The sequence below is a fragment of the Hydrogenophaga sp. genome (assembly GCF_018780075.1).
Lineage (GTDB): Bacteria > Pseudomonadota > Gammaproteobacteria > Burkholderiales > Burkholderiaceae_C > Hydrogenophaga.
Genome location: NZ_JADMKB010000123.1, coordinates 1 through 56,687, shown reverse-complemented (window position 1 = coordinate 56,687; position 56,687 = coordinate 1). Strand labels below are relative to the sequence as shown.

Below are 56,687 nucleotides of genomic sequence, written 5' to 3'. Positions count from 1 at the left end.
ACCTTGGTGTACTTCATCGTCACGCCGGCCTTCGCCATGGCCTGCAGCGCGGCGCCGAGCCCGCTCAGCCCATCGCCGATCTGCGGGTTGTGCTGGTGGTACTTGTCGCCGTCGTAGTAGCCCGCCAGCCGATCCATGCGACCGTTCACCAGGATGTCGTCGACGAACGACGCGACCAGCTTCTTGTTGGCAGCCGTCTTGTCCAGGTCCGTCGCCACGGCCGGCCCGTCGATCATCGAGCGGCCGCTCGGGTTGGGCTTGGCCGGCGTTTCCTGCAGGTTGTCCCAGTGTTCGACGATCTTGCCGTCCTCGAAGCGGAAAATGTCGAAGCCAATCTTCGGGCCGAAGAAGTTGTAGTCGGTGTGTGTGAAGACAAATTCACCGTCTTGAAAAACCCGCGCCGTGTTCACTTTGGCCGAACCCTTCGGCAGGGCCTGCAGCACCGCACCGAAGCCAGCCAGTCCCTCGCCGACGGCGAGGTTGTGCTGGATGTACTTGGTGGGGTTGACGACAGCCACCGGTGCCGATTCGCCTGTTTCAATGGCTTTGAGCAGCGCAACGACTTGCTCTTTGGGTTGAGAGGACATGGAGGTTCCTTTGGAAGAAGTGAGGGTCGATGCGCAGCCAGCAACGACCGACAGGAGGCCCAACGCGACGACTCGCGTGGTGAGGGTACGGAAGGAATGCATGGGAGTGGGCTCTGGTTTGTTTGCAGCACGTACTTTGCCGGCATCAAGCCCCGCCTTCTAGGTCATCGTCGGGCAATTGATGGTAGAAATCGCGCGTGCGCGCCCATCGGCGAGCTGAAAGGATGGTTGGTGACCCAGCCCCGCAAGGTACTGCGAGAGACGCGCTTCGCGAGCGCCCGACTGAATCCCATCGGCGTGGAGTTGATGACCCTGTCGGAACTCCGTTCCCGGGTGTCCGAGAAGTTGTTTTTCGAGACGGAGCGCGTCGAGTTTTTCATGGTGCTCGTGGCAACCGAAGGGCGTGGAGAGCACCTGGTCGACTTTGAGCGCTTCAAGCTGCACACCGGTCACGTCGTGTTCGTGAGACCTGGACAAGTGCAGCAGTGGCAGCCGGCGAATGGTCTCGAAGCCGACGTGCTGTTGATCGATCCGGCGGTTGTGCAACCCAAGGCATCGAAGTCCCAGCAGGGAACGATGGCGCTGCTGCGCCTGGAGGAGTGGCCGGTCCACTTCACGCTGGAACCAGACGGTCTGGCCGCCTGGAGGTCCCTGGCCGCGACGCTCCGCAGGGAACTCGATCGGCCGTTGCTGGACGGGCTGTCAGCCGCCATGGCGCGCGAGCTGCTTGTGTGCCTGATGCTCAGCCTCAGCCGATCGGCGACGGGGCATGCGACAGCTCCTACGGTGCAGACTGTGTTGGTTCGACGTTTGCGGCACGAGCTGGAAGGATTGGTCGACACCCGTCCATCGGTGGCCCTGCTCGCCCGCAGGCTACGGGTCTCGACGAGCACCTTGACGCGCACCTGCAAGGACGCGCTGGGGCATTCGGCCAAGGAGGAGGTGGATAGGCGCGTGGCTCTGGAGGCTCAGCGCCTGCTCGTGCACAGCACGTCGACGTCGGTCGCCATCGGGGAGCTTCTGGGCTTCAGCGAGCCGACGAACTTCGTCAAGTTCTTTCGGCGGCTCGTCGGCACGACGCCGGAGGCGTTCCGGCAGGCGCATCGCCTGCAGAGCCGCTGACGGCTTGAGAATCAGGCGGCGGTGGCAGGCGAGTCCCTGCGGCTTAAGGCTTACATCAGCAATCTTTTGAGGAGAACTCGCGAGAGCGCAGGCAGGTGTTGGCGCCGGGCCTCGGCCCAGTGGTGGGGAATGAACATGGCCACGCCCTTCAGCGGCGGATGCGGTGCCCCGTCTTGAACACCCACCACACCACGCCCAGGCAGGCCAGCATGAACATCAGCGTCATGCCGGTGCTGACGCCGATGTGCACGTCGGCCGCGCCGTAGAAGGCCCAGCGCAGGCCGCTGATGAGGTAGACCACCGGGTTGAACAGCGACACCGTCTGCCACGGCTCGGGCAGCATGCTGATGCTGTAGAACGCGCCGCCCAGGAAGGTGAGCGGCGTGATGACCAGCAGCGGGATCACCTGCAGTTTCTGGAAGCTGTCGGCCCACAGGCCGATGATGAACCCGAACAGGCAGAAGGTGATGGCGGTGAGCAGCAGGAAGCCCACCATCCACACCGGGTGCGCGATCTCATAGGGCACGAACGCGCGCGCGGTCAGCAGGATCAGCACGCCGAGCAGCAGGCTCTTGCTGGCCGCCGCGCCCACGTAGCCCAGCAGCACCTCGACCCAGTTCACCGGCGCACTCAGCAGCTCGTAGATGGTGCCCGACCACTTGGGCATGTAGATGCCGAAGGCCGCGTTGGAAATGCTCTCACTCAGCAGCGAGAGCATGAGCAGGCCGGGGATGATGTAGGCGCCGTAGCTCACGCCACCGATGTCGCCCATGCGCGAGCCGATGGCCGAGCCGAAGACGATGAAATACAGCGAGGTGCTGAGCACGGGCGCGATGATGCTCTGTGCCCAGGTGCGGAAGGCGCGGTTCATCTCGAACATGTAGATGGCGCGCACGGCGTGCAGGTTCAAACCCATCATCTTCAAACGCTCGCTTTCTGTTCGTCTTGTTGTTCGTGCACCAGGCTCACGAAGATGTCTTCGAGCGAGCTTTCGCTGGAGCGCAGGTCTTTGAAGCCGATGCCCTGCGCGCCCAGCGCGGCCAGCAGCTCGGCGATGCCGGTGTCGTCTTTCTGCGCATCGAAGCTGTAGGTCAGCGTGAGGCCGTCGGCCGAGAGCGCGAGAGGCCACGGGGCCAGCGACGGTGGCACCGCCGCCAAGGGGTGTTGCAGCGAGAGCGCCAGCTGCTTCTGGCCGAGCTGGCGCATGAGCACAGCCTTGTCTTCCACCACGATCAGCTCGCCCTTGCGGATCACGCCGATGCGGTCGGCCATGTCTTCGGCCTCTTCGATGTAGTGCGTGGTGAGGATGATGGTGGTGCCCGCGTCACGCAGCTCGCGCACCAGGCGCCACATGTCGTGCCGCAGTTCCACGTCCACGCCCGCGCTGGGCTCGTCGAGGAACAGGATCTTGGGCTCGTGCGAGAGCGCCTTGGCGATCAGCACGCGGCGCTTCATGCCGCCCGAGAGCGTCATGATCTTGTTGTCCTTCTTGTCCCAGAGCGAGAGGTCCTTGAGGATCTTCTCGATGTAGGCCGGGTTGGGCGCCTGGCCAAACAGGCCCCGGCTGAAGCTCACCGTGGCCCACACGGTTTCAAACGCGTCGGTGTGCAGTTCCTGCGGCACCAGGCCGATGGTGGCGCGGGCTTTCCGGTAGTCGCGCACGGTGTCGAAGCCGTCGGCGGTGATCGTGCCTTCGCTGGCGTTGACCATGCCGCAGATGACGCTGATGAGCGTGGTCTTGCCGGCGCCGTTGGGGCCGAGCAGCGCAAAGATTTCGCCGCGGCGGATGTCGAGGTGGATGTTCTTGAGCGCCTGGAAGCCGCCGGCGTAGGTCTTGCTGACGCCGCGCACGCGGACGATGGCGTCGGCGGAATCGACCGCGACTGGGGATGGGGTCATGGTGGACTGGCTGTGTTGGGGGTGGGCTGCCGCGCAATGCCGGGCCTCTTGGGGGCGGTGGCAGCGGGGTGGGAAGGGTCCTTTATACCGGTCCGCGAACGGCCTTGCAGCGCCGGGGTTGAGCGTGCCCCCCGGGGCGCGGGCGTTTGCCGGCCCGCGCCAGGGCCTCTTTCCCCGGCCCAACAAGGGATGCCCTCGGCGCCCGTCAGTGTCCGCTGGCGCACAGACGGCCCCCGTCTGCCCTCCGCACCATCTTGTCCGATGACACGCCTCACCACGTCCCCGTCGCCCGCGCGAGCGGGCCATGCCCCGGCAGACACGCTGTTCACCCAGGTGCTGGCCCATCTGCCCGAGGGCGTCTGGGTCTGCGATGAGCAGAGCCACACCCTGCACCGCAACCCGGCGGCGATCGCCATCTGGGACGGCGTGCGCAACGCCGACGTGAGCCGCTTTCCCGGGTGCCTGGGCTGGTGGGCCGACACCGGCCGCCCGATCGGCGACGACGAGTGGGGCACCACGCGGGCCCTGAAGGCGGGTGAAGCGGTGATGGACGAGCGGGTGGAGATCGAGACCACGGAGGGCGTGCGCAAGGTGCTGCTCACCTCCTACATCCCCTTGAAGGGCGGTGACGGCGCGCGTCCGGGTTGCCTGGTGCTCATCAAGGACATCACCACGCTGCACCGCACCGAGCAACGCCTGCGCGGCGCCGAGGCCTCCTTGCGCGCGCTGTCGCAGCGGCTGCTGCAGGTGCAGGAGGCCGAGCGCCAGCACATCGCGCAGGAGCTGCACGACGACATCGGCCAGGTGGTCGCGGCGATGCGGCTGCACCTGGCGCACATGGTCGAGGTGGCCGGCGACGGCGCGGTGGCCGGGCTGGCGGGCCGCGTGTTGCAGATGTCGGACCAGCTCGGCGCGCGCGTGCGCCAGATCGGCCGGGGCCTGCGCCCGCTGGAGCTGGACGACTTCGGCGTCCTGGCCGCGCTGCGCAGCCTGGTGGCGTCGCTGGGCCAGTTGCCCACGCTGGTGGTGCGGTTGCAGGCCGAGGGCGGGGCGCTGCGCTACCCGCCCGAGGTGGAGACGGCGGCCTTCCGCATCGTGCAGGAAGCGCTGAGCAACGCCATGCGGCACAGCGCCTGCACGGCCGTGGACATCCGGGTGTCCATGGCGCCTGCCCGCCTGCAGCTCAGCGTCACCGACGACGGCGTCGGCTTCGAACCGGAACGGGCGGTGGTGGCCGCGCTGCGCAATGGGCACATCGGCCTGGCCGGCCTGCAGGAACGCGCGCGCCTGGCGGGCGGTTCGTGCGAGCTGCGTTCCGGGGCCGGGCAGGGCACCACGGTGCACGCGGTGTTTGACACCGGCGCGCTGGCGCCGTGAAGGGCTTTCGGGCCGACGGCCCCAAGCGGTGTCGCGCGGTGCAAGGGATGGTTCCGGCCTGACCAGCGGCCTTGTGCCCGGCTGGGGACAGAACCTATACTGGTGTTTTGTACAGTATTCAAGCATGACCACCGTCCGCATCCCCGTGCAGGCCATCAAGGGCCGTGGCGTGGCCCAACAGACGCCGCACCGCTTCGAGCGCGACACCCGCGCCGCGTTCGACGACGGCTGGGGCACGCTGGACGACGCCGCGGCCGCGGGCGAAGAAGCGCCCGCGCCGGCCACGCAGGTGACGTTGGAAGACGCGAAGAGCGCCATCACCCACAACGACTCGCCCGACATCGGCTTCAACCTCGGCCTGAACCCTTACAGGGGTTGCGAGCACGGCTGCGTGTACTGCTACGCCCGGCCCACGCACAGCTACCTCAACCTCTCGCCGGGGCTCGACTTCGAAACCCGGCTGGTGGCCAAGCGCAACATCGCCGAGGTGCTGCGCGCCGAGCTGCTGCGGCCGGCCTACGCGCCCGACCTGCTGGCCATCGGCACCGTGACCGACGCCTACCAGCCCATCGAACGCGGGCTGAGGCTGACCCGCCAGGTGCTGGAGCTGCTGCACACCGCGCACCACCCGCTGGCCATGGTGACCAAGGGCAGCGGCGTGGAGCGCGACATCGACCTGCTCGCGCCCATGGGACGGCAGCGGCTGGCGGCGGTGTACGTGACCATCACCACGCTCGATCCGGCGCTCGCCCGCATCCTGGAGCCGCGCGCCGCGGCGCCCCACCGGCGGCTGAGCACCATCCGCACCCTGGCCGAGGCGGGCGTGCCCACGGGCGTGAGCGTGTCGCCGCAGATCCCGTTCATCAACGACGACATGGAGCAGGTGCTGGAAGCGGCCTTTGAGGCGGGAGCACGGCGCGCGTTCTACCAGGTGCTGCGCCTGCCCTGGGAGCTCTCACCGATGTTCCGCCAGTGGCTGGAACAGCATTACCCCGACCGCGCCGCGCGGGTGATGGCGCGCGTGCAGGACATGCGCGGCGGCAAGGACTACGACGCCGACTTCGCCACCCGCATGAAAGGCCAGGGCATCTGGGCCGACCTGCTGCGCCAGCGCTTCGTGAAGACCTGCGACCGCCTCGGTTTCAACCGCACGCGCGAGCCGCTGGACACCACGCAATTCCGCCCGGCCGCGCTGCGCGGGCAAGGCGATTTGTTCTGAACCGCCGTCCATGCGGCCGGTGTGTCACACCGGCCGCATGGAGTGGCGCATCCCAGGGCACCGCCGGGCCGGCTTTGCCGGACGGCCAGTGCCGCCCCCCTTTGGGGGGTCGCGCGCAGCGCGGCAGGGGGGCTTCTCTATCTCATGATCACGCAACCGTCCTCGTCCCACTCGACCCGGGTGATGCCCGGCTCCAGGGCTTCGAGCTTGCGCCGCTCCAGCGCTTCGGCGCTGACCTGGCCCTGGCTGGCCGCCCACGCCATGGCCTGGTCCTGCTGGGACCGCTGCGCCACGCTGGCGGCGAGGGCCGCCGTGACGTGGCGCACCAGTTCGTCGGTGTCCCAGGGTTTGGTGAGGTAGCGGTAGAGGCCAAACTGGTTCACGGCGTCCTGCGCGGTGCTGAAGTCCGCCGTGCCCGTCAGGATCATGCGCAGGCACCCGGGCTGGATGTCCGCGGCCATGGCCAGCAGCTCCATGCCCCCCATGTGCGGCATGCGCAGGTCGCTGACGATGACGTCAAACCGCTGGGCCAGCAGTTCCTCGATGGCGTCCGTGCCGCTGCTGCAGGTCACAATCTTCACCTGGTTCCCCAGGGGCGCGCGCAGCGCCCGGTGCAGGGAGCGCACGATGGAGGCCTCGTCGTCGACAAGAAGGATGCTGCCTTGCAGGGGATGGTTCATGGGTCGCTCCAATCAGAAAACTCATGCGCAGGCCAAGGCCTGCAACTCCGCGCTGACGCGCTCCGTCAGATCCCGTAGGCGCTGCTCGCTGGTGCCCAGCACGGACCACCGCGGGTCCGCCCACAGGGACTGAAGGTCGGCCGGGGGCGCTTCCAGGCCGTGGGCCATGTGGTCGGCCAGGTGCACCAGCTGGGTGAGGCTCAGCCGCTGCCCGGCGGCCATGGGCGCCGGCGCATGGTGACCGGCGATCGCCTCGGCGAGGCTGGCGGGGAAGTTCCACTGCCGGGCCACCGCGGCGCCGACCTCGGGGTGCGACACGCCGAACACGCGGTGCTCCGCCTCGTGCATGGCCACCCCTTCCGAGCGGCAGATCCGCAGCGCCTGCGCTTCCTGCTCCGGGCTGGTCATGGCCAGCACCAGCTTGCCCACGTCGTGCAGCAGGCCCAGCAAAAAGGCCTCGCCGGTGTCCAGTGACGCAACCTTGGCCAGCTCCCGGGCCACGAGGGCTGTGCACAGCGTGTGCTGCCAGTGGGTGTCGAAGCAGAAGCCCTCGCAGCGCAAGGCGCCCAGCGTGGCCCGCAGCGACACGACGGCCAGTGTGCTCGCGACGGTGCGCAGGCCCAGCATCTGCACGGCGTCGCCGATGCGCGAGACCTGGCCCGGCGCGCCGTAGAACGCGGAATTGGCCAGGCGCAGCACGCGCACCGTCAGGGCCTGGTCGCGTTCGATGGCTTCGATGCAGGCCGACGCGGGCGCGTCGTCTTCGCTCAGGACCTTCACCGCGGCCATGAAGGCGCTGGGCAGCGATGGCAGCTCACCGATGCACCGCGCCCAGCTGGCGGGTTTCAGTACGGCGACCGGGGCGACCGGGGCGTCCAGGGTGACGGTGCTCACGCCAGGCTCCCTGAGTCCACCGCGGGGGCCCCTGTCTGCCGTTGCACCAGCACCAGCCGACCCAGGGGGTGCCGCTGCCCGGGCATGGAGCGCAGCCAGACCCTGGCGGTGTGCCCGTCGATGGCGGTGCGGAGACCGTCGTTGTCGTCGCCGGCCGCGGACGATGCCAGCGCGGACAGCACCCGCTGCATCGAGGGCAGGGGCTCGCCCCCCAGCGCGGACGACCAGTGCGGCCACTGGTGCACCGCCAGGCGGTTGACGTAGGCCAGCATGCCGTCGTCGCCGATGCCGAACACCGCCATGGGCAAGGCGTCCAGCGCGTCCCGGGAGGCCCCGGCCGCGTTCTGCATGGCGCGTCGCAGCTCGATCTCGTCGCACACCAGGCGTTCGAGGCGCTGGTTGGCGAGGGCCAGTTCGCGGTTGGACGCCTGCACCGCCTCGCCCAGGCGGCGGTTCTCCGCCGCGAGCGCGCTCTGTTCAAAGGCCTGCGCCACGTGGGTGCGCAGGAGATCGTCGTCCCACGGTTTGGTGAGGAACTTGTACACGGCGCCTTCGTTGACCGCCTCGATGATCGATTCCAGGTCGGTGTAGCCGGACAAGGTGATGCGCACGGTGTGGGGGTGCCGGCGCCGGGCCTCGCGCATGAACTCGATGCCGGTCATGCCGGGCATGCGCTGGTCCGAGAGGATCACGTCCACCGGTTGCAGGGCCAGCAAACCCAGCGCCTCGGCGCCGCTGGTGGCGCTGAGGACGTGGTACCCGTCGCGGCGAAACAGGCGCCTGAGCGACGACAGGATGGCCGCTTCGTCGTCCACCAGCAGCAGCGTGCGCGGGCGGGTGGACCCCGCCGGGCCGCTTGCGGTCGGGGCGTGCTCAGGTGGCGTGTTCATGGGCGTGTGTCCACAACGGTGGCTTGGCGTCCTTGGCCAGCGACTGGGGCCCGTCGACCGGGAGCCAGACGCGGATGGCGCTGCCCCGGCCCACGGCCGAGTGCACCTGGATCGTGCCGCCGTGTTTCTGGACGATGGAGAACGACAGGGACATGCCCAGCCCCGTGCCCTTGCCCACGTCCTTGGTGGTGAAGAAGGGTTCGAAGATCCGGCGCTGGACCTCGGCGCTCATGCCGCAGCCCGTGTCTTCCACCTGCACCCAGGCCCAGCCCTGCTCGACACCGGACAGCAGGGTGATGGTGCCCTTCTCGGCGATCGCGTGCGCCGCGTTGACGATGAGGTTCATGAACACCTGGTTGAGCTGCGCGAGCAGGCAGGTGACCGGCGGCAGCGGCGCGAGCTGCTTGACCACGTCGGCCTTGTACTTCACCTCGTGGCGCACGACGTTGAGCGTGGACTCCAGTCCCGCGTTGAGATCGGCCTCGGCCCAGTCGGAGTGATCGACGCGCGAGAAGTCCTTGAGGTCCTGCACGATCTTCTTGACCCGGCCCAGGCCGTCGGCGCATTCGTCCAGCAGCATGGGCAAGTCTTCGCGCAGGAACTCGATCTCGATGTCCTCGCGCTTCTTCGCCAGGGCGCCGAGCGTGGCCGCGTCGCCGGGTGCGGCCAGGGCGGCGTCGCAGGCCTCGCTCAGGCCGAGCAGGCCGCTGACGTACAGGCGCAGGGTGTTGAGGTTGGAGCTGACGAAGCCGATCGGGTTGTTGATCTCGTGCGCCACGCCCGCGGCGAGCTGGCCGATCGACGCCATCTTGTCCTGCTGAAGCAGCTGGTTCTGGGCCTCTTCCAGCTGGCGGTTCATCGCATGGAGGTCCGTGACCCGCGCCTGCAGCTGGGCCTGTGCGTCCCGGATGTCCGAGCGGTCCTGCATCATCCACCAGGTGCCCTGGGCCGTGTCGCAGGTGTCCGCGACGTGGGCGTCGATCTGCGCCCAGATCGGGTGACCGTCGGCGTGGCGCAGCCACATCTCGCTGTGGATCGGCTCGCCCTGCGACAGCAGGGGGCCGGCGTAGCGGCCGAAGGCGGCGTAGTCCGCGTCGGACAGGTAGACCGCACGCCCCGGCAGGCCGATCATGTCGCCCCCGATGTAGCCGAGCATGTCGGCCATCGCGGGGTTGACCCGCTGGATGATGCCGCCGCTGGTGTAGGCCACACCGATCGGCGAGTTGACGATGAACATCTCCAGGTTGCGCGCGGTCGTGGCCAGCTCCGCCGAGCGTTGCCGGACGAGTTCTTCCAGCTCGTTGCGGTGCCGCAGCAGGGCGTCTTCCGAGGTGCGGCGGGCGGTCACGTCCTGCAGGGTTTCGATGGCGCCGATCACCTGGCCCTGCGCGTCGTACAGCGGTGCGGCGGTGAAGAACAGCCATTTGCCCGATGGGCCGAACTGGGGGAAAAAGGACTCGACCTCGACCCCTCCCGGGGTGGTGGACGACAGGGTCATCTGGCCGCCGTAGAACGACCGCAGCGTGGCCTCATCCACCCCGTCGACGATCATTTCCGCGAGCAGGGGGCGCTTCTTGGGGTAGAACGCCTTCCAGCCGTCGCGGGAGCCGAGCACCTCGCCGCGCGGGATGCCCGTCATGCGCTCGCAGGCCGTGTTCCAGTGCGTCACCCGGTGCTGCTTGTCGATCACCAGCGAGGGCACCGAGGCCCCGTCGATGATCTGCGACAGCATCTTGGTCATCTTCAGCAGGCTGCTCTGCACGTGCATCACGTCGCTGAGATCGACACAGGTCACCATCACCTGGGCCTGGTCGTCGAAGCAGACCCGGCGCGCGTGGATCTCCACCGGGCGCAGCCCACCGTCCAGGGTCACGATCGAGGCCGACACCACCGGGGGCTGCTCACCGTGTTCCGCGCAGTTCTGCAGCGCCGAACGCAGCGGGGGGCGCGAGTCCACGTCCACCAGGTCGAGCAACGACAGGCCCGCCAGCTCGGTGGGGCCGCGCGAGCTCAGGCGGCACAGCGCGTCGTTGGCGCACAGGATGCGGTCCGCGTCCAGCAGGGCCGAGGGCACGGCCACCGCCTGCACGATGTCGCGCGCGATGCTGGCGCCGGACGTGTGGGGTTCAGGGGCTTCGGTCATGTGACTCACCCTCTGGGCGATTCGGTGGGCTTGATGGCGGTCGGGAGGGAGGCGCTTTGCACCCACAGGCTGAGCCGGATGCCCTCGCGCGAGGCAAAGGCCGTGACCTGTTTGACCACGCGCTCGTCGAACACGTAGCCCGCCGCCAGCAGCGTGGCCCCTTTGGCCGACAACACCGCGCGGGCCAGCACCATGCCGGGGCGCAGCTCGTGCGCCGCGATCTGCACGTCGTTCTTCGCGGCGGCGGCCAGGTCGTCGGCGACCTGGAGCAAGGTCGCGACCACGGCCTGGTCGTAGTGCGTGCCCGCGCCGCCCTTGAGCATGCCGTGGGCGCGGTCCATCGAGAGCTTGAGTTCCCCCATGGTGCCGTGGATCATCTCGTCCACGTCGCTGGCCGCGGCCACGATGCGCGCGCCCATGGTGATCTCGGCGCCCGACAGCCCGTCGGGAAAGCCCTTGCCGTCGATCCGCTCGTGGTGCTGGCGCACGATCTTCGCCACCCCTTGCAGCTGGGTCAGCGCCATCAGGGCGGTTTCGCCTTCGATGGTGTGGCGCCGGTAACGCTGGCGTTCGTCCGCGTTGTAGGTCGACACCGCCTTGCCCAGCATGGTGTCGGGAAACCCGATGGTGCCGATGTCGTGCACCAGCGCGGCCAGGGTGACGTCGCGCACCTCGCGGTCGGACAGGCCCAGGCGTTTGGCGGTCTCGCGGCTCAGGTCGGCCACGCGTCGCGCGTGACCCGGGTGGCTGCCCCGCATTTCCATCAGGCTGGAGAACACGTTCACCGCGAGCACGAAGGTGTTGTCCAGGTCTTCGTAGGCCGCGTCCAGCATGCCGTTGATCTGCTCCAGCTCGGCGGTGCGGGCCACCACCCGGGATTCGAGGGTCTGGTTCGCGTGCTGCAGCTGTTCGTTCTGGCGCTGGGTCAGCTCGGTCAGCTCGGCGTTCTGCTGTTCCAGGCGGCGCCGGGCCAGCGCTTCGCGCACCACCAGCACCAGCTCGTTGTCGTCCCAGGGCTTGGCGATGTAGCGGTGGATGGCGCCCTGGTTGATGGCGGCGATGGTGGACGCCATGTCGGCGTAGCCGGTCAGCAGCACGCGCACGATGCGCTCGTCGTGGAGCTTGACCAGTTCGAGGAAGCGCGCGCCGTCCATCTCGGGCATGCGCATGTCCGAGATGACCAGGTCCACCCGGTGGGATTTCAGCAGCTGCAGGCCCTCGGCGGCGCTGCTGGCCTGCAGGGTGCGGATGCCCTGCGTGCGGAACACGCGGCGCAAGGCGCTGAGGACCGACGGCTCGTCGTCGACGGTCAGCACCGTCGGCAGGTCGGAGGGGCCGCCGATCACCTCGGGAGAAAGCGGCTCTGGGAGCTCGATGGTGGACATGGCGTCAGGGAACCTGGAAGTGGTCAGCCTGTTTCGACACGCCAGCGCCGCACTTGAGCGCGCCCCCACAGAGCCCCCGCTTTGCCCATGGACATTCCGCCCGGCAACGCCGCTTTTTCCGGTGCATTGGAAGGCCCAGGGCACCGCCGGGCCGGCTCCGCCGGACGGCCCGTGCCGCCCCCTGGAGGGGGTCGCGCGCAGCGCGGCGGGGGGGGAGACCGGTCAGCCGAGCAGCGCGAGGGCGTCCACCCGCCAGTGGTGCAACGCCTCGTAAAACCCCTCCCACACGCAGCCGTTGCAGCCGCGCCCGCAGCAGGCCGTGGGCTCGGGTGGGGGCGGGCGCAGGGCGGTGTCGAGCTGAAGCTGCCGCTCCCGCCGCGCGCGGCCGCGCAGGTGGGCGATCAGCGCGTGCGCGGTGGCCAGGTCGCCCAGCGGCACCCGCGCGGGGTCGTGCGGGGCGAAGCGGGGCTGTGCTGTGCCGTCGAACCGGCCGTGTTCGGCGAACATGGCCGCGGGGCGCACCCACTGGCCCCCGGTCTTCAGTCCCTCGCCGTAGAGCGCGCGGTACAGCGTCATGCCTTGCAGGGTTTCGCTGCAGCGCACGGTGTCGATCACCTCGTACCAGCCGCCTTTGTAGTGGCGGTAGAGGCCGGGCGGTGTGGCGTTCAGCAGGGGCAGGTCGTGGTCGGTGGGGGAGGTCATGAACGGCAAAGGGGTCAGTCGCTGGCGCCGGCGATCAGCCGGCCCATGCGGTGGGCGAGTTCCACCGCCGACTGCACCTTGAGCTTCTCGAAGATGTTGGCGCGGTGGAACTCCACCGTGCGCTGGGCGATGCCCAGGTGGTCGGCGATGTTCTTGTTGTAGTGGCCCTGCAGCAGCTCGTCGAGCACCTCGCGCTCGCGCGCGCTGAGCGCGGCGAGCGCCTGCTGGAAGCGCAGCTTCTCCTGCGAGGCGGTGTGCAGCGTCACGGCGGCCTGGCGCGCCGCCTCCACCTTGTCCACCAGCAGGTTGTTCTGGAACGGTTTTTCGAGGAAGTCCCAGGCCCCGTTCTTCACCGCCGCCACCGCCATGCTCACGTCGCCGTGGCCGGTGAGGAACAGCACCGGCCACGGCCAGTGCTGCGCCTTGAGCTGCTCGAAGGTGGCCAGGCCCGACAGCGGCTCCATGCGGATGTCGAGCAGCACCACGCAGCAGGCGTTGGGCACCTCGCCACCGCGCACCGCCTGCAGGAACAGGTCGCCGCCCGCCCAGCTTCGCGTGGGCAGGCCACGCGAGTCGAGCAGCCAGGCCAGCCCGTCGCGGAAGTCGGTGTCGTCGTCAACGATGTGGACGGTGGGGTTCATGTCAGCGGTAACCAGAGGGTGAATTTTGCGCCCAGCAGGTCGGGGCTGTCCGCCAGCTCGATGCGGCCGTGGTGCGCTTCGGCGATGGAGCGGCAGATCGCCAGCCCCATGCCCATGCCGCCAGGTTTGTGGCTGGAGAAGGCGTCGAAGACCGTGGCCCGTTGCTCCGGGGGCACGCCCGGCCCGCTGTCGGCCACGCACACGCCGATCTGCCGCTCCCCCGGCACCAGGCTCACGCGCACCCGCGCCGGCGTGCGCCCGCTGCGCGGCGCCCACTCGCCCGCGTTGAGCACCAGGTTGTGCAGCGCGTTCTCCAGCAGCAGCGCGTCGGCCGGCACGGTGGGGCCGTCGCCCGCGGCCAGGCTCAGCTCCAGCGCCACGCCCTCGGGCAGCGGCACGCTGTGGGCCACGCGCGCCACAAAAGGCGCCAGCGCCATCGGCAGGCGCGTCATGTCCTGCCGGCGCGCGAACGCGTTGATGCGCTGGATCACACGGCCCGCCTTGTCGGCCATGCGCTCCATGCGCTCGACCACCGGCACGATCTCGTCCAGCGTGATGCGCCGCTCGCGCACGCGGTTGAGCAGGCCGGTGGCGAAGCCGCTGAGCGCGCCCAGCGGCTGGTTGAGTTCGTGCGCCAGCGTGGACGCGACCTCGCCCATGGCGACCAGCCGGCCCGAGGCTTCGAGCAGCTCCTGCTGCCGCGCGGCCAGGCGCTCGACGCGCTGGCGCTCGGTCACGTCCAGCACCGAGCCGACCCAGCCCACCACCTCGCCGCTGGCCAGCGTGAGCGGGGCGCTGTGGGCCAGCACGTCGATCGCCGTGCCGTCGCGGTGGCGCAGCCGCTGCGCCACGCCGGCCTGCTGCGTGGCGGGGTCGCTGGCGGCGGTTTGCAGCTGCGCGAACTCGTCGCCCTGCGCTTCGGGCCAGTACGGCGGCGGGCCGCTGTGGGTGATCAGCTCCGCGGGCGCCCAGCCCACCAGCCGCGCGAACGCGGGGTTGGCGTAGAGCAGGCGACCGCGGGTGTCCCAGGCGCGCAGGCCGAGCGTGACCGAGCGTTCCATGGCGGTGCGCAGGGCCAGCTGGGTCTGCAGCCGCGCCTCGGCGCGCTGGCGGCGCGCGGCGTCGCGCCACAGGGCGAGCAGCGCCAGCAGCATGCCCGCCAGGCAGAGCATGGCCACGGCGAAGAAGGCGCGGGGCGCGAACGGGGCGCCGTCGCCGCTGGTGCTCACCTGCAGGCGCAGCTGGGCGCCCGCGAGGTTGATGGGGGCGATGTAGCCGCGGTGGGTGTTGCTGCCGGGCTCGGCGCCGCCGTCGGCGAGGGCCAGCGCGTGGTCCTGCAGGAACCAGGCGGGGATGAAGCCGGCGAGCAGGCGCTCCACGGGCACGGCGGCCACGTGGTCGCCCACGAAGCGGCCCTGTTCGAAGTGCGGCACGGCGAGCCAGAGCAGCGCTTCGCCGCCCGCCGACACCAGCGGGCCGGCGTAGGCCGGGCGCTGCAGGCCGCGCGTGGTGTCGAGCAGGGTGCTCAGCGCCTCGGCGTGGGCGGGCTGCTGCGCCGCCGCCTGCAGGTAGGCGGGCCAGGGGCGGCGGTCGCCGGGGGCGGCCGCGGGCACCCAGCCGTGAAAGGCCAGCAGCTCGGGGCTGCGCCACCAGGGGCCGCTGGGCGGGGCCGTGGCCCGCGGCCCGGCGGGCTGCGCCTGCAGGGCGAGCGCGGCGAGGTCGCCTTCGAGCCGCCGGAAATGGAAGCGCAGGGTCTGGTCCAGCCACTCGGCGTCGGCGGTGCGGCGGCGGTCGGCCTCGCGCGCCTCCTCGGCGCGCAGGAACAGCCACATCGCCACCGCCGAGGCCGCCACCAGCAGCAGCAGCGCACCCAGCCAGGTCATGGCGCGGCGCGTCAGGGCCGCGGCCTGGCGCGTGTCCAGGTCCAGCGTGTCGAAATCCAGCGGGGTGTCGGTTGCCATGGCCTCGTTAGCATAGCGAGCATGTCCGCCCCGCCCGTTCCCCGTTCCCCGCGCATCCTGCGCCGTGCGGTGCTGGGGGCGGCCTGTGCGCTGGCGGGCGGCTGGGCGGGGGCGGCGCGGCCCGCGGTGCTGCTGCGTTTCTCGCACGTGGTGGCGCCCGACACGCCCAAGGGCCAGATGGCGCTGCGCTTCCAGTCGCTGGTGCACGCGCGCGCGGGCGGTCGCATCCGGGTGGAGGTGCACCCCGCCTCGCAGCTCTGGGGCGATGACGACGAGATGGAGGCGCTGCGCCTGGGCGCGGTGGAGATGCTGGCGCCCTCGCTCTCGAAGTTCGGCATGGCCGGCGTGCCCGAGTTCGAGGTGTTCGACCTGCCCTACCTGTTCGCCGATCTGGCGCAGGTGCGCCGCGTGACGCAGGGCGAGGTGGGGCGCGGACTGCTGCAGCGCCTCGGCCGCCAGCAGATGCTGGGCCTGGGTTTTCTAGACAACGGTTTCAAGCAGATGAGCGCCGCGCGCCCCCTGCGCACACCCACCGACTACCGGGGCCTGCGCGTGCGCGTGCAGGCCTCGCGCGTGCTGGGCGAGCAGGTGCGCGCGCTCGGCGCGCAGCCGGTGGTGCTGCCGTTCGGCGAGACGCAGCGTGCGCTGGCCAGCGGCGTGGTGGACGCGGCGGAGAACCCGCTCTCCAACTTCCTCACCCAGGGGCTGGCCGCGTTGCAGCCGCACCTGACGCTCACGCAGCACGGTTACCTGGGCTACGCGGTGGTGAGCCACCCGCGCTTCTGGGCCAGCCTGCCGTCGGCCGACCGCGAACTGCTCAGCGAGGCGCTGGCCGAGGCGCTGGCGCACGGCAACCGCCTCGCCGCCGAACTGGACGCACAGGCCCTGGCCACGCTGCGGCGCACGCCCGGGCTGCAGGTGCACGGGTTGACGCCGGCCGAGCGCAGCGCGCTGCGCCGCCACCTGCAGACCGTGTACGACGGCTTCCAGCGCAGCCTGGGATCGGCGCTGCTGAAGGACGTGCAACAGGCGCTGGACCAGCGCTGAAACAGCCCTTGAAACCGGGCGCTGCGGGGCGTACGTAGTTCTACGACTGTTGAACGCCACAGTTGGCGCGGCCCGGGCCGCTGCGTATCGTCCAGCCTGTCCCGAACACCGGGCACCTGCAGGCGCCGGCGGCCGACACCCCCGGCGCCCCGCCTCTCACAAGTTCAGCTGGAGACACAACCATGGCCACGAGCACCGCGCGCAAGCCGCTCTACAAATCCCTCTACGTCCAGGTCCTGTTCGCCGTCACCGTCGGCGTGCTGCTGGGCCACTTCTACCCCGCGCTCGGGGAGCAGATGAAGCCGCTGGGCGATGCCTTCATCAAGCTGATCAAGATGATCATCGCGCCCATCATCTTCTGCACCGTGGTGGTGGGCATCGCCGGCATGGAAGACATGAAGAAGGTCGGCAAGACCGGTGGCCTGGCGCTGCTGTATTTTGAGGTGGTGTCGTCGCTGGCGCTGGTCATCGGCCTGCTGGTGGTCAACTTCATCCAGCCCGGCTCGGGCATGCACGTGGACGCCTCCACGCTCGACACCAAGGCCATCGCCGCCTACACCGAGCCCGGCAAGATGAAGGGCACGGTCGATTTCCTGCTGGGCGTGATCCCCACCTCGGTGGTGGACGCGTTCGCCAAGGGCGACATCCTGCAGGTGCTGCTGTTCTCGGTGCTGTTCGGCTTCGCGCTGCATAAGTTCGGCGGCCGCGGCACCCTGGTGTTCGACTTCATCGAGAAGTCGTCGCACGTGCTGTTCGACATCGTCGGCATCATCATGAAGGTGGCCCCCATCGGCGCGTTTGGCGCCATGGCCTTCACCATCGGCAAGTACGGCATCGACTCGCTGTTCTCGCTCGGCAAGCTCATGGGCACCTTCTACCTGACCTGCCTGATCTTCGTGTTCGTGGTGCTGGGCCTCATCAGCCGCCTGCACGGTTTTTCCATCGTGAAGTTCGTCCGCTACATCAAGGAAGAGCTGCTGATCGTGCTGGGCACCTCGTCCAGCGAATCGGTGCTGCCGCGCATGATGGAGAAGATGGAGAACCTGGGCGCCAAGAAGTCGGTGGTCGGCCTGGTGATCCCCACCGGTTATTCGTTCAACCTCGACGGCACCTCGATCTACCTGACCATGGCCGCCGTGTTCATCGCCCAGGCGACCGACACGCCCATGACGCTGACGCAGCAGCTGACCCTGCTCGCCGTGCTGCTGCTCACCTCCAAGGGCGCGGCCGGCATCACCGGCAGCGGCTTCATCGTGCTGGCGGCCACGCTGTCGGCGGTGGGCGGCGTTCCGGTGGCCGGCCTGGCGCTGATCCTGGGCATCGACCGCTTCATGAGCGAAGCCCGCGCCCTCACCAACCTGGTGGGCAACGGCGTGGCGACGCTGGTGGTGGCCAAGTGGACCGGCGACCTCGACATGCAGCGCCTGCAGCAGGGGCTGGACAACCCGACCGCGCAAGAGGCCGACGAACCCGAAGAGATCCTCGACCAACAGGTGGCGCACATGGCGGTGGCCAGCGCCAAGCCCTGAACGACGCTCACGGTCGCCCACAAAAAAGCCGCTCATCGAGCGGCTTTTTTCATGGGGGTTTCGTCCGAGATCAGAGCTTGACGCCACCGATGTAGCCGTCGTAGCGCCACTCGGAGAACTTGCTCCACAGCACCTGGTCGCGCTGGAAGGCGCGCATGTCCTGGTGGATCTTCTTGAACTCGGGCGACTTGGCTTCGTGGGCGGCGAACACCTCCATGGAGGCCTTGTAGCCCGCGTCCATGAGCTCCTTGCTGTAGGGCCTGAGCTTGGTGCCGCTGGCCACCAGGCGCTTGAGCGCCGCCGGGTTCTGGGCGTCGTACTTGGCGGTCATGTCGCGCGCGGCCACGGCGCCCGCGGCGCGCACGATGGCCTTGTTCTCGGCCGACAGCGCCTCGAACGCCTTCTTGTTGATGAAGAACTCCAGCTCGGCGCCGCCTTCCCACCAGCCGGGGTAGTAGTAGAACGGGGCCACTTTCTGGAAGCCCAGGCGCTCGTCGTCGAAGGGGCCGACGAACTCGGTGGCGTCCAGCGTGCCTTTTTCCAGCGCCTGGTACACCTCGCCGGCCGGCATGTTCTGGGCCACCACGCCCAGCTTGGCCATGGCCTCGCCGAACAGGCCGCCGCCCATGCGCATCTTCAGGCCCTTGAGGTCGGCGACGGTCTTGATCTCCTTGCGGTACCAGCCGCCCATCTGCGTGCCGGTGTTGCCGGCGCTCATGGAGGCGATGTTGAACTGGGCGTAGAACGCGTCCATGTGCTTGCGGCCGTTGCCGTGCTCCATCCAGGCGTCCATGTGGCGCGCGGTCAGGCCGAAGGGCACGGCGCAGCCAAAGGCAAAGATCGGGTCCTTGCCCGTGAAGTAGTAGGACGCGGTCTGCGCCATCTCCAGCGTGTTCTGCTGCAGGGCGTCCACCACGCCGAAGGCCGGCACCAGGTCGCCGGCCGCGTGCACCGAGACCTCAAACTTGCCACCCGAGAGCGCCTTGACCGTCTCCGAGAACTTCTCGGCCGAACCGTAGATGGTGGGCAGCGACTTGGGGAAGCTCGACGCCATGCGCCAGCGCACGGCGGCCTGGGCATGCACGGCCGGGGCGATGCCGGCGGACAACACGCCAGCGATGCCAGCGTGCTTGATGAGGGAACGACGATCCATGAGGGTTCTCCGAGGGATGAAAAATGCCGGTGCCCCGGTGCGGCAGGCGCACCGGTCGCCCGGCGGTGACGAAACCCGGAACCTTACCAGACCCAAGGGTTAACCCTGGGTTTTACGGGTTGTCAGCCAGGCAGCGCGGCGTGGGGCCGGTCGGCGTCATGGGCCCCCTCGCGCGAGACGGCTTCGATCGGTTGAATCAGTGCTGAATGGCCGCGTCAATGAGCCGGGGACCTTCGCGGCCTGCGGCCGGGTGTCGGCAAGAGGCTCATGCTCGCCTGAGCGGAGTCGGTGATCGGTCAACGCTGAACGGAGTCACTCGCTGCCGTCGGTCTGAACGGCGGCGATCGCCGTCAGCGGTCATTCAACGAACGAGCACTCGTGCGGCTGCTTCACCCCCAAGACCGGGTACGCGCTGGTGGGAGGCAACAAGTTTCCGATGAAGGTCCGGTTTCGCCCAGCGCGAACTGGCACTTCCGACCCTGAGCGGACAACCGCGCACGATCCACAAAGCGGCCAATCAGCTCCCCAGCGCAAGCGCATCCAGCGGACTCGCAGTTCCGCCCGCCGCCACCTTGAGCACATGGGTGTAGATCATCGTCGTTGAAACGTCAGAGTGTCCCAGCAGCTCCTGCACCGTGCGGATGTCGGTGCCTGCCTGCAGCAGGTGCGTGGCGAACGAGTGGAGCAAGGTGTGAACCGTCACGTGCTTGGCAATGCCTGCCGATGCACAGGCCTGTTTGAGCTGACGCGCCAGCCGTTCTTCAAACAGATGGTGGCGTCGCTCCACCCCGGTGCGCGGGTCCACGGAGAACTTTGGGGCCGGGAACACCCAATGCCAGGCCCAGCTTTGCCCGGCGCGCGGGTACTTCGCATCCAACGCATGAGGCATGAAAACCCCGGAATGACCTGCAGCTCGGTCAGCCGCCCACAGCGCCCGCGAACTCGCCAGCTGTTCACGAAGCGCGGGAGCCAGGGAACGCGGCAACATCACCACACGGTCTTTGTCACCCTTGCCGCTGCGAACAATGACCACATGGCGGTCAAAGTCCACGTCCTTAACCCGCAACGAAAGACCTTCGGACAAGCGCATGCCCGTGCCGTACAGCAAGCGGGCCAGAACGCCCTCCACCCCCGGCAGCAGGGCCAACACCTGTTGAATCTCAGCCGTGGTCAGCACCACCGGAATGCGTTTGCGCTCAGGCGGGCGCCCGATCTGATTCATCCAAGGCAGATCAATACACAAAACATCGCGGTACAAAAAACATCAACCCATTGAGCGCCTGGCGATGCGTGGCGGGCGAGACCTGCCGCTCATTGGCCAGCATGCTCAAAAAGGCTTCAACATCCACTCCACCCATGTCGCGCGGATGCCGCATGCCACCCTGTTGGGCAGACCACAACACAAAAAACCGAACCCAATACAGGTAAGCCTTTTCGGTCTTAAGGCTATAGTGCAAATACCGAATGCGCTCCCGAACCTGGTCCAGCAATCGCTTGGACACCAGCGGAGGTGCAGTGGCGACTTTGTCGGTTCTGTTATACCTGTTCATATAACCAGTATATGAAGGCAAGTACATGAAGTCAAAAGCTTTTTCCGGTTTCACGGTCTCACGTTATCCGACTGTCGCCGGGCATATCCGGTGAAAAGTCGTCTACATCAAAGTTGGGCATCGTGCTCGAACAATCGGCTTTCCGCGTAAGGGATCAATTCATGTCGCGTCCATTCCTAGGTCGATCAGCCATCGTGGACATCATCAAAAGCCGCGAGCGGACAAACGCAATCCAGAAGCGCGAGGGTCTGTCAGATCATCCCGTTCGATTCACAGTGTGCGGCTGCCCCGATCCGAATTGCGGAGGTTGGCACACGATCGAAACCGACCGGAGGGCGCCGACGCCAGATGAATGCGATCAACTTATCAGCGCCGACAACCAAAACAGGAAGCGCAAACGGCACAAGGTTTCTAAGGCTGGCCCCGCATGACACTCCGGTTCCGGTCAGCAATGCCCAACCCTACGCTGCAGCGGACGGCTTCGCCGCCCGTTGAGCTTTCACGTTAGGCGTCTCAAATGCCACTTCCCCCTCTCACAGCCAAAGAAGGCTCCGCCGAAACTCCACTTCATGCAGCAGCGTGGGGTGGTGATGTTGAGTACGCGAGGTCACTCGTAGAAGAAGGAGCCAATGTGAATAGTCGAGATTCGGTAGGCGAAACGCCGATCTATGGGGCAGCAGCCTGGGGGCAGGCTCAGATGGTTCGCTATCTCATAGAGGCTGGCGCTCAGATCAATACGCCGGGTATGGAAGTCACATCCCCGCTCCATTGGGCAGCCGGTTGGGGCAACCTTGAAACGGTCGTTGCTTTGGTCCAAGCTGGCGCAAGCAAACAGGCACTGAACGAAATCGGTCTTACTGCTGAGCAAGTCGCCAAGAAGCACAACAAGCATGAAATTGCAGCCTACCTCCGAGACGCCTAACCCTTCAATCAACTGGACATGCCCCGGCAAGCCGGATCATGCCGGTTATCTCAAACGTTAGCCGTCAGTCAACGCGCCTTAGCTATGCCACGAATCGGAATCGGTTGCGAGTGCGGAGGCCCTGAAGCCGCAATCGTCGGCGAGTTGAAGGTCCCGCTCTATCAGGCACTCAATAGGCACCTTACGTCGGCGCACTGCGATGCAATCGATGAATATGCAATCGTTCTGCGCGTCGATGGCTCAATCCAAAAGTACGGCAACGAGGGGCTGGCTAGGCTCCGGTTCGCAAAGGCGAGTCGCTGCGTATCGGTAGATGTGCAAGTGCCTGAGTCCGCGTGGCAGGGCTTGATGCCTGCTGAACTCAAGGCGTATCTGGCTCGTCAAGTCAAACTAGCTTTGACAGCCTGCGTAGCGCGACTTCAGAAGGATAAACATGCCGTTGCGGATCGCCTGCTCTTCGAGGAAGTCGACGCAGCCGTCGCTGAGTATCTTGGTCCCGCACAATGACGGCTCGTATCTTCCCCCAGCCAGCTCAACAACCAGCAAGAATGCAGATGTTGAACAGGCCGGTCGGGATGACACCGGTGAGGCCTAGGGCCAGGACTTGATTGATGGAGCCCCAAGCCCGTGGGTTAGATAGGTGCTCCCGACCGTTTTTCGCTTCAACAAGACCGAACGGTAACTTGGGCTGCTCCCTGGTGGACAAGCCCGCATACGAGGAAGGTCCGATGCGATGAACGGGAACACCGGCTGGTGGGTGGGCATTGACGTGGCCAAGAGCAAGCTTGATGTGGCTGCGTTCGATGAACGAGGCAAGATCAAGTCCCACGTTTTCGACAACAGCGCCAAAGGGTTTGAAGCGCTGATTGCCTGGCTCAGGCAGCGAGGTTGCGACCTGGCCTCGACCAGGGTGTGCATGGAGGCCACGGGCCCATACAGCGAAGCGGTATCCACGACCTTGAGTGATGAGGGGTGGTACGTGAGCGTCGTCAATCCCTCGCGGATCAAGGGCTTCGCGCAGAGCGAAATGGCGCGCAACAAGACCGACAAAGCCGATGCGGCCTTGCTTGCCCGGTTTGCACAGGCCATGAAGCCAGAAGCCTGGACGCCCCCTGCACCGGAGGTGCGCCAGCTCAGGGCGCTGGTGGATCGGCTGCAGGCGCTCAAGGAGATGCAGCAGCAGGAGGCCAACCGGCTGGAGTCTGCGCTGAACCAGCCGGCCATGCAGGCGTCCATTCACAGCCACATGCAATGGCTGCGGGACAACATCAAAGAGTTGGAGCGCCAGATTGACGATCACATTGATCGGCATCCTGGGTTGCGCGCAGACGTGGAGCTGATCACCAGCATCCCCGGTCTGGGCAACACGACAGCGGCCAAAGTGTTGGCTTACCTTGGGGATGTGCGCAGGTTCAAGAACGCCAAGGCCCTGGCAGCCTTCATCGGGGTGACGCCCAGGTTGAAGGAGTCAGGTTCCTCGGTGCGCGGGCGCAGCATGATCAGCCGAAATGGTCACGCCTACATTCGCCATTCGTTGTACATGCCGGCGATGGTGGCGCTGAAATACAACCCACTGATCAAGGCCTTTGGACTGCGGTTGAAAGGGGAAGGGTTGGCGCCCAAGGCTGTGATCAGCGCTTCGATGCACAAGTTGGTTCGATTCATCTACGGAGTTCTGAAGACCCGTGTCATGTTCAACGCTCAATTTCTTGGAAACTCGCTTGACTTTCAAGACGGTATCTAACCCTTCGTTGCACCCGACCTGCTACAGCGGGCTTCGCCCGCTTCCGCTGGTGGGTGAGCTCAAACGTTGAACAACTGTTTGTTGCTTCTGGCATAGACCGCTCCTGGCCGGGCGCGTGAGCACGCGGCATTGCCGGGAACATGACCTGCGCTGCCAGAGCGCTCGCCAACCAAAGCCAGGCGTCGGCACTTTCCACGAACTGCCACTGCTGGCCAGCTCCTGCCGTTCGATGCGCCGAAATGGGCGACAGGACAGTGCCCATAGCTGAAGCTGACCTGCGGCCAACAGGAGCGTCGAAGGCTGGTGGAGCCCTTCACAATCAAGACCTGACCGCTTGTTCGAGGTGCCTACCTTTCATCATGGATAAATTCTTGCTGCAGCAGCAGGTGCTGGAACGGCTCGCCGAAGACCTGCTGCAAGCCGAACAGGCCGCGCAGGCGGCCCATGAAACGGCGACTCACGAAGAGAACATCGCCGAAAACAAATACGACACGTTGGGGCTCGAAGCCGCCTACCTGGCCACCGGCCAGGCTCGTCGCGCCGAAGCCATCCGCCAGGCGATGGCCCATTGGCGCCAATTCCGCCCGCGCCCCTACGACGCCAGCAAAGGTATACAGCTCGGCGCGCTGGTCTGCCTGGTCGATTCCGACGACAAGCAGCAACAGCTCTTTCTCGGCCCGGATGGGGGCAGCATGAAGTTGGTCAGCGGCGCTCAGCTCGTTCAGGTCATCAGCAGCGAAGCCCCTTTGGGCAGGGCCATGCTGGGTAAATGCGAGGGGGATGAGGTGTCGATACAGGTCGCTCCCATCCGACAGCAGTTTGAGGTGCTGCGGGTTCATTGAGCCGCAACCCAGTCAGCGGTCCAGGTGATGGTGCCCCCGCTGGGTCGCCCTGCAAGGGCCTGCTGGCGTTGTTCACACCTTTTCAGGTGGGCAACATCGGGTGCGGCAGCGGGGGAACGGCCCCGGAGGGGCGGTTTGCAGTGCCCAGGTGCCAGGCGTCGAGCCAGGCGGGCAGTGTGTTCGACGGTTCAGCACCCAGCCCGCGCACCACGCAGCCCCCGGCGGCTCCCGCCTCGGCCACGGCCTGCAGCTGGGCCGGTTCAAGGATGCCGCCAATGCCCACCACCGGCGCGGGCGCCATGTGGGCCCACCAGGCCAGGTTGTCCAGGCCTTGCGGCCGCCAGGGCATGTCTTTGGTGGTGGTGGCCCACACGGGGCCGCAGGCGATCAGGTCGGGTGCCATGCCCGCCGCGCGGCACAGCTCCCACAGGCTGTGCGAACTCAGGCCGAGCGTCACGCCCCGCTGCCGGGCGGCCTGAAGCTGCCCGTGGTCTTCGGGTGTGAGGGCCAGCAGGTCTTCCTGGCCCAGGTGCAGTGCGCGCGCGCCGGCCTGCAGCGCGAGCCGCCAGTGGTCGTTGACCACCAGCGTGGCGCCGGCGGCATCGGCCACGCGCTGGCTGCGCTGGATGGCCTGTGTGAGTTGCGCGGCCCAGGTCGTGTCGTCCAGGCCCGCCGGGCGCTTCATGCGCAGCTGGATGGTGGGCGCGGTGGGCCTCGCGCTCAGGACGGCCTCCACGCGCTCGGCGCTGTCCACGATGGCGTAGACGCCGGGAGCCGGGCCCCGGTGCGGCGCCGGCCAGGCGACGGGGGCCTGTTCGCCCAGGCTCAGGTGGGGCAGCAGCGACGGATCGGTGCCAAAGCCTGGCATCGCCACCACCGGCCCCGCGCCCTGGCCCACGGCGCGGGCTTGGCGCAGCGCGTGGGTGGTGGCCATCTTGGCGAGCACAGCTGCGTCGGCCGCCACGAAGCCCCGCGCCAGCGCGGCGGCCAGCGACGTGGCGAAGGTGCAGCCGGTGCCGTGGTTGTTCGTGCTGTCCACGCGCGGCAGGCTCAGCCAGCCGTGCGCATGCGGGGTTTGCAGCCAGTCGAGCGAGAGCTGGGGCGTGGCCGTGTCGCCGCCGGTGATCACCACGGCCTGCGCGCCGAGCTGCTGCAAGGTGGCGGCGAGCGCGGGCACGGTGTTGCTCCCCCGGCCGCCGAGCAGGACCACCGCCTCGTTCTGGTTCGGCGTGACCACGTTCGCGCGCGGCAGCAGCTCGTCGCGGTAGACCTGCAGCAGCTCGGCGTCGGCGAACCCCGCGCCCGTGCTGGCGCGCAGCACCGGGTCGATCACCAGCTTGAGCGGCGCGCGCCGCCGCAGCCGATCGACCCAGGTGGCCACCAGCCGCGCGTGGGCCGCGCTGCCCAGCAGCCCGGTCTTGATCACGCTGGGCGGCATGTCGTCCGCCAGCGCCGCGAGTTGTGCGTCCAGCAGATCGGGCGGGATCGGTTGAACCTGCGTGACGGCCACGGTGCTCTGCGCGGTGACCGCCGCCACCACCGGGCACAGGTGCACGCCGAAGGCATCGGCCGCGCGCTGGTCGGCCGACAGGCCGGCGCCGCCACCGCTGTCGGTGCCGGCGATGCTCCAGATGATGGGTGTCATGGTCAATTGATCAGAAAAGGGTGCCCGCTGACGGGCGTGCTCGCCACCGCCATGTCCTGCGGCGCCATCACGCCGGCCTCGTACGCCGCGCGACCGGCCTCAATGGCCAGACCAAAGGCGCGCGCCATGCGCACCGGGTCCACCGCCTGGCTCACGGCCGAGTTGAGCAGCACCGCGTCAAAGCCCAGCTCCATGGCCGCCGCCGCGTGGGAGGGTGCACCGATGCCGGCGTCCACCACCAGCGGCACGCCGGGCAACCGTGCGCGCAGCGTGCGCAGCGCGAACGGGTTGATGAGCCCCTGGCCGGAACCGATGGGCGCGCCCCAGGGCATCAGCAGCTCGCAGCCTGCGTCCAGCAGGCGCTGGCAGGTCACGAGGTCGTCGGTGCAGTAGGGGAACACCGCGAACCCGTCTTTAGTGAGTTGGGCGGCGGCTTCCACCGTGCCCCAGGGGTCGGGCTGCAGGGTGTGTTCGTCGCCCACCACCTCGAGCTTGATCCAGTGCGTGCCATACAGCTCGCGCGCCATGTGCGCCAGCGTGATGGCCTCGCGCGCGGAGCGGCAGCCGGCCGTGTTGGGCAGCAGGTGGGCACCATGCTCCTGCATGGCGGTGCGGATGATCTCCACAAAGCCGTTGTCGCCACCCGCGGCCAGCGTGCGCTTGAGGCCCACGGTGACGATCTGCGTGCCGCTGGCGGCGATGCTCTCCGCCAGCACCTGCGGCGAGGGGTAGCCCGCCGTGCCGAGCAGGAAGCGGCTGCTGAGTTCGACGCCGTACGGCGCCCAGGTCTGCGTTGCATTGCTCATCTGTTCAGCCTCCGACGATGGCTTGGAAGGTCAGCACGGTGTCGCCGGCCGACAACCGCGTTTGCACGCGCAACGCGCGAGGCACGAACTCGCCATTGACTGCGGTGGCCACCTTGCCGATGTCCACTCCCTGCATATCCAGCAGCGCGGCCAGCGTCAGGCCATCCGTGCAGGGCAGGGTGAGTTCGTTGAAACGCAATGTCGTGTCGGGCGGGGACAGGGTGTCAGGCATGGGTCACCTCGTTCTCCATACAGGCCAGAGCCGCCAAAGCGTCCTGCACCAGCGCCGGCGCGAGCAGCCAGCCGTGGCGGAACAGGCCGTTGATGCGCAGCAGGCCGGGCTCGTTGTGGGTGTGGGGCTCGTTGTCGGGCAGGGCGGGGCGCAGGTTGGTCTCCAGGTGCACGATGCGCGCCTCGGCCAGCTCGGGGATCACGCTCTGCGCCGCGGCCATCAGCTCCACCGCGCTGCGCAGGCTCACCGGCGAGCGGTCTTCGCTCTCGATCTCGCTGGCGCCGATGACGATGTGGTCACAGGGCCGGGGCACGATGTAGACGCGGTGGCGCGGGTGCAGCAGGCGCACCGGGCGGTGCAGCGTCACGCCCGGGGCCTGCAGCCACACCACCTCGCCGCGCACGCCGCGCACCGGCGCATCGGGCCGGGCGCCCACACCGCGCACGTCGATGGCCAGGTCGAAGCGCGGCGACGAACCGTCGTCCAGCCGCAGCTGGCCCGGGGTCACCTCGTGCACGCGGGTGTTCCAGCGCCAGCGCACGCGGGGCGACGCCGCGCACAGCGCCGGCAGCATCTGCAGCGGCAGGACCTGCCCCTCGCCCGGCAGCAGCCAGGCGTGCAGGCGCGGGTCGATGCTGGGTTCCAGTGCGCTCAGGGCCGCGCGGTCCAGGGCTTGCGGCGTGGGCAGCCCGGCGGCCAGGTTCGGCGCGGTTTCCAGGCGCGCGAGCACGCGGCGCGCGGCGCCCAGGTCGCTGCCGTGGGCCAGCAACAGGCTGCCGAGCGCACGGAAGTGGATGTCGGCCGGCGCCGCTGCGCCCGGCGCGGGCGCGCAGGCGGTGCAGGTGCCGCAGGCCTCGGGCAAGGCGCTGGCCGCCGCCGGCGTTTGGCTCAGCGCCTGGGCGATCTCGCGCCACAGCGCGATGGAGCGCCAGCCCAGCTCGGCCACCCGCGGGCCGCTGGTCTCCAGCTCGGCGAGCGGGCTGAGCATGCCCGCGGCCGTGAACGCCGCGGCGCCCCGGCCGTCGCTGGTGGCCTGCGGCCCATCGGCCGGGTCGAACACGGTGACCTCGTGCGTGGCGCCCAGCCGCCAGGCCAGCAAGCGGCCGAGCAGGCCGGCCCCTGCGATCCCGATGGACGCCATGGCTCAGCCCTTGGTGGTGATCGAGGACACGGGCACGTAGAACTCGCCGCCCACGGCCTTGAACTCCGCGCTCTTCTGCGCCATGCCCTCGCTCAGCGCCTGCTCGTCGCTCACGCCCTTGGCGGCGGCGTAGTCGCGCACGTCCTGCGTGATCTTCATGCTGCAGAACTTCGGCCCGCACATGGAGCAGAAGTGCGCCTCTTTCGACGAGTCCTTGGGCAGGGTTTCATCGTGGTAGTCCTCGGCGGTCTGCGGGTCCAGGCCGAGCGCGAACTGGTCGCGCCAGCGGAATTCAAAACGCGCCTTGCTCATGGCGTCGTCGCGGGCGCGGGCACCGGGGTGGCCCTTGGCGATGTCGGCGGCGTGGGCCGCGATCTTGTAGGCAATGATCCCCTGCTTCACGTCGTCGCGGTCGGGCAGGCCCAGGTGTTCCTTGGGCGTCACGTAGCAGAGCATGGAGGTGCCCATCCAGCCGATCATGGCCGCGCCCACGGCCGAGGCGATGTGGTCATAGCCCGGTGCGATGTCGATCGTCAGTGGGCCGAGTGTGTAGAACGGCGCTTCGTGGCAGTGCTTCAGCTGCTCGTCCATGTTGGCCTGGATCAGGTGCATGGGCACGTGGCCGGGGCCTTCGATCATGGTCTGCACGTCGTGCTTCCAGGCCACCTGGGTCAGTTCGCCCAGCGTCTTCAATTCCGCGAACTGCGCTTCGTCGTTGGCGTCCGAGGCGCTGCCGGGGCGCAGGCCGTCGCCGAGCGAGAAGCTCACGTCGTAGGCCTTCATGATTTCGCAGATTTCCTCGAAGTGCGTGTAGAGGAAGTTTTCCTTGTGGTGCGTGATGCACCACTTGGCCAGGATGGAGCCGCCGCGCGAGACGATGCCGGTGCGGCGCTGCGCGGTGAGGTGGATGTAGGCTAGGCGCACGCCGGCGTGGATGGTGAAGTAGTCCACACCCTGTTCGGCCTGCTCGATCAGCGTGTCGCGGTAGATCGCCCAGGTCAGGTCTTCGGCCACGCCGCCCACCTTCTCCAGTGCTTGGTAGATCGGCACCGTGCCGATGGGCACCGGGCTGTTGCGCACGATCCAGTCGCGCGTGGTGTGGATGTTCTTGCCGGTGGACAGGTCCATCACGTTGTCGGCGCCCCAGCGGATCGCCCACACCAGCTTGTCCACTTCTTCCTCGATGCTGGAGGTGACGGCCGAGTTGCCGATGTTGGCGTTGATCTTGACCAGGAAGTTGCGCCCGATGGCCATGGGCTCGACCTCGGGGTGGTTGATGTTGGCCGGGATGATGGCGCGACCGCGCGCCACTTCGTCGCGCACGAACTCGGGCGTGAACACGTCGGGAATGCGCGCGCCCATGGGGTTGCCGCGCAGGCGCGCTTCACGCGCCGGGTCGCCCAGGTACTCGCGCATCCACTCGCGCTTGCCGTTCTCGCGCAGGGCCACGTACTCCATCTCGGGCGTGACGATGCCCTTGCGCGCGTAGTGCATCTGCGAGACGTTCATGCCGCTCTTGGCGCGGCGCGGTGTGCGCTGCAGGCCGGCGGCCTCGGCGCGCAGGGCCTCGATGCGTTCGATGGTGGTGCCGTTCTGTGCGGCCTCGTTCTTGATGCCGTCGTCCAGCGCGGCGCGCTGGCGGCCCTCGTAGCTTTCGGTGTCACCGCGCGCCGCGATCCAGGCGCCGCGCACGTCGGCCAGGCCGGTGCGCACGTCGATGGCGGCGGTCGGGTCGCTGTAGGGGCCGGAGGTGTCGTACACCGTGACCTGCTCACCGTTGGACAGCAGGATCTCGCGCATGGGCACGCGGATGCTCTGATTCGAGCCGGGCACGTAGATCTTGCGCGAAGCGGGGAAGGGCTCGCGGCTGAGGGCGAACTGGTCTGCGAAGGGAATCTTGTCGGGGGCGTTCATGGCGGCGGTCTCCTGTTGGGGCTGTGGATGCTCCGGAGACCGCCCGTCAAAACATGCACCCGGGCCCACGGGTGGCGTGGACGGACCCGTCGCACGAGGGACGGGTCGGGGATGCAAGCCCTGGGGGCTGCGCTCTTCTTTCGCTGGTACTAGCCAGATCAAGTTCACGGGTTCGGTGTTTCAACCATCTCAGCGCCAGACCTTGCGGTCTGTGCACCCCGGAGCAACATGCAGTATAGCGGACGTGCAGCGGCCATGTTCCTTGCCAACGTCGCCCCCCGGTGCATGGCGTCGACAAGCCGCTCACAGAACTTCAGCCAGGGCGCCCGGCGGACGCGGGCAAGCGGGGCATGAAGAAGCCGGATCAGCCCTCTTGGGGGCCGCAGCCCGGCTGGAGCGGGTGCTAGCGTTCGATGGCCAGCAACTCCACTTCGAAGGTCAGCGTGGCGTTGGGGGGAACCACGCCGCCCGCGCCTTGCTGGCCATAGGCGCTTGCCGGCGGGCAGGTCAGGGTGGCCTTGGCACCCACCGGGATGTGCTGGAAGCCTTCGGTCCAACAGGGGACCACGCGGTTCAGCGGGAAACTGGCGGGTGTGCCGCGCTTGTAGGAACTGTCAAATTCCTTGCCGTCGGCCAGCGTGCCACGGTAGTGCACCTTCACGGTGTCCGTGGCTTTGGGTGTGGCGCCCGTGCCTGGCGCGGTCAGCAACACCTTCACGCCGGAGGGCAAGGTCTTCGCCTCCAGGGCCAGTGCAGAACCGCAGGCCAGGGCCAGCGCGCCCAAAACAAATAGAGATTTCAAGGGAGTGCTCCGGGGTTGAACAGCGGCCGAGTGTAAGGCGGCGAGGGCCCCTGTTCGCGTGTCGCCTGGATGCCCTGGCGTGCGCCGTGTCGATCGGTGCTGGCTGCTGCCCGAGGGCCGCAAGACCTGCTGGCGTCGCACGGTCACGTCAATGCGCCACGGTCGGTTGGCGTGAGCCGGCGCAGGCCCTTCTGGCCCACTTGATGCCCTCGAACCAGAACACGCTGAACAGGCCCAGCCCGCCGGCGGCGGCCAGCTCGTGCGCCGGCAAGGGCGCGAAGCGCAGCACGTCCACCGCCCAGGGCACATACAGCGACGCCAGCAGCAGCGCCAGGGCCAGGCCCACCACCACCCAGAGCGTGGTGTTCGGCGTGCGCAGCGTGGCCCAGAGCGGCCTCGTGGCCGAGCGGTTGGAGAGGATCAGCGCCAGGTTGCCCACCACCAGCGTGGCGAAGGCAAAGGCGCGGGCTTCTGCCTCGGGCAGCCGGGGCGCCGCCCAGGCAAACGCGCCCATCACCGCCGCCAGCACGCCCAGGCCCTGCAGCAGCGCCAGCCACAGGGTGACGCCGCCAAACAGCGGCGCGCTGGCGTCGCGCGGCGGGCGCTGCATCACGTCGCTCTCGGCCGGTTCGTTCTCGAAAGCGATCGAACAGGCCGGGTCGATGATGAGTTCAAGCAGGGCGATGTGCATCGGGAACAACAGCGCCGGCCAGCCCAGCAGCACCGGCAGCAGCGCCATGCCGGCAATCGGCACGTGCACCGCGAGGATGTACGACATCGCCTTGCGCAGGTTGTCGAAGATGCGCCGCCCCAGCCGCACCGCGCGCACGATGGCCGCGAAGTCGTCGTCCACCAGCACCAGCGAGGCCGACTCGCGCGCCACGTCGGTGCCGCGTTGGCCCATGGCCACGCCCACGTGCGCGGCGCGCAGGGCCGGTGCGTCGTTCACGCCGTCGCCCGTCATGGCGACGATGTCGCCGCGCGCTTTCAGCGCCTGCACGATGCGCAGCTTCTGCTCGGGCGCGATGCGCGCGCACACGCTCACGTTGGCCATGCGCTCGCGCAAGGCTTCGTCGCTCAGCGTGGCCATCTCGTCGCCCGAGAGCACCTCGGCGGCCGACTCCGCCAGCCCCGCCTGCCGCGCGATCGCCTGTGCCGTGGCCGGGTAGTCGCCGGTGATCATCACCACGCGGATGCCGGCCGCGCGGCACTCGGCGATGGCCGCGGGCACCTGCGGGCGCACCGGGTCCGCCAGGCCCAGCAGGCCGACGAACGTGAAGTCGAAATCGTGCTCGTTGGCGGGCCAGTCCTGGCCTTCGAAGCGGCCCTGGGCCACGGCGAGCACGCGCAAGCCCTCGGCGGCGAGTTCGTCCAACACGCTGGCCACGTGCGCTTTCTGCGCGGCGTCGAGGTGGCACAGGTCCATCACCGCCTCGGGTGCGCCCTTGGCGGCCACCGTCTGCGTGGTGCCGTCCGACGCCGCCCACACATGCGACATCGCGCGCAGCGCCGGGCTGAGTGCGTAGGTCTGCACCAGCCGCCAGTCGCGGTGCAGGTGTTCGGTGTCGGTCAGGAAGCGTTCGCCGAGCTGGTGAAACGCCTTCTCCATCGGGTCGAACGGGTCCACCACGCTCGCCAGGATCGAAAACTCCACCAGCGTGTGGAAGGCTTCGGGCAGGAGTGACTCGCCCCCGGCCTCCAGCGCCAGCCGGTCGGGCAGCGCCACACCGCCCGCCGCCAGGTGCGTCACCGTCATGCGGTTGCCGGTCAGCGTGCCGGTTTTGTCGCTGCACAGCACGGTGGTCGCGCCCAGGGTTTCGATGGCGTTGATGCGGCGCGTGAGCACGCCTTCCTTCGACAGGCGGCGCGCGCCCAGCGCCGGAAACACGGTCATCACCACCGGGTACTCCTCCGGCAGCATCGCCATGGCCAGCGCGATGCCCGCCAGCAATGCCTGCAGCCAGTCGCCCCGCACCAGGCCGTGCACCAGCACCAGCGCCAGGCTGAGGGCCAGCGCGAGCAGGGCCAGGTGGCGCACCAGCTGCGCCGTCTGCTTCTGCAGGGGCGAACGTTCGTTGTCCAGCGTGCCCAGCGCCGTGCCGATGCGACCGATCTCGCTGCGAGCGCCGGTGGCCGTGACACGCGCCACCGCATGCCCCTGCACGATCAGCGTGCCCGCGTACACGCTGGGCAGGTCGTCGCCGCCGGGGCGGGCGCGCGCGGCGTCGCCGGCCTGCGGGTTCGCCGCCAGCTCCGGCGCCAGCGCTGCCCGCTTGCTGACCGGCACCGGCTCGCCGGTCAGCAGCGATTCGTCCGCCTGCACGCCGTCGGCCGACACCAGCAGGGCGTCGGCCGGCACGCGGTCGCCTTCGCTCAGTTGCAGCAGGTCCCCGCGCACCACGTCGCGCCCGGCGATGCGCTGCGGCGCGCCGTCGCGAATCACCAGCGCGCGCGGGCTGGTCAGGTCGCGCAGCGCTTCAATGGCGCGCTCGGTCTTGCCCTCCTGGTACAGCGTCAGCCCCAGCGTGATGACCACGAAGCCGAACAGCGTCAGGCCCTCCTGCAGGTCGCCGAACACCATGTAGAGCGTGCCGGCCGCGAGCAGCAGCAGGAACATCGGCTCGCGCACCGTGTCGCGCGCGATGGACAGCAGGCTGCGCTGCTGTCCGCCGGGCAGGGCGTTGGGACCGTCTTCGGCAAGGCGCTGCGCAGCGTCTTTCGCGGACAGGCCGGCCCCGGTGTCGGGGGCCGGTGTCGCGGGGGGCGGTTCCGGGGCGGCGGGCTGGGGTGGGGTCAAGGGCATGTTCAAGGTTGGCGCAGCCACTCATGCTTGCATTCTGACTCCGGCTTCGGCATGGTGCAGTGTCGGTTCGGTGTCGAACAGACGTGTCGCTTCACGGAAGCCATCTTTGAAGCCGAACCCCCACCCTCAAGGAAGGAACCTGCCATGTATGGATTCACCACCACGCTCAGCGGCGTCTCGTTTGACGATGCGCTCGCCCGGACCACGCAGGCGCTCAAGGCCGAAGGCTTTGGCGTGCTGAGCGACATCGACGTGCAAGCCGCGATGAAAGACAAGCTCGGCGAAGACATGCCGCCCTACCGCATCCTCGGCGCGTGCAACCCGCCGCTGGCGTTTCAGGCCTTGCAGGCGGTGCCCGACATCGGGTTGCTGCTGCCGTGCAATGTGATCGTGCGCGAGGTGGAGCCCGGTCAGGTCGTGGTGGGCTTCCTGGACCCGCAGGTCATGGTGACACTGGTCGGCGGCGCCGGCGTGAAAGCCGTGGCCGACGAGGCCGAACAGCGCCTTCGAAGGGTCTGCGCCAGCCTCAGCGGGAACGGCGCTCCAGCCTGAAGGCACCGCTCGCCCCGGGGCCTGACCCGCGCTGAAGCGCCCGGGGTGCATCCGCGCGGTCCCTCCCGATCCGTTCCTCCCCCGGCCTGAAGCGGCCGGGTCGCCTTCGGCGAGAATGTGCGGCCTTCTCGGAGGGAGAGGGAATCAACAGGGAGGAACGATGAAAAAACTGGTCTGGCTGGCCGCGCTGGTGGCGCTGTTTTACGGCCACAGCCGCTGGATGTTGTCGGAGAGCCGGGTGCTGCGGTGGATCGAGGCGCACGAACAGGCGGTCTTTGAACAGAAAGAGGGCGTCTGCAATCACTTCAGCTTCGACACCGAGGTCAGCGTGCGGGCCGTGCACGCCAAGGGCGAGTGGCAGCTGGACGGCGACAGGGCCTATGTGTGCGACTACATCAAGGCCGCGAACGCCACCGTGCGCCTGCTCAAGCCCGCGATCTCCACCGACACCCAGCTGGTGAGCGTGCAGCGCTCGGGCTTTCCCTGGATGTCGGCCGAGGTCAAGGTCAAACAAGCAACGCAGTTTGATCTGCCCGGTAGGCCCGCGCTGACCGAGACCGGCGAGACCACCTATGTCCTGCGCCGCACCATCAAGACCGTGCAGATCGCCAAGATGACGACCCGCAGCGAGGGGAATTTCCCCCGTTGAAACCACCACAAACACAGAGGAGGAACCCATGAGAAAGCTGTTCTGGATCGGCGTGCTCGCCGCCGCGTTTTACGGCCACAGCCGTTTCGTTTTTTCCGAGCCGGCCATGATGAACTGGTTGCAGAAGCAGGAAAACCTGGCCCTGAAAGGCGCAGACGGCATGTGCGATGCCTACGCCCAGGACATCAAGGTGAACCTGCGCATGCAGACTGCGCGCGGGGAGGCGACAGTCGAAGGCGGCAAGGACGACCTCTGCAATCACCTGAAAGACGCCAGTGCCGCCCTGCGGGTGACCCAGCCGAGCCTGAACATCAACAACGAGCTGCTGAGCCTGGAACCCTCGGGCTTTCCCTGGATGTCGGCCACCGTCAAGGTGCGCCAGACCTCCACCCTGCAGATGCGCGGTGCGCCCCTGATGACCGAGGTGAGCGACAGCACCTACGTGGTGAAGCGCACGCTCGAAGGCCGCCAGATCACCTCCATCGACGCCGACAGCACGGTGTCGCTGAGCCGCTGAGCGCGGGTCTGCTGAGCGATGGCCTCGCGTGCCGTGGTGGCTGGTTTCCGCGGCGGATGGGGCATGGTGGGACGGCATGTTGTCCTACACGCACACGCGGTGGTCGCCGATGAGGGCGTGCCCGGGGGATTCCTAGACTGAGCGCACTCGGTTGGGTAGCGCACAGACCCACCGACGTTTTCACCCCACGCTTGCGTGAACATTGAAAAGGAATCCCCATGAACAAGCACAACCTCAACCGCATGGCCCTGCTGGTGGCGTCGGTCACCCTGGCGTCTGCCGCCGCGGCCCAGACCGTCGACAACTGGACGAACGGCGGTGGCGACCTGGTCTGGCGCAACGGCAGCAACGAGCTGTGCTGGCGCAACAACTTCTGGACACCGGCCACGGCCCATCCGGACTGCGACGGCGCCATCAAGCCGCTCCCGCCCGTGGCCGCCGCGCCGGCCCCCGCGCCGGAACCTGCCCCCGCACCGGCCCCGGCGCCGCCAGCTCCGGTGGTGGCGGCCCCCGCACCGGTGCTGACCATGACCCTGCAGGCGGGGACCCTGTTCGACTTCGACAAGTCGGTCATCAAGCCGGCCGGCAAGGCCGCCCTGGATGGCCTGGTCGCGGACATGGCCAAGGTCGACGTCGAAACCATCATCGCGGTCGGCCACACCGACGCGATCGGGACCGACACCTACAACCGCTTGCTGTCGATCCGCCGGGTCGAGGCGGTGAAGGCCTACCTGGTGAGCAAGGGCGTGCCGGCCGACCGCATCAAGACCGAAGGCAAGGGCGAGTCGCAGCCGGTGGCGTCCAACCAGACCCGCGACGGTCGCGCCCAGAACCGCCGCGTGGAGATCGAGGTGGTGGGCACCCAGAAGCCTTGATGCCCGAGGGCGGGTCCGTTCCGGTCCCGCCCCCGATCAGGCGGCCGCGCTGCCCTCCGCGAGCTTCACCACCGCCCACAGCACGCGGTTGGCCGGCGTGGGCACACCCAGCGCCTCGCCGCGTCGCACCACGTATCCGTTGAGAAAATCGATCTCGCTGGGTTTGCCACGCATCAGGTCCTGCGCGGTGGACGAGAACTGGCTGGGCATGGTCTCGGCGATGCGGCGCACGGCGGCGTCCACGTCGCCGGGGAGCGTCACGCCGTCGGCCGCCGCCACGGCGCGGCACTCGGCGACCACGTCGCGCATCACGTCCGGCACGCCGGGGCGTTGCACCAGCTCGCCATAGGGGATGCGGCCGACGGCCGAGAGCGCGTTGTAGGCGCAGTTGAGGATGAGTTTGGCCCAGAGCGCGCCGCGCACGTTGTCGCTGACCTCGGTGGGCACGCCGGCGGCGATGAGGGCCCGGGCCACCGCGTCGCTGGTGGGCGAGGGCTCGATCACCAGTTCACCGCGCCCGTGGTGGCGCAGGTGGCCGGGGCCGGCCATTTCGGTGGCCACGTAGACCACGGCGGCGGCCACGCTCACCCCCGGCAGCACGGCGCGCAGCCGCTCGGCGTTGTCCACGCCGTTCTGCAGGCACAGCACCAGCGCGCCCGGCGCCAGGTGCTCTCGCATCTGGGCGCCGGCGGCTTCGGTGTCGGGCGACTTCACCGCGAACAGCACCAGGTCGGCACCGGCCACGGCGGACGCTTCGGTGCTGGCGGCCAGCGGCACCGCCTCGTCGAACGTGAGGGTCTGCATGCGCAGGCCGTGGGCCTGCACGGCCTGCACGTGCGGCGGCCGGCCAATGAGCGTGACGCGGTGGCCGGCGCGGGCCAGCATGCCGCCGTAGAAACAGCCGACGGCGCCGGCGCCGAGCACGGCAACGGAGAGGGTGGGGGCGGTGGAGGTCATGTGTGATTTTAGGAACGCCTGGGCATGTGCGGCTTGCGGTTGGCACTGCACTTGCTAAAGTGGGTGCAGAGGCTGAGCGTTTTTCGGGCGTGTCCGAGCAACGCGTCAAAACGTGCCCGATCAAGGCGCAAAGCACAGCCATAGCTCTGGCTATGGCGCGCATTTGCAACGCAGAGCGGGTGCGTTTTGGCGTGGTGAGCGGGCATGAGCGAAAGACGCTCAGCCTCTCAGGCCACGGGGCCGACACCACGTCGGCTCCGGCGGGTTCGCCAGCGATGGCTGTTTCCAAGCTTCCAAGGTGCGCACATGTCTGCAGAAACCCCGTCACCCGACGTTCCCGAGGCCGTCGCGCCTGCGTCGCCCAACACGCCGCACCCGCGCCACATCCGGCTCACCTCGCACTCCGGCGGGTTCGGGGCGCTGCCCATCGTGTGGGGCGCGGCGACGGCGCGCGAGCGCGGGCCGGTGGTGGGCACCACGCTCAACGTCTCGAACCGCAACGTGATCGGCACCCACAGCGGCAGCTACAGCGTGTACCGCGCGCTGGCCGTGGCGGCGGGGGCGCTCAAGCGCGAGCACCGCGCCGACCTCACCAACACCGCGCCCACCGACGTCATCGGCCCCTACCCGCAGTGGGCCGACCCGGGCAAGATCGTCAGCATGGACCCCTGGGGCGCGGTGATCGCCGACGCCTACGCCACCGAACTGGAGGCGGGCTACGACATCCGGCCCACCATCGCCGTGACCAAGGCGCACGTGATCCTGCCCGAGGTGATCGACGCGCTGCAAAAGGGCCGGCTCAAGCCCGACGGCCAGTTCCTCACCGCGGGCGGCGCGGCCGTGGTGACCAAGGTGGCGGTGGAGCCGGTGTGGTACCTGCCGGGTGTGGCGAAACGCTTCGGCTGCACCGAGGCCGACCTGCGCCGCGTGCTGTTTGAAGAAACCGGCGGCATGTACCCCGAGCTGGTCACGCGCTCCGACCTGGAAGTCTTTCTGCCCCCGATTGGCGGGCAGACGGTCTACATCTTCGGCCACCCGCGCGACCTGGCCGACCCGACCGTGGAGCTCACGGCCCGCGTGCACGACGAGTGCAACGGCTCCGATGTGTTCGGCTCCGACATCTGCACCTGCCGCCCCTACCTCACGCACGCGATCGAGGAATGCATCCAGGGCGCGCAGCGAGGCGGCGTGGGCCTGGTGGCCTACTCGCGCAAGGAGGGCAGGGCGCTGGGCGAGGTGACCAAGTTCCTGGTCTACAACGCGCGCAAGCGCCAGGTGGGCGGCGACACGGCCGACCAGTACTTCGCGCGCACAGAGTGCGTGGCCGGCGTGCAGGACATGCGTTTCCAGGAACTCATGCCCGACGTGCTGCACTGGCTGGGCATCCGCAAGATCCACCGCCTGGTCTCCATGAGCAACATGAAGTACGACGCCATCACCGGCGGCGGCATCGAGGTGGGCGAGCGCGTCAACATCCCGGACGAGTTGATTCCGGCCGACGCGCGCGTCGAGATGGACGCCAAGATGGCGGCCGGCTACTTCACACCGGGCCTGGTGCCCGACGCCGACGAACTCAAGATCGCCAAGGGCCGGGGGTTGCACCCTTGAGCCTTGTCACACCGGATATGTCGAGCGCCGCCGGCGCGGTGGCCGCGCTGCGCTCCACCACGGCGATCCGCGAACGGGCCGGGCAACTGCTGGCCCGCGCCCGGGCCGGCGAATCCAGCCACTTCGCGGTCGACGATGCCGCCCTCGCGTCGGCCGCGCGCACCGTGGCCGAGCTCACGCGCCAGCGCTTCCCCGACCTGCGCATCCCGTACCACAGCCGCTGGCGCCATTTCGAAGCGGGCCAAGTGAACCGCGCGGCCCGGCTCGACGTCTTGCTGGGCCCGGTGGACGCGGCCGAGCGCGCCCGCACGCAGATCGACCTGGCGCTGGTGAGCGTGCTGCTCGACGCCGGCGCGGGCGCCGGGTGGGGCTACCGCGAGGCCGCCAGCAAGCAGACGTTTTCGCGCTCCGAAGGTCTGGGCGTGGCGAGCTTCCATGCGTTCACCGCCGGCCTGTTCTCCAGCGATCCGGCGCAACCCCTTCGGGTGGACGCAGCCGGCCTGGCCGCGTTGACGGCCGAGCGACTGGGCGAGGCCTTTCAGGTGAGCGCGCGCAACCCGCTGGTGGGCCTGGAGGGCCGCAGCGCCGTGCTGCGCCGCCTGGGCTCGGCCATGCGCGAACACGCCGACACCTACGGTCCGCTCGGCCGCCCCGGCGCGCTCTTCGATGCGCTGCGCAGTGGCCCCACCGTCGAGGCGCACGCCATCCTCATGGCCTTGCTCGACACGCTGTCCGGCATCTGGCCCGCGCAGAACGCCATCGGTGGCACCGCGCTGGGCGACTGCTGGTCCCACCCGGCCGTGCCGGGCGAGGGTCTCACCGCCGGCTGGATGCCGTTTCACAAGCTCTCGCAGTGGCTCACCTATTCGCTGCTGGAGCCTTTCGAATGGGCGGGTGTGCGCGTGCAGGGGCTGGACGCACTCACCGGCCTGCCCGAGTACCGCAACGGTGGCCTGCTGATCGACGCCGGCGTGCTGCGCCCGCTGCCCGCCGACCACGCCACGCGCACCTGGCAGGCCGGCGACACCTTCATCGTTGAATGGCGCGCGCTCACCGTGGCCCTGCTCGACGAACTCGCGCCTCTGGTGCGTGCCGAGCTGGGCCTGAGCGCGGCGCAGATGCCACTGGCCTGCGTGCTCGAAGGCGGGACCTGGGCGGCCGGCCGCCTGCTGGCGCTGCGCCTGCGCGGTGGCCTGCCCCCGCTCAACATCGCCAGCGACGGCACCGTGTTCTGAATCCGTTTCCATGACTCCGTTCCCGAACCATGAAGGCCACCCCACCATGAGCAACGTCCACCTCATCGACCACCCGCTGGTGCAGCACAAGCTCACGCTGATGCGCCGCAAGGACGCCAGCACCAACAGCTTCCGCCGCCTGCTCAACGAGCTGTCCCTGCTCATGACCTACGAGGTCACGCGCGACATGCCGATGCAGGACATTCAGATCGAAACGCCGCTGGAGACCATGACCGCCAAGGTGATCGACGGCAAGAAGCTGGTGTTCGTGTCCATCCTGCGCGCGGGCAACGGCATCCTGGAGGGCATGCTCAACGTGGTGCCCGGCGCGCGCGTGGGCCACATCGGCCTGTACCGCGACCCCAAGACGCTGACCGCGGTGGAGTACTACTTCAAGATGCCGTCCGACATGCCCGAGCGCGACGTGGTGGTGGTGGACCCGATGCTGGCCACCGGCAACTCGGCCATCGCCGCCATCGACCGGCTCAAGGAAACACGGCCGAAGTCCATCAAGTTCGTCTGCCTGCTGACCTGTCCCGAGGGCCTGGCCGCGCTGCAGAAGGCCCACCCCGACGTGCCGATCTACACCGCCGCCATCGACCGCCAGCTCAACGAGCACGGCTACATCCTGCCCGGCCTGGGCGACGCGGGCGACCGCATCTTCGGCACGCAGTGACGCCGCGTATGCTGGCGTCCTGACCTGAAAGGAATCCGTCCATGCCCAGCCTGCAAACCCTGCTGATGTTCGCCACCGCCTCGCTCGCGCTGGCGGCGATCCCCGGCCCCACCATGCTGCTGGCCCTGTCCAACGGCATGGGCGGTGGCCTGCGTCGCGCGGCCTGGGGCATGGCCGGCGCCAACCTGGGCAGCGTGATCATGATCAGCGTCGTCGCGGTGGGGCTGGGGGCGCTGCTGGCGTCGTCGGCCTGGCTGTTCGAAGCCGTGCGTGCGGTGGGGGTGCTCTACCTGCTGTGGCTGGCGGTGCAGCTCTGGCGCAGCCCGCCGCAGGACATGCGGGCGGCGCTGGCCCAGGTGCCGGGGCAGCAGGTGCAGGGCCGTGCGGCCTTCGTGCGCAGCCTGCTGGTGGCCCTGTCCAACCCCAAGTCGCTGCTGTTTTTCGCGGCGTTCCTGCCGCAGTTCGTGGACCCGGCGCAGGCGATGGTGCCGCAGTACGCGCTGCTCGGGGCGCTGTTCGTCGCCATCGACGCGCTGGTGATGGTGGCCTATGCCCTGGCCGGGCGGCAGGCGGTGCGCTGGCTATCGGGCGACGGCCTGCGCTGGCTGAACCGCGGCTGCGCGATGGGCATGGGCCTGCTGGCGCTGTTGCTGGCCAGCGTCCGCCGTCAGGCGGCCTGAAGGGGGCGCCGTGCTGGATCTGCTGATCACCCACGCCAACCTGCCCGACGGGCGCACCGATGTGTCCGTCGCGGTGCAGGACGGCCGCATCGTCGAGGTGGCCGCGGGCCTGCAGGCGCCGGCGCACGAGACCGTGGACGCCGCCGGCCAGCTGCTGAGCCCGCCGTTCTGCGACCCGCACTTTCACATGGACGCGACGCTGAGTTATGGCCTGCCGCGCGTGAACCAGAGCGGCACCCTGCTCGAAGGCATCGCGCTGTGGGGCGAGCTCAAACCGCTGCTGACCGAAGAAGCGCTGGTGGACCGCGCGCTGGCCTACTGCGACTGGGCGGTGGCCAAGGGCCTGCTGGCGATCCGCAGCCACGTGGACACCAGCGACCCCAGCCTGCTGCCGGTGCGCGCGATGCTGGAGGTGAAGCAGCGTGTCGCGCCCTACCTGGACCTGCAACTGGTCGCCTTCCCGCAGGACGGTGTGTTGCGCTCAAAGGGCGGTCTCGACAACCTGAAACGCGCACTCGATCTGGGCGTGGACGTGGTCGGCGGCATCCCGCACTTCGAGCGGACCATGGCCGACGGAGCGGCCAGCGTGAGGCTGCTGTGTGAACTCGCCGCCGAACGTGGCCTGCCGGTGGACATGCATTGCGACGAGAGCGACGACCCGCTCTCGCGCCACATCGAGACGCTGGCGTTTGAAACACAGCGCCTGGGCCTGCAGGGCCGCGTCAACGGCTCGCACCTGACCTCCATGCACAGCATGGACAACTACTACGTGAGCAAGCTGATCCCGCTGATCGCGGAAAGCGGCGTGAGCGCGGTCGCCAACCCGCTGATCAACATCACCCTGCAGGGCCGGCACGACAGCTACCCGAAACGCCGCGGCATGACGCGCGTGCCCGAGCTGATGGCGGCCGGCGTCACGGTGGCCTTTGGCCACGACTGCGTGATGGACCCCTGGTATTCGCTGGGCAGCGGCGACATGCTGGAGGTGGCCCACATGGGCCTGCACGTGGCGCAGATGACCAGCCAGGCCGGCATGCGCCAGTGTTTCGAGGCGGTGACCACGAACGCTGCGAAGGTGATGGGGCTCAAGGGTTACGGCATCGAAGCCGGCCAGGACGCGAGCTTCGTGCTGCTGCAGGCGCGCGACCCCATCGAGGCGATCCGCCTGCGCGCGACTCGGCTGAGGGTGTGGCGCCAAGGCGTGTTGCTGGCCGAGACACCGGCGGCGCAAGCGGCGCTCGCGTTGCCAGGCCGCCCGGACACCACGGCCTTCATGCCGCTGCGCTGAAGGTCCGGGCGGTCGGAAATCCGTTTTTCAGGGGGGTGGGCGAAACGGATTTCCGTTCGCCTGGACGCCCTGTGAGCGCCACAAACGCGGTTTGAGAGGGGTTTTGGGCCACATTGGAGCCCCATTCCTAGGGTTAATACCCACTGGCATGGCCTTTGCGCTGAAACCCCTCAACCACCCCATGACCATGATCCGTTGCCTGCCCCCCTTTCTGCTGATGTGCTGCGCCCTGGGCGCACAGGCCCAGACGCCGGTGCTCACGACACTGCAGAAGATTTCGCAGACGGCGACCATCAACCTCGGTCACCGCGAGTCGTCGGTGCCGTTCTCGTACTACGACGGCCGCCGCCAGGTGGTGGGCTATTCGCAGGACCTGATGCTGGCGGTGGCGGACAGCATCAAGAAAGAACTCAAGCTGCCGGCGCTGGCGGTCAAGCTGGTGCCGGTGACCTCGCAGAACCGCATCCCGCTGGTGCAGAACGGCTCGGTGGACCTGGAGTGCGGCTCCACCACCCACAACCGCGAGCGCGCGCGCCAGGTGGCGTTCTCGGTCTCCATCTTCCAGACCAGTTCGCGCCTGCTGACCCGGGTGGACTCGGGCGTCACCGGGCTGTCCGACCTGGGCGGGCGGCGCGTGCTGGTCACCGCCGGCACCACGAGCGAGCGCCAGCTCATGATGCACAGCGAGTCCACGGGCCTGAAGGTGGACATCGTCTCGGCCAAGGACCACGGCGAGGCGTTCGAGCAGCTGCAAAGCGGGCGGGCCGTCGCGTTCCTGATGGACGAGGCCCTGCTCTACGGGCTGCGCGCCAAGACCGACCGGCCCGAGGACTGGCGCGTGGTCGGCAAGCCGATGGCGACCGAGGTCTACGCCTGCATGCTGCGCAAGGACGACACGGCGTTCAAGGCCGTGGTGGACCGCAGCCTGACGCGGCTCATGCAGTCGGGTGAGGCTCTGAAGATCTACCGCCGCTGGTTCCAGAGCCCGATTCCGCCCAAGGGGCTGAACCTGAACTGGCCGCCGCCCGACGTTTTGCTCGACCTGTACCGGTCGCCGACCGATCAACCTCTGGGGTAGTCACCATGGCCAGTCTGAACCGGTTTTTCTGGGCCGCGGCCCTGGCGTCGGCGCCGCTGTGGGCGGTGGCCGGCCCGGTGCTGGACCGCATCCAGCGGGACGGCAGCATCGTGCTGGCCCACCGCGAATCGTCGGTGCCGTTTTCGTTCGTCGACGCCGACAAGAAGCCGGTGGGCTACGCGATCGACCTGTGCCTGAAGCTCACCGAAGCCGTGCGCAAGAAGCTGGCGCTGGAGACGCTCACCCCCCGCTTCGTGCAGGTCACGCCGGCCAACCGCATCGCCATGGTGGAAGAGGGCAAGGCCGACCTGGAGTGCGGCTCGACCACCAACAACGCCGAGCGCCGCGAGAAGGTGGCCTTCACGGTGCCGCACTACATCACCGGCGCCCGCTACCTGGTGCGCGCGGACAGCGCGGTGCAGGTGGTGCGCGACTTCAGGGGGCTGAAGCTGGTCTCCACCAAGGGCACGACGCCGCTGAAGGCGGTGAACCGCGCCAACAACGAATACCTGCTGGGCATCACCGTCCTGGAAGCCGACGACCACGCGCGCGCCCTCGAGATGGTGGAACGGCGCGAGGCCGACGGCTTTGCGATGGACGACGTGCTGCTCTACGGCCTGGCCGCGGGGCGGCCCAACCCCGGGCAGCTCAAGGTGGTGGGCAAGTTCCTGACCATCGAACCGCTGGCCATCATGCTGCCCAAGAACGACCCGCAGTTCAAGCAGGTGGTGGACGACGAGATGAAGCGGCTGATCCGCTCCCGGGAGGCGCACGCGATCTACGACCGCTGGTTCAGCCAGCCCATCCCGCCCGCCAACAAGTCCCTGAACCTGCCCATGAACTACCTGCTGAAGGATTTCTGGAAGTACCCCTCGGACCAGGTGCCCGGTTGATCCGGCCACGGTCATTCTTTTGTTTCCCCCACCCTCCCAACCTTTTGGAGCCTGTATGAAAAAGTCTTTGTTGATTGTTGCCGCCCTCGTGGCCAGCTCGGCCGCCGTGGCGCAGACCACCGACACCCTGAAGAAGATCAAGGACAGCGGGTCCGTGACCATGGGTGTGCGTGAAAGCTCGGGCGCCCTGTCCTACACGCTGGGCGACGGCAAGTTCGTGGGTTACCACGTGGAGATCTGCCAGAAGGTGCTGGCCGACGTGCAGAAGCAGCTGGGCCTGGCCAAGCTGGACATCAAGTACCAGCCGGTGACCTCGCAGAACCGCATCCCGCTGGTGCAGAACGGCACCGTGGACATCGAGTGCGGCTCCACCACCAACAACGCCGCGCGCCAGAAGGACGTGTCCTTCGCGGTCACGACCTTCGTGGAAGAGGTTCGCATCGCGGTCAAGGCCAACTCCGGCATCAGCAGCATTGCCCAGCTCAACGGCAAGAAGGTCGCCACCACCACCGGCACCACCTCCGTGCAGACCCTGCGCAAGAACGAGCGCGCCACCGGCGTGAACTTTGAAGAGGTCTACGGCAAGGACCACGCCGACAGCTTCCTGCTGCTCGAATCCGGCCGTGCCGACGCCTTCGTGATGGACGGCGCCATCCTGGCCGGCAACATCGCCAAGGCCAAGAACCCGGCCGACTTCAAGATCGTGGGTGAAGTGCTGTCGGTCGAGCCGATCGCCATCATGATCCGCAAGGACGACGCCGCCTTCAAGAAGGCCGTGGACGACAGCCTCAAGGCCATGATGAAGTCGGGCGACGTGGCCAAGCTGTGGACCAAGTGGTTCGAACAGCCCATCCCCCCGGCCAACACCAAGGTCGGCATGGTCGCCAACGAGAACACCAAGGCGGCCTGGGCCACCCCGAACGACAAGCCGATGGAAGACTATTCCGTCAAGAAGTAAGGCCCCCACACTCCGCCGCTGCGCGGGTCGTTGCCCCCCGAGGGGGCTGACCCGGCTTGGGGCGGCCCGGCGCCGGATCGGTCTCTCTCCGGCGTCGGGTTTGTTTTCTTATTCAGTTGAACTGGGGAATTCACCATGAGCACATGGGATTGGCAGGTGTTCTGCAAGGACACGATCGACGGTGAGGTCCGGCCCAGCTGTTTTGGCGAGGGCGGCGACATCACCTACCTGGACTGGCTGCTCTCGGCCTGGGGCTGGACGCTGAGCGTCGCCGTGCTGGCGCTGGTGGTGGCGCTGGTGGTGGGCGCGGTCATGGGCATTTTCCGCACCACGCCGAGCAAGGCGCTGGTGGCCATCGGCAACGTGTGGACCGAGCTGTTCCGCAACATCCCGCTGCTGGTGCAGGTGTTCCTGTGGTACCACGTGCTGCCGTCCCTGATTCCGCCGCTGCGCGAGGTGCCCAGTTTTCTGCTGGTGGTGTTCGCGCTGGGCTTCTTCACCTCCGCGCGCATCGCCGAGCAGGTGCGCGCCGGCATCCAGAGCCTGCCCAAGGGGCAGCGCTACGCCGGCCTGGCGATGGGCCTGACGCTGTCGCAGACCTACCGCTACGTGCTGCTGCCGATGGCGTTTCGCATCGTCATCCCGCCGCTGACCAGCGAGAGCATGAACATCATCAAGAACTCCTCGGTGGCGTTCGCCGTGTCCATCGCCGAGCTGACCATGTTCGCCATGCAGGCGCAGGAAGAAACCTCGCGCGGCATCGAGGTCTACCTCGCCGTGACCGGGCTGTACTTCATCTCCGCCTTCGTCATCAACCGCATCGCGCTGTTCATTGAACACAAGGTGCAGGTGCCCGGCATGATCGGAGGGCATTGACATGAATCTCGACTTTGCATTCCTCGACTGGTCGGTCCTGTCGAGCTTCGTGCTCAAGGGCCTGATCTTCTCGGTGCAGCTCACGCTGATCGCCATGGTCGGTGGCATCCTGCTCGGCACGGTGCTCGCGCTCATGCGGCTGTCGGGCAAGAAGTGGCTGGTGATGCCGGCGGCGTTCTACGTGAACACGCTGCGCTCCATCCCGCTGGTGATGGTGATCCTGTGGTTCTTCCTGCTGATCCCGCTGATGATCGGGCAGCCCATGGGCGCCGAGCTCTCGGCCATGATCACCTTCACGGTGTTCGAGGCCGCGTACTTCTCGGAGATCATGCGCGCGGGCATCCAGAGCGTGCCCAAGGGCCAGGTCAACGCGGGTTACGCGGTGGGCATGACCTACGGCCAGACCATGCAGCTGATCGTGCTGCCGCAGGCCTTCCGCAACATGCTGCCGGTGCTGATGACGCAGACCATCATCCTGTTCCAGGACACCTCGCTGGTCTACGCCATCGGTGCCTACGACCTGCTCAAGGGCTTCGAGGTCGCGGGCAAGAACTTCAACCGGCCGGTGGAGACCTACCTCGTGGCCGCCGTCGTCTATTTCGTCATCTGTTTCTCGCTGTCGATGCTGGTGCGTCGCCTGCAGAAGAAGATCGCCATCATCCGCTGAGGAGCCATTGCCATGATCGACATCAAGAACGTTTCCAAGTGGTACGGCAGCTTCCAGGTGCTGACCGACTGCACCACCTCCATCCAGAAGGGCGAGGTGGTGGTGGTCTGCGGCCCTTCGGGCTCGGGCAAGTCCACCCTGATCAAGACCGTCAACGCGCTGGAGCCTTTCCAGAAGGGCGACATCGTGGTGGACGGCGTCAGCATCGCCGACCCCAAGACCAATCTGCCCAGGCTGCGCAGCCGCGTGGGCATGGTGTTCCAGCACTTCGAGCTGTTCCCGCACCTGTCGGTGACCGAGAACCTCACGCTGGCGCAGATCAAGGTGCTGGGCCGCAACGCCGACGAGGCCAAGACCCGCGGGCTGAAGATGCTCGACCGCGTGGGCCTGATGGCGCACAAGGACAAGTTCCCCGGCCAGCTCTCGGGCGGCCAGCAGCAGCGGGTGGCGATCGCCCGCGCGCTCAGCATGGACCCGATCGTGATGCTGTTCGACGAGCCGACCTCGGCGCTGGACCCCGAGATGGTGGGCGAGGTGCTGGACGTGATGGTCAAGCTCGCGCAAGAGGGCATGACCATGATGGTCGTGACCCACGAGATGGGTTTTGCCAAGAAGGTCAGCCACCGCGTGATCTTCATGGACGCCGGCAAAATCGTCGAAGATTGCCGGCGCGACGAGTTCTTCGGGAACCCGGACGCGCGCTCGCCACGGGCCAAGGAGTTCCTGTCGAAGATCCTGGCCCACTGAGCTCTTCTTCCTGAGGTCGCCATCCACCCAGCACCGCCGTTCGGTCCGCCCCCACCCCCGCCACGCCGCCGGCCCGGGGTGGCCCTGCGACGCGCGCTGCTGGCGCTGGTGGCGCTGGCCCTCATCGCGGCGACGGGGTTCTGGGTTCATGAGCGCAGCCTGGCCCAGGGCGCGGCCAGCCTGAAGGCGGCCTCCAACGGCCGGCTCGATCTGTTCGCCTCGGTGGTCGAGGCCCGCGTGCGGCGCCTGGAGCCGGTGCCCGCCACCATCCAGCTCAACCCGGTGGTGGTGCGGCTGCTGCAGGTGCCCGGCGCGGCGCATGCCGCGGCGGCCAACGACTACCTCTCGCGCCTGAACGCCCACCTGGGCAGCCTGGCGGTGTTCGTGCTCGACGTGCGCGGCGTGGTGCGGGCTTCCAGCAACACCTCGCTGCGCGACGACAGCCTGCGCGGCGAGGACGTCTCCTACCGCCCCTATTACCTGGAGGCGCTGGCCGGGCGCTCGACGCGCCATTTCGCCATCGGCAGCGGGGGCCATGCGGGCTACTTTGCCTCGCACCCGATCTACGACGGCCCCCGGGTGGTCGGTGTGGCCGTGATCAAGATCGGCCTGGACGCGCTGGAGCAGACCTGGCCCATGCTGGGGGCGCCGGCGCTGGTGGCCGACGCCAACCAGGTGGTGATCCTGTCCTCGCAGCCCCAGTGGCGCTACACCTCGCTCGCGCCGCTGCCCACCGAGCGCCGGGTCGACCTGCAGCTGGCCCAGACCTATGGCGCGCTGCGCCTGCCCCTGTTTCCCCTGAGCGTGGAGCTGTCGGTGGACGAAGACTCCCAGGAGGTGCAGGGCCTGCTGCGGGGCGACGAGGCCCGGGTCGCGGCCGCGCTGGGCCAGGCGCGCAGCCGCGCGGACTTCATGGTGCTGGGCCGCTCGCTCGACGGCATGGACTGGCGCGTGCTGATCTTCACCAGCCTGGCCGCGGTGCGCCACCAGGCCCTGCTGGACGGCATCGGGGGCGCCGTGTCGGTGGCCTTCCTGCTGCTGCTGGCGCTGTACTGGGCGCAGCGCCAGCGCATCGAGCGCCAGAAGCTGGGCGCCAAGCGCCAGCTGGAGCAGGCCAACGCCGAGCTGGAGCAGGAGGTGGGCCGCCGCACCCAGGAGCTCACCGACGCCAACACCCTGCTGCGCAAGGAAGTGGCCGAGCGCGAGCAGACCGAGAAGACCCTGCGCGCGGCGCAAAACGAACTGGTGCACGCCGGCAAGATGGCCGTGCTGGGCCAGCTGGCGGCCAGCATCACGCACGAACTCACGCAGCCGCTGGGGGGCATCCGCACGCTGGCCGGCAACGCCGCCGAGTTCATGCGCCGCGGCAACCACGGCGCGGCGCAGGAGAACCTGTCCATCGTGGCCCGACTGGTCGACCAGATGGCGCGCATCATCGACCCGCTCAAGAGCTTTTCGCGCAAATCGAGCTCGCGTCCCGAGGCGACCGACGTGGGCCGCATCGTGGAGCAGGCGCTGTTCCTGTTCCAGCTGCGCCTGCGGCACGAGAAGGTCGAGACCGACAACCGCTGTGAACCGGGGCGCTGGATCGCCTGGTGCGATGCCAACCGGCTGGAGCAGGTGCTGGTCAACCTGGTCGGCAACGCGCTCGACGCCATGCGCGACGCACCGAGCAAGACGCTGCAGATCACCGCCGAGCTGCGCGCGGACCAGGTGCCGCCGGCCATCGCGATCCAGGTGCAGGACAGCGGCAAGGGCCTGAGCGAGGCCGACTTCGCCCACCTCTTCGAGCCCTTCTACACCACCAAGGCCACGGGCGCCGGCCTCGGGCTGGGCCTGGTGATCTGCCGCGACATTGCCGCAGAATTCAAGGGCAGCCTGACGGCGCACAACGCCCCGGGCGCCGGGGCCTGCTTCACGCTCACCGTGCCGCTCTGGCAAGCTTCCCTGCACCCGAAAACCCCCGTGACCCCATGAACCGCGCCCTGACCGTCCTTTTGGTGGAAGACGACGCCGCCGTGCAGCTGGGCTGTGTGCAGGCCCTGCAGCTGGCCGACATCCCCGTGCGCGCCTTCGATTCGGCCGAGGCCGTGCTGCCCCACATCGGCCCCGGACTGGCCGGCGTGATCGTGACCGACATGCGCCTGCCCGGGGCCGACGGCCTGTCGGTGATCTGCGAGGCGCGCGACATCGACCCGGACCTGCCGGTGATCATGATCACCGGTCACGGCGACGTGAACCTGGCGGTGCAGGCCATGCGCAGCGGCGCCTACGACTTCATCCCCAAGCCCTTTTCGCCCGAGCAGCTGGTGGAGGTGGTGCAGCGCGCGCTGGAGAAGCGCCGCCTGACGCTGGAGGTCGCCAACCTGCGCCGCGCGCTCTCGCTGAGCGAGGGCCTGGAGGGCCAGCTGGTCGGCCATTCCCAGGCGATCCGTCGCGTGCGCCAGCTGGTGATGGAGGTGGCCGATTCGCCGGTGGACGTGCTGATCCGCGGCGAGACCGGCACCGGCAAGGAGGTGGTGGCCCGCGCCCTGCACGAACATTCGCGGCGCCGCAAGGCGCCCTATGTGGCGCTGAACTGCGGCGGCCTGCCCGACTCATTGCTGGACAGCGAGCTGTTCGGCCACGAGGCCGGGGCCTTCACCGGGGCGCAGAAACGCCGCATCGGCCGCATCGAACACGCCCACGGCGGCACCCTGTTTCTGGACGAGCTCGAAAGCATGCCGCTGGGGGTGCAGGTGAAGCTGCTGCGCGTGCTGCAGGAACGCAGCCTGGAGCGCCTGGGCTCCAACCAGAGCCAGCCGGTGGACGTGCGCGTGGTCGCCGCGACCAAGGACGACCTGCTGGAGCGGGCCCGGCAGGGCAGCTTCCGCGCCGACCTGGTGTACCGCCTGAACGTGGTCAACATCGAGCTGCCGCCCCTGCGCGAGCGCCGCGACGACATTCCCATGCTGCTAGAGCACTTCATGCTGCTGGCGGCCAGCCGGTACGGGCGCCAGCAGCCGAAGGTGCCCCAGGCCCAGCTGCGCCAGCTCATGGCCCGCGACTGGCCAGGCAACGTGCGCGAGCTGCGCAACGTGGCCGATGCGCTGGTGCTGGGCGTGGGCCCGCAGTGGGTCTCACCGCACGGACCTGCGCCCGATGCCTCGGACCCCGAGGCCCAACCCACGTTGACCGAAACGGTGGATCAGTTCGAACGCAGCCTGATCGCCGATGCGCTGCAGCGCCACGCCGGCAACGTGGGCCAGACCGCCAAGGCGCTGAACGTGCCCAAGACCACGCTGGTGGACAAGATCAAAAAACACGGCTTGAGGTAGGCCCCCAGCCCTCCTGAGGCCCTTGCGGGGCCACTCAGTTCAGCGCCCGCAGCACCTCTTCGGCCGTGGCCGGCGCGTTCACCCGCAGCGCATCACCCCCCGCCTGCGCCACCGCGTCGCGCAGCGCCTCGTACACGCTGATGGCCAGCATGAACGGCGGCTCGCCCACGGCCTTGCTGCCGTGCACGTTGTCCTCGCGGTTGGCTTCGGGCCAGAGCTCCACCTTGAAGTGCGCGGGCACGTCGCCGGTGGCGGGGATCTTGTAGGTGCTGGGGGCGTGGGTCAGCAAATGCCCTGGTAATTTTTTCGCCGGGCCGCCCCAAGAAAAAATGGTCCCCCTCGGGGGGGCTGACGCTTGCGTCAGCTCAGGGGGCTCTTGTTCTTTCCAGACCAGCTGCTCGGTCGTCAGCCAGCCCATGCCCTGGATGAAACCGCCTTCGATCTGGCCGATGTCGATGGCCGGGTTGATGCTGTGGCCCACGTCGTGCAGGATGTCCACCTTCAACACGCGGCTTTCGCCGGTGAGCGTGTCGATGGCGACCTCGCTCACCGCCGCGCCGTAGGCGAAGTAGTAGAACGGGCGGCCGGTGAGCGTGGTCTTGTCGTAGTGGATCTTGGGGGTGCGGTAGAAGCCGTCGCTCCAGAGCTGGATGCGGTTGGCGTAGGCCGCGCCCACCACGTCTTCAAACCGGCGGGTGGACTTGTCCGTGATGACCTGGCCGCCCTCGAAGCGCACGGCACCGGCGCCCACGCCGTCGAGCCCGGCCACAAAAGCCGCGAGGTTCTGGCGCACCTGGCGCGCCGCGAACTGCGCGGCACGGCCGTTGAGGTCGGTGCCGCTGGAGGCGGCGGTGGCGCTGGCGTTGGGCACCTTGCTGGTGTCGCTGGCGGTGGCCAATACCTTCTCAAAAGGCACACCCAGCTCGTCGGCCACGATCTGTGCCACCTTGGTGTTCAGGCCCTGGCCCATTTCGGTGCCGCCGTGGTTCACCTGCACGCTGCCGTCGGTGTACACGTGCACCAGCGCGCCGGCCTGGTTGAACAGCGTGGCGGTGAAGCTGATGCCGAACTTGACCGGCGTGAGCGCCAGCCCCTTCTTGATGACGGGGCTCTGCGCGTTGAAGGCCTCGATCTGCTCGCGGCGTTCGCGGTAACCGCTGGTGATCGCCAGGGTGTTGATCAGCGGGTCGAGGATGTTGTCTTCCACCGTCATCTGGTAGTGGGTGACGTTGCGTTCCTTGATGCCGTAGAGGTTGCGCAGCCGCACGTCCAGCGGGTCCAGACCCAGCGTGCGCGCGATGTCGCCCAGGATGCGCTCGATCACGATCACGCCCTGCGGGCCGCCGAAGCCGCGGAAGGCGGTGTGGCTCTGCGTGTTCGTCTTGCAGCGGTAGGAGTGGACCGCCACGTCTTCGAGGAAGTAGGCGTTGTCGGCGTGGAAGATGGCGCGGTCGGCCACGGGGCCCGAGAGGTCGGCGCTGAAGCCGCAGTTGACCAGCATCTCCAGCGCCAGACCACACAGCAGGCCGGTGTCGTCGAAGCCCACGCGGTAGTGGTACGCAAACGGGTGGCGCTTGCCGGTGATCATGAAGTCGTCGTCGCGGTCCAGCCGCAGCTTGACGGGGCAGCGCAGCTTGTTCGCGGCGATGGCGGCCCACACGGCCAGGTGGCCGGCCTGCGTTTCCTTGCCGCCGAAGCCGCCGCCCATGCGCCGGCATTCGACCGTGACCGCGTGGTTGGCCAGGCCCAGCGCGTGCGAGACCCAGTGCTGCACCTCGCCCGGGTGCTGGGTGCTGGTGTAGACCCACCACTGGTTCTGCTCCAGCGGCAGCACGTAGGCGACCTGGCCTTCGAGGTAGAAGTGTTCCTGGCCACCGACCTCGAACTGGCCTTCGAGCTGGTGCGGCGCACGCTTCAGCGCCGTTTTGGCATCCCCGCGCTGCACGTGCACGGGCGGCAGCACGTAACTCTCCAGCGCATGCGCCTCGTGCACGCTGAGCACGGCGGGCCGTTCCTCGATGTTCAGCTTGACGAGCCGCGCGGCCCGGCGCGCGGTCATCACGTCGTCGGCCACCACCAGCGCCACCACCTGGCCGATGAACTGCACGGTGTCGAGCGCGAACACCGGCTCGTCGTGCGCAAAGGCCGCGAGGGTGGTGTCGCCAGGGATGTCATCGGCGGCGATCACCGCGCGCACACCGGGCACGGCCAGCGCGGCCGACGCGTCCACGCCGCGCAAGAGGCCGTGCGCCACCGGCGAACACACCGGCGCCGCGTGCAGCGTGCCACGCACCTCGGGGATGTCGTCGATGTAGGTCGCGGCACCGGCCACCTGGGCGCGGGCGCTTTCATGGAATTTCGACTGGCCGGCGGCGCGTGGGGCGCCAGCCTCCGTCAGTGCGATGAGTTTGTCGGGCGCGTTCATGCCAGAGCCTCCAGGGTCTTGAGGTTTTCAAGGTTGATGCCTTGCAGCCCTTGGCTCTCCAGCCAGAAGCGCTGCAGCAGGTTGCCCAGCACGGTCTGTCGGTAGGCGGCGCTGGCGCGCATGTCGCTGATGGGCTGGAACTCGGCGCGCAGCGCGGCGGTCGCCGCCATCACGGTGTCGGCGTTCCAGGGCTGGCCGAGCAGGGCGGCTTCGGTCTGGCGGGCGCGGGCCGGGGTGGCGGCCACGCCGCCGGCGCCGATGGAGACCTGTTGCACCACGCCGGCTTTCACGGTCATCTGGACCGCCAGACAGACCGCAGAGATGTCGTCGTCGAAGCGCTTGCTGATCTTGTACACACGCAAGAGCTGTTCAGCCCCCACGCTCCCCACTGCGTTGGGTTCGCTGCCCCCCGAGGGGGCGCTCGCTGGCTTGGGGCGGCCCGGCGCGGCGCTCGGCGCGTGCCCGGTCGGCCGAGGCACCTTGATCCAGCACAGCAGCTCGTCGGGCCGCATCACGTTCTTGCGGTAGCCGGTGTACAGGTCTTCCAGCCGCAGCTCGCGGTGGGCGATCTCGCCGCCCGCTGCGGTCTTCTTCCAGCGCATCAGCAACACGCTGGCACCGAGCGCGATCAGCAGCGGCATGGTGTCGCCGATAGGGGAACCGTTGGCGACGTTGCCGCCCAGCGTGCCCGAGTTGCGCACCGGCAGACCGGCGAAGCGCTGCGAGAAGGTCTTGAGCTGGGGGCGCTCCTTGACCAGCGCGGCGAAGGCGTCGGTCAGCGAGACGGCGGCGCCGATGGCGATGTGGTGCGGGTAGGTTTCGACCCGCTGCAGTTCGCGCGCCGTGGTCACGTCCAGCACGCGGTCGAAGCGTTTGTGCATCTTGGTCACCCACAGGCCCACGTCGGTGCAGCCGGCCACGACCTGGGCTTGGGGGAACTTCGCCCGCTGTTGCAGCAGTGCCGCAAGGGTGGTGGGGCGCAAGTAGGGTTCGTCACCGGTCTGTTTCGGTTTCAGCGCCTTGAGCGCAGCGAGCGTGCCGGCTTCGTCCACGGCACAACCGGCGGGCAACGGCAGGTTGCCCATTTTTTCAGCGGCGTCGAGGATGGGGCGGTAGCCGGTGCAGCGGCAGAGGTTGCCCGAGAGGTCGGCCTGGGCCCGCTCCCGGGTGATGCCTTGGCCGCCGCCGCCGAGCGCCGACGGGCCGCCCCTGGGCGCGAGAGCCCCCTCGGGGGGCAGCGAACCGCATGCAATGGGGCGCGTGGGGGCTATGTGGGTTTGGTACATGCCGAACAGGCTCATCACGAACCCGGGCGTGCAGAAACCGCACTGGCTGCCGTGGCACTGCACCATGGCCTCCTGGGCCGGATGCAGTTCGCCGGTGTCGGCGGCGATGTCCTCCGCCGTCCAGACCGCCATGCCGTCCACCGAGTGCGCCAGCCGGATGCAGCTGTTGATGGCCCGGTATTGCAGCTTTCCGTTGACCGCCTCGCCCAGCACCACGGTGCAGGCGCCGCAGTCGCCTTCGCCGCAGCCCTCCTTGGTGCCGGTGCAGCCCAGGTCTTCGCGCAGCACCTCCAGCAGGGTGCGGTCGGGTGCCACGTTGTGCAGCGTGACCGGCTGGCCGCGCCGCAGGAAGCTCAGGGTTTGTGCGGATATTTCGGTGCTCATGCGCCCCAGCATAGCGCTGCCCCCATGGCACAACATATGCTCGACCATATGTCCAGCATGCCCAAACCACCATCCAGCTGCATACACCCAGGGTATGAAATACATGTCGATGTTCGACAAGATTGACCTGCACCTGATCCGCGTGCTCCACACCGTGCTCACCGAGCGCAGCGTCTCGCGCGCGGCCATTCGCATGGGCATGTACCAGCCGGCGGTGAGTGCCGCACTCAAGCGCCTGCGCGAACTGGCCGGGGACCCCTTGTTGGTGCGTTCAGGCTCGGGCATGGTGCCCACCGTGGCTGGTTTGCGCATGATCGAGCCGGCGGCCGACATCCTGCGCAGCGCCGAGGTGCTGTTTTCCGACGCGCGCAGCTTCGACCCCTCGACCGCCAGCCACAGCTTCAGCCTCGCGGCCAGCGACTACCTGGACCCGCTGTTCCTGCCGCAACTGGTGGCCCAGATCAAGGCCATGGCGCCGCACTGCCCGATCGACATCCACCCGCTCTCGGCCGAATCGGACTACCGGCTTCACCTGGCCCAGGGCGACGTGGACGTGGTGATCGGCAACTGGCCCAAGCCGCCGGACGACCTGCACCTGGGGCGCCTGTTCGGCGACGAGGTCGTGTGTCTGGTGTCCAGCCAGCACCCGGCCGCGCGCCGGGGCTGGGACGTGGAGGCCTGGCTGGCGGCCGAACACATCGCGCCGACCCCCACCCACCCCGGCGCGCGTGGCGTGATCGACGACCACCTGGCGTCGCAGGGCCTCACGCGCAACATCACCGCGCGCTGCCCGCATTTCGGCCTGATCCCCGCCATGGTGGCGGGCAGCCTGCTGGTGCTGACGACCGGGCGGCAGTACTGCGAGCGTTTCGTGGACCGGCTGCCCGTGCAGATCCTGCCGTGCCCGGTGCCGTTTCCGCGCCTGATGTACTACCAGCTGTGGCACGAGCGCACCCACGCGTCCAGCGCCGCGCGCTGGCTGCGCGAACAGATCAAGTCGGTGGCCGCCGCCTTGCGCCGGCCCGAGTCCGAATCCGCCGCGGCATGAACATGAAACACCCCCGCAGCGCTTCGCGCGACCCCCTCAAGGGGGCGACACCAGCCGTCCGGCAAAGCCGGCCCGGCGGTGTCCTGGACTGGACGTTTTCATGCGCCGCAGGTGGTGCTCCGGACGCAACGAACACCGACACCCACAAGAGGAGAAACCATTGACCACTCCCCGACTCCAGCTCGCCGGCATCACCAAACGCTACCCCGGCGTGGTGGCCAACAACGGCGTCTCGCTCAGCGTGGCGCCCGGCCAGATCCACGCCGTGCTGGGCGAAAACGGCGCTGGCAAGTCCACGCTGATGAAGATCATCTACGGCTCGGTCAAGCCCGACGAGGGTT

The 56,687-nt window shown here is 68.4% G+C and carries 49 protein-coding genes, 2 pseudogenes and 1 riboswitch (1 of these 52 running past the window's edge); of the genes and pseudogenes, 27 read left to right on the top strand and 24 right to left on the bottom strand.

Annotation, left to right across the window (positions count from 1 at the left end; genetic code table 11):
* A protein-coding gene (locus tag IV088_RS20195; RefSeq protein WP_291105696.1) for a nuclear transport factor 2 family protein crosses the window boundary here: on the bottom strand, positions 1-587 show its 5' portion. Its footprint begins 181 nt before the window's first position; only the first 587 of its 768 coding nucleotides appear in the window; the start codon lies at positions 585-587; the stop codon falls past the left edge of the window.
* 231 nt (positions 588-818) lie between these two features.
* Here IV088_RS20195 and IV088_RS20190 point away from each other — a divergent pair, with 231 nt between their 5' ends.
* On the top strand, positions 819-1,709 hold the full coding sequence (locus IV088_RS20190) for a helix-turn-helix transcriptional regulator (protein ID WP_291105695.1): 891 nt from the start codon (positions 819-821) through the stop codon (positions 1,707-1,709).
* A gap of 148 nt (positions 1,710-1,857) precedes the next feature.
* Here the strand turns inward: IV088_RS20190 and IV088_RS20185 are convergent, their stop codons facing one another.
* Both IV088_RS20185 and IV088_RS20180 read right to left on the bottom strand, forming a co-directional pair.
* Entirely contained in the window at positions 1,858-2,619 is a 762-nt protein-coding gene (locus tag IV088_RS20185) for an ABC transporter permease (RefSeq protein ID WP_291105721.1), read from the bottom strand.
* 11 nt (positions 2,620-2,630) lie between these two features.
* Positions 2,631-3,608: an ABC transporter ATP-binding protein gene (locus IV088_RS20180; protein WP_291105693.1), complete on the bottom strand. Its 978-nt coding sequence runs from the start codon at positions 3,606-3,608 to the stop codon at positions 2,631-2,633.
* A gap of 261 nt (positions 3,609-3,869) precedes the next feature.
* Between IV088_RS20180 and IV088_RS20175 the strand changes: the two genes are divergently transcribed.
* Positions 3,870-4,985 carry an ATP-binding protein gene (locus IV088_RS20175; protein ID WP_291105692.1) on the top strand — a complete coding sequence of 372 codons (1,116 nt, stop codon included), beginning with the start codon at positions 3,870-3,872 and terminating at the stop codon, positions 4,983-4,985.
* Positions 4,986-5,109: 124 nt separating this feature from the next.
* A complete protein-coding gene (locus IV088_RS20170; RefSeq protein ID WP_291105690.1) occupies positions 5,110-6,204 on the top strand; it encodes a PA0069 family radical SAM protein in 1,095 nt (364 codons plus the stop codon).
* Between the two features lie 137 nt (positions 6,205-6,341).
* Here the strand turns inward: IV088_RS20170 and IV088_RS20165 are convergent, their stop codons facing one another.
* From IV088_RS20165 to IV088_RS20125, 9 genes and pseudogenes are all read right to left on the bottom strand, one after another.
* Positions 6,342-6,884, bottom strand: a complete 543-nt coding sequence (locus IV088_RS20165) for a response regulator (RefSeq protein ID WP_291105689.1) — start codon at positions 6,882-6,884, stop codon at positions 6,342-6,344.
* Positions 6,885-6,905: 21 nt separating this feature from the next.
* Entirely contained in the window at positions 6,906-7,778 is an 873-nt protein-coding gene (locus IV088_RS20160; RefSeq protein ID WP_291105687.1) for an HDOD domain-containing protein, read from the bottom strand.
* Positions 7,775-8,668, bottom strand: coding sequence for a response regulator (locus IV088_RS20155; RefSeq protein ID WP_291105686.1), 894 nt, complete (start codon positions 8,666-8,668; stop codon positions 7,775-7,777). The genes IV088_RS20160 and IV088_RS20155 overlap by 4 nt, the downstream gene beginning before the upstream one ends.
* Positions 8,652-10,811 carry a PAS domain-containing protein gene (locus tag IV088_RS20150; protein WP_291105685.1) on the bottom strand — a complete coding sequence of 720 codons (2,160 nt, stop codon included), beginning with the start codon at positions 10,809-10,811 and terminating at the stop codon, positions 8,652-8,654. The genes IV088_RS20155 and IV088_RS20150 overlap by 17 nt, the downstream gene beginning before the upstream one ends.
* 5 nt (positions 10,812-10,816) lie before the next feature.
* Positions 10,817-12,196: an HD domain-containing phosphohydrolase gene (locus tag IV088_RS20145; RefSeq protein WP_291105684.1), complete on the bottom strand. Its 1,380-nt coding sequence runs from the start codon at positions 12,194-12,196 to the stop codon at positions 10,817-10,819.
* A gap of 222 nt (positions 12,197-12,418) precedes the next feature.
* Positions 12,419-12,601, bottom strand: coding sequence for an oxidoreductase-like domain-containing protein (locus IV088_RS20140; RefSeq protein ID WP_291105719.1), 183 nt, complete (start codon positions 12,599-12,601; stop codon positions 12,419-12,421).
* Positions 12,602-12,655: 54 nt separating this feature from the next.
* Positions 12,656-12,898 (bottom strand): annotated as a pseudogene (locus tag IV088_RS20135) (DUF1653 domain-containing protein); the annotation flags it as partial.
* A gap of 14 nt (positions 12,899-12,912) precedes the next feature.
* Positions 12,913-13,539, bottom strand: a complete 627-nt coding sequence (locus IV088_RS20130; protein WP_291105683.1) for a response regulator — start codon at positions 13,537-13,539, stop codon at positions 12,913-12,915.
* Positions 13,536-15,500, bottom strand: coding sequence for an ATP-binding protein (locus tag IV088_RS20125; protein WP_291105682.1), 1,965 nt, complete (start codon positions 15,498-15,500; stop codon positions 13,536-13,538). The genes IV088_RS20130 and IV088_RS20125 overlap by 4 nt, the downstream gene beginning before the upstream one ends.
* A gap of 21 nt (positions 15,501-15,521) precedes the next feature.
* Here IV088_RS20125 and IV088_RS20120 point away from each other — a divergent pair, with 21 nt between their 5' ends.
* Entirely contained in the window at positions 15,522-16,547 is a 1,026-nt protein-coding gene (locus IV088_RS20120) for a DctP family TRAP transporter solute-binding subunit (protein ID WP_291105681.1), read from the top strand.
* Between the two features lie 182 nt (positions 16,548-16,729).
* Positions 16,730-18,076 (top strand): dicarboxylate/amino acid:cation symporter, encoded by a 1,347-nt coding sequence (locus IV088_RS20115; RefSeq protein WP_291105680.1) that lies wholly within the window; start codon positions 16,730-16,732, stop codon positions 18,074-18,076.
* Between the two features lie 70 nt (positions 18,077-18,146).
* Here the strand turns inward: IV088_RS20115 and IV088_RS20110 are convergent, their stop codons facing one another.
* Both IV088_RS20110 and IV088_RS20105 read right to left on the bottom strand, forming a co-directional pair.
* Entirely contained in the window at positions 18,147-19,229 is a 1,083-nt protein-coding gene (locus IV088_RS20110) for a TRAP transporter substrate-binding protein DctP (RefSeq protein WP_291105679.1), read from the bottom strand.
* Between the two features lie 517 nt (positions 19,230-19,746).
* Positions 19,747-20,779: pseudogene (locus tag IV088_RS20105) on the bottom strand (integron integrase).
* 517 nt (positions 20,780-21,296) lie between these two features.
* Here IV088_RS20105 and IV088_RS20100 point away from each other — a divergent pair.
* The 3 genes from IV088_RS20100 to IV088_RS20090 all read left to right on the top strand — a co-directional run bounded on the left by IV088_RS20100 (position 21,297) and on the right by IV088_RS20090 (position 24,287).
* On the top strand, positions 21,297-21,701 hold the full coding sequence (locus IV088_RS20100; protein ID WP_291105677.1) for an ankyrin repeat domain-containing protein: 405 nt from the start codon (positions 21,297-21,299) through the stop codon (positions 21,699-21,701).
* 733 nt (positions 21,702-22,434) lie between these two features.
* Complete coding sequence (locus IV088_RS20095; RefSeq protein WP_291105676.1) at positions 22,435-23,445, top strand: IS110 family transposase; 1,011 nt, start codon at positions 22,435-22,437, stop codon at positions 23,443-23,445.
* A gap of 359 nt (positions 23,446-23,804) precedes the next feature.
* On the top strand, positions 23,805-24,287 hold the full coding sequence (locus IV088_RS20090) for a GreA/GreB family elongation factor (protein WP_291105674.1): 483 nt from the start codon (positions 23,805-23,807) through the stop codon (positions 24,285-24,287).
* An 82-nt stretch (positions 24,288-24,369) separates the two neighbouring features.
* Here IV088_RS20090 and thiD read toward each other — a convergent pair whose 3' ends face one another.
* The 7 genes from thiD to IV088_RS20055 all read right to left on the bottom strand — a co-directional run bounded on the left by thiD (position 24,370) and on the right by IV088_RS20055 (position 33,630).
* Positions 24,370-25,932 carry a bifunctional hydroxymethylpyrimidine kinase/phosphomethylpyrimidine kinase gene (gene thiD, locus IV088_RS20085; RefSeq protein WP_291105673.1) on the bottom strand — a complete coding sequence of 521 codons (1,563 nt, stop codon included), beginning with the start codon at positions 25,930-25,932 and terminating at the stop codon, positions 24,370-24,372.
* A gap of 2 nt (positions 25,933-25,934) precedes the next feature.
* Complete coding sequence (locus IV088_RS20080; protein WP_291105671.1) at positions 25,935-26,738, bottom strand: thiazole synthase; 804 nt, start codon at positions 26,736-26,738, stop codon at positions 25,935-25,937.
* A gap of 4 nt (positions 26,739-26,742) precedes the next feature.
* Positions 26,743-26,970: a sulfur carrier protein ThiS gene (gene thiS / locus IV088_RS20075; protein ID WP_291105669.1), complete on the bottom strand. Its 228-nt coding sequence runs from the start codon at positions 26,968-26,970 to the stop codon at positions 26,743-26,745.
* The gene (locus IV088_RS20070; protein WP_291105668.1) at positions 26,963-28,111 is read right to left on the bottom strand and encodes an FAD-dependent oxidoreductase; all 1,149 of its coding nucleotides are present in this window, start codon (positions 28,109-28,111) and stop codon (positions 26,963-26,965) included. Before IV088_RS20070 ends, thiS begins: the two co-directional genes overlap by 8 nt.
* A 3-nt stretch (positions 28,112-28,114) precedes the next feature.
* Positions 28,115-30,025, bottom strand: coding sequence for a phosphomethylpyrimidine synthase ThiC (gene thiC / locus IV088_RS20065; RefSeq protein WP_291105667.1), 1,911 nt, complete (start codon positions 30,023-30,025; stop codon positions 28,115-28,117).
* Between the two features lie 118 nt (positions 30,026-30,143).
* Positions 30,144-30,256, bottom strand: a riboswitch (TPP riboswitch).
* 172 nt (positions 30,257-30,428) lie between these two features.
* On the bottom strand, positions 30,429-30,776 hold the full coding sequence (locus IV088_RS20060) for an FKBP-type peptidyl-prolyl cis-trans isomerase (RefSeq protein WP_291105718.1): 348 nt from the start codon (positions 30,774-30,776) through the stop codon (positions 30,429-30,431).
* 199 nt (positions 30,777-30,975) lie between these two features.
* A complete protein-coding gene (locus IV088_RS20055) occupies positions 30,976-33,630 on the bottom strand; it encodes a cation-translocating P-type ATPase (RefSeq protein WP_291105665.1) in 2,655 nt (884 codons plus the stop codon).
* 144 nt (positions 33,631-33,774) lie between these two features.
* Here IV088_RS20055 and IV088_RS20050 point away from each other — a divergent pair, with 144 nt between their 5' ends.
* The 4 genes from IV088_RS20050 to ompA all read left to right on the top strand — a co-directional run bounded on the left by IV088_RS20050 (position 33,775) and on the right by ompA (position 36,223).
* Positions 33,775-34,182, top strand: coding sequence for a DUF302 domain-containing protein (locus IV088_RS20050; protein WP_291105663.1), 408 nt, complete (start codon positions 33,775-33,777; stop codon positions 34,180-34,182).
* Positions 34,183-34,342: 160 nt separating this feature from the next.
* A complete protein-coding gene (locus IV088_RS20045; RefSeq protein WP_291105662.1) occupies positions 34,343-34,831 on the top strand; it encodes a hypothetical protein in 489 nt (162 codons plus the stop codon).
* A 28-nt stretch (positions 34,832-34,859) separates the two neighbouring features.
* Positions 34,860-35,348, top strand: coding sequence for a hypothetical protein (locus IV088_RS20040; protein ID WP_291105661.1), 489 nt, complete (start codon positions 34,860-34,862; stop codon positions 35,346-35,348).
* A gap of 218 nt (positions 35,349-35,566) precedes the next feature.
* Positions 35,567-36,223: an outer membrane protein OmpA gene (gene ompA / locus IV088_RS20035; RefSeq protein WP_291105660.1), complete on the top strand. Its 657-nt coding sequence runs from the start codon at positions 35,567-35,569 to the stop codon at positions 36,221-36,223.
* Positions 36,224-36,259: 36 nt separating this feature from the next.
* On the opposite strand, the gene IV088_RS20030 is transcribed toward ompA, so the two are convergent.
* On the bottom strand, positions 36,260-37,180 hold the full coding sequence (locus IV088_RS20030; protein ID WP_291105658.1) for a 2-dehydropantoate 2-reductase: 921 nt from the start codon (positions 37,178-37,180) through the stop codon (positions 36,260-36,262).
* A gap of 306 nt (positions 37,181-37,486) precedes the next feature.
* On the opposite strand from IV088_RS20030, the gene IV088_RS20025 reads away from it, so the two are divergent.
* The 13 genes from IV088_RS20025 (at position 37,487) to IV088_RS19965 (ending at position 51,203) form a co-directional block, all read left to right on the top strand.
* Positions 37,487-38,788, top strand: coding sequence for a GTP cyclohydrolase II (locus tag IV088_RS20025; RefSeq protein WP_291105657.1), 1,302 nt, complete (start codon positions 37,487-37,489; stop codon positions 38,786-38,788).
* A gap of 17 nt (positions 38,789-38,805) precedes the next feature.
* Positions 38,806-40,023 (top strand): URC4/urg3 family protein, encoded by a 1,218-nt coding sequence (locus IV088_RS20020; RefSeq protein ID WP_291105655.1) that lies wholly within the window; start codon positions 38,806-38,808, stop codon positions 40,021-40,023.
* 46 nt (positions 40,024-40,069) lie between these two features.
* A complete protein-coding gene (gene upp, locus IV088_RS20015; RefSeq protein ID WP_291105653.1) occupies positions 40,070-40,699 on the top strand; it encodes a uracil phosphoribosyltransferase in 630 nt (209 codons plus the stop codon).
* Positions 40,700-40,740: 41 nt separating this feature from the next.
* Positions 40,741-41,379 (top strand): LysE family translocator, encoded by a 639-nt coding sequence (locus tag IV088_RS20010; protein ID WP_291105651.1) that lies wholly within the window; start codon positions 40,741-40,743, stop codon positions 41,377-41,379.
* A 10-nt stretch (positions 41,380-41,389) separates the two neighbouring features.
* Complete coding sequence (locus IV088_RS20005; protein WP_291105650.1) at positions 41,390-42,667, top strand: amidohydrolase family protein; 1,278 nt, start codon at positions 41,390-41,392, stop codon at positions 42,665-42,667.
* 181 nt (positions 42,668-42,848) lie between these two features.
* Complete coding sequence (locus tag IV088_RS20000) at positions 42,849-43,745, top strand: transporter substrate-binding domain-containing protein (protein WP_291105649.1); 897 nt, start codon at positions 42,849-42,851, stop codon at positions 43,743-43,745.
* A gap of 5 nt (positions 43,746-43,750) precedes the next feature.
* The gene (locus IV088_RS19995; RefSeq protein ID WP_291105648.1) at positions 43,751-44,638 is read left to right on the top strand and encodes an amino acid ABC transporter substrate-binding protein; all 888 of its coding nucleotides are present in this window, start codon (positions 43,751-43,753) and stop codon (positions 44,636-44,638) included.
* A 55-nt stretch (positions 44,639-44,693) separates the two neighbouring features.
* Positions 44,694-45,596: an amino acid ABC transporter substrate-binding protein gene (locus tag IV088_RS19990; protein ID WP_291105646.1), complete on the top strand. Its 903-nt coding sequence runs from the start codon at positions 44,694-44,696 to the stop codon at positions 45,594-45,596.
* A gap of 135 nt (positions 45,597-45,731) precedes the next feature.
* A complete protein-coding gene (locus IV088_RS19985; protein ID WP_291105645.1) occupies positions 45,732-46,472 on the top strand; it encodes an amino acid ABC transporter permease in 741 nt (246 codons plus the stop codon).
* Position 46,473: 1 nt separating this feature from the next.
* Positions 46,474-47,139, top strand: coding sequence for an amino acid ABC transporter permease (locus IV088_RS19980; protein WP_291105644.1), 666 nt, complete (start codon positions 46,474-46,476; stop codon positions 47,137-47,139).
* A 12-nt stretch (positions 47,140-47,151) separates the two neighbouring features.
* Entirely contained in the window at positions 47,152-47,886 is a 735-nt protein-coding gene (locus tag IV088_RS19975) for an amino acid ABC transporter ATP-binding protein (RefSeq protein ID WP_291105642.1), read from the top strand.
* 78 nt (positions 47,887-47,964) lie between these two features.
* Positions 47,965-49,863, top strand: coding sequence for an ATP-binding protein (locus tag IV088_RS19970; RefSeq protein WP_291105640.1), 1,899 nt, complete (start codon positions 47,965-47,967; stop codon positions 49,861-49,863).
* On the top strand, positions 49,860-51,203 hold the full coding sequence (locus tag IV088_RS19965; RefSeq protein ID WP_291105639.1) for a sigma-54 dependent transcriptional regulator: 1,344 nt from the start codon (positions 49,860-49,862) through the stop codon (positions 51,201-51,203). The genes IV088_RS19970 and IV088_RS19965 overlap by 4 nt, the downstream gene beginning before the upstream one ends.
* A 34-nt stretch (positions 51,204-51,237) precedes the next feature.
* On the opposite strand, the gene xdhB is transcribed toward IV088_RS19965, so the two are convergent.
* Positions 51,238-53,628: a xanthine dehydrogenase molybdopterin binding subunit gene (gene xdhB, locus IV088_RS19960; protein WP_291105638.1), complete on the bottom strand. Its 2,391-nt coding sequence runs from the start codon at positions 53,626-53,628 to the stop codon at positions 51,238-51,240.
* Positions 53,625-55,298, bottom strand: a complete 1,674-nt coding sequence (locus tag IV088_RS19955) for an FAD binding domain-containing protein (protein WP_291105637.1) — start codon at positions 55,296-55,298, stop codon at positions 53,625-53,627. The genes xdhB and IV088_RS19955 overlap by 4 nt, the downstream gene beginning before the upstream one ends.
* Before the next feature lie 94 nt (positions 55,299-55,392).
* Between IV088_RS19955 and IV088_RS19950 the strand changes: the two genes are divergently transcribed.
* Together IV088_RS19950 and IV088_RS19945 are read left to right on the top strand one after the other, a co-directional pair.
* The gene (locus tag IV088_RS19950) at positions 55,393-56,346 is read left to right on the top strand and encodes a LysR family transcriptional regulator (RefSeq protein ID WP_291105635.1); all 954 of its coding nucleotides are present in this window, start codon (positions 55,393-55,395) and stop codon (positions 56,344-56,346) included.
* Positions 56,347-56,506: 160 nt separating this feature from the next.
* Positions 56,507-56,687 (top strand): ATP-binding cassette domain-containing protein (locus IV088_RS19945; RefSeq protein ID WP_291105634.1); only part of this gene is annotated, 181 nt, incomplete at its 3' end.

Bases quoted from the DNA above. Each gene is read 5' to 3' on its own strand.
- IV088_RS20090 (WP_291105674.1), top strand. From the start codon at position 23,805: ATGGATAAATTCTTGCTGCAGCAGCAGGTGCTGGAACGGCTCGCCGAA.
- IV088_RS20100 (WP_291105677.1), top strand. From the start codon at position 21,297: ATGCCACTTCCCCCTCTCACAGCCAAAGAAGGCTCCGCCGAAACTCCA.
- IV088_RS20095 (WP_291105676.1), top strand. From the start codon at position 22,435: ATGAACGGGAACACCGGCTGGTGGGTGGGCATTGACGTGGCCAAGAGC.
- IV088_RS20180 (WP_291105693.1), bottom strand. From the start codon at position 3,608: ATGACCCCATCCCCAGTCGCGGTCGATTCCGCCGACGCCATCGTCCGC.
- IV088_RS20175 (WP_291105692.1), top strand. From the start codon at position 3,870: ATGACACGCCTCACCACGTCCCCGTCGCCCGCGCGAGCGGGCCATGCC.
- IV088_RS19980 (WP_291105644.1), top strand. From the start codon at position 46,474: ATGAATCTCGACTTTGCATTCCTCGACTGGTCGGTCCTGTCGAGCTTC.
- IV088_RS20145 (WP_291105684.1), bottom strand. From the start codon at position 12,196: ATGTCCACCATCGAGCTCCCAGAGCCGCTTTCTCCCGAGGTGATCGGC.
- IV088_RS20040 (WP_291105661.1), top strand. From the start codon at position 34,860: ATGAGAAAGCTGTTCTGGATCGGCGTGCTCGCCGCCGCGTTTTACGGC.
- IV088_RS20050 (WP_291105663.1), top strand. From the start codon at position 33,775: ATGTATGGATTCACCACCACGCTCAGCGGCGTCTCGTTTGACGATGCG.
- thiS (WP_291105669.1), bottom strand. From the start codon at position 26,970: ATGCCTGACACCCTGTCCCCGCCCGACACGACATTGCGTTTCAACGAA.
- ompA (WP_291105660.1), top strand. From the start codon at position 35,567: ATGAACAAGCACAACCTCAACCGCATGGCCCTGCTGGTGGCGTCGGTC.
- thiC (WP_291105667.1), bottom strand. From the start codon at position 30,025: ATGAACGCCCCCGACAAGATTCCCTTCGCAGACCAGTTCGCCCTCAGC.
- IV088_RS20055 (WP_291105665.1), bottom strand. From the start codon at position 33,630: ATGCCCTTGACCCCACCCCAGCCCGCCGCCCCGGAACCGCCCCCCGCG.
- IV088_RS20115 (WP_291105680.1), top strand. From the start codon at position 16,730: ATGGCCACGAGCACCGCGCGCAAGCCGCTCTACAAATCCCTCTACGTC.
- IV088_RS19985 (WP_291105645.1), top strand. From the start codon at position 45,732: ATGAGCACATGGGATTGGCAGGTGTTCTGCAAGGACACGATCGACGGT.
- IV088_RS20120 (WP_291105681.1), top strand. From the start codon at position 15,522: ATGTCCGCCCCGCCCGTTCCCCGTTCCCCGCGCATCCTGCGCCGTGCG.
- IV088_RS20045 (WP_291105662.1), top strand. From the start codon at position 34,343: ATGAAAAAACTGGTCTGGCTGGCCGCGCTGGTGGCGCTGTTTTACGGC.
- IV088_RS20165 (WP_291105689.1), bottom strand. From the start codon at position 6,884: ATGAACCATCCCCTGCAAGGCAGCATCCTTCTTGTCGACGACGAGGCC.
- IV088_RS19990 (WP_291105646.1), top strand. From the start codon at position 44,694: ATGAAAAAGTCTTTGTTGATTGTTGCCGCCCTCGTGGCCAGCTCGGCC.
- IV088_RS19950 (WP_291105635.1), top strand. From the start codon at position 55,393: ATGAAATACATGTCGATGTTCGACAAGATTGACCTGCACCTGATCCGC.
- IV088_RS20030 (WP_291105658.1), bottom strand. From the start codon at position 37,180: ATGACCTCCACCGCCCCCACCCTCTCCGTTGCCGTGCTCGGCGCCGGC.
- IV088_RS20080 (WP_291105671.1), bottom strand. From the start codon at position 26,738: ATGAGCAATGCAACGCAGACCTGGGCGCCGTACGGCGTCGAACTCAGC.
- IV088_RS20150 (WP_291105685.1), bottom strand. From the start codon at position 10,811: ATGACCGAAGCCCCTGAACCCCACACGTCCGGCGCCAGCATCGCGCGC.
- IV088_RS19995 (WP_291105648.1), top strand. From the start codon at position 43,751: ATGGCCAGTCTGAACCGGTTTTTCTGGGCCGCGGCCCTGGCGTCGGCG.
- IV088_RS20155 (WP_291105686.1), bottom strand. From the start codon at position 8,668: ATGAACACGCCACCTGAGCACGCCCCGACCGCAAGCGGCCCGGCGGGG.
- IV088_RS19975 (WP_291105642.1), top strand. From the start codon at position 47,152: ATGATCGACATCAAGAACGTTTCCAAGTGGTACGGCAGCTTCCAGGTG.
- IV088_RS20010 (WP_291105651.1), top strand. From the start codon at position 40,741: ATGCCCAGCCTGCAAACCCTGCTGATGTTCGCCACCGCCTCGCTCGCG.
- IV088_RS20020 (WP_291105655.1), top strand. From the start codon at position 38,806: ATGTCGAGCGCCGCCGGCGCGGTGGCCGCGCTGCGCTCCACCACGGCG.
- IV088_RS20130 (WP_291105683.1), bottom strand. From the start codon at position 13,539: ATGAACCCCACCGTCCACATCGTTGACGACGACACCGACTTCCGCGAC.
- IV088_RS20125 (WP_291105682.1), bottom strand. From the start codon at position 15,500: ATGGCAACCGACACCCCGCTGGATTTCGACACGCTGGACCTGGACACG.
- IV088_RS20000 (WP_291105649.1), top strand. From the start codon at position 42,849: ATGACCATGATCCGTTGCCTGCCCCCCTTTCTGCTGATGTGCTGCGCC.
- IV088_RS20025 (WP_291105657.1), top strand. From the start codon at position 37,487: ATGTCTGCAGAAACCCCGTCACCCGACGTTCCCGAGGCCGTCGCGCCT.
- thiD (WP_291105673.1), bottom strand. From the start codon at position 25,932: ATGACACCCATCATCTGGAGCATCGCCGGCACCGACAGCGGTGGCGGC.
- IV088_RS19965 (WP_291105639.1), top strand. From the start codon at position 49,860: ATGAACCGCGCCCTGACCGTCCTTTTGGTGGAAGACGACGCCGCCGTG.
- IV088_RS20110 (WP_291105679.1), bottom strand. From the start codon at position 19,229: ATGGATCGTCGTTCCCTCATCAAGCACGCTGGCATCGCTGGCGTGTTG.
- IV088_RS19955 (WP_291105637.1), bottom strand. From the start codon at position 55,298: ATGAGCACCGAAATATCCGCACAAACCCTGAGCTTCCTGCGGCGCGGC.
- upp (WP_291105653.1), top strand. From the start codon at position 40,070: ATGAGCAACGTCCACCTCATCGACCACCCGCTGGTGCAGCACAAGCTC.
- IV088_RS20070 (WP_291105668.1), bottom strand. From the start codon at position 28,111: ATGGCGTCCATCGGGATCGCAGGGGCCGGCCTGCTCGGCCGCTTGCTG.
- IV088_RS20170 (WP_291105690.1), top strand. From the start codon at position 5,110: ATGACCACCGTCCGCATCCCCGTGCAGGCCATCAAGGGCCGTGGCGTG.
- xdhB (WP_291105638.1), bottom strand. From the start codon at position 53,628: ATGAACGCGCCCGACAAACTCATCGCACTGACGGAGGCTGGCGCCCCA.